The sequence below is a fragment of the Mitsuaria sp. 7 genome, assembly GCF_001653795.1.
GTDB lineage: Bacteria > Pseudomonadota > Gammaproteobacteria > Burkholderiales > Burkholderiaceae_C > Roseateles.
Genome location: NZ_CP011514.1, coordinates 1,699,231 through 1,755,841 on the forward strand (window position 1 = coordinate 1,699,231; position 56,611 = coordinate 1,755,841).

Annotated in this window: 49 protein-coding genes and 1 pseudogene (2 of these 50 running past the window's edge); 22 read left to right on the plus strand and 28 right to left on the minus strand. The window is 66.7% G+C overall.

Annotation, left to right across the window (positions count from 1 at the left end; all coding sequences use genetic code 11):
• The 3 genes in view from ABE85_RS07540 to ABE85_RS07550 are tightly spaced (at most 35 nt apart) and all read left to right on the plus strand, a layout consistent with a single transcriptional unit that may run on beyond the window.
• Positions 1-21 carry the 3' end of a cytochrome b/b6 domain-containing protein gene (locus ABE85_RS07540; protein ID WP_067272116.1) on the plus strand. Its footprint begins 930 nt before the window's first position, so only the last 21 of its 951 coding nucleotides appear in the window; its start codon lies beyond the left edge, outside the window; it ends in the stop codon at positions 19-21.
• Entirely contained in the window at positions 18-794 is a 777-nt protein-coding gene (locus ABE85_RS07545) for a molybdopterin-binding protein (protein WP_067272119.1), read from the plus strand. Before ABE85_RS07540 ends, ABE85_RS07545 begins: the two co-directional genes overlap by 4 nt.
• Positions 795-829: 35 nt before the next feature.
• Positions 830-1,408: a DUF308 domain-containing protein gene (locus ABE85_RS07550; protein WP_067282124.1), complete on the plus strand. Its 579-nt coding sequence runs from the start codon at positions 830-832 to the stop codon at positions 1,406-1,408.
• Between the two features lie 33 nt (positions 1,409-1,441).
• On the opposite strand, the gene ABE85_RS07555 is transcribed toward ABE85_RS07550, so the two are convergent.
• Positions 1,442-1,984, minus strand: coding sequence for a TetR/AcrR family transcriptional regulator (locus tag ABE85_RS07555; protein ID WP_197507242.1), 543 nt, complete (start codon positions 1,982-1,984; stop codon positions 1,442-1,444).
• 135 nt (positions 1,985-2,119) lie between these two features.
• Here ABE85_RS07555 and ABE85_RS07560 point away from each other — a divergent pair, with 135 nt between their 5' ends.
• The 3 genes from ABE85_RS07560 (at position 2,120) to ABE85_RS07570 (ending at position 5,102) form a co-directional block, all read left to right on the plus strand.
• Positions 2,120-3,094 (plus strand): alpha/beta hydrolase fold domain-containing protein, encoded by a 975-nt coding sequence (locus ABE85_RS07560; RefSeq protein WP_067272125.1) that lies wholly within the window; start codon positions 2,120-2,122, stop codon positions 3,092-3,094.
• A 105-nt stretch (positions 3,095-3,199) separates the two neighbouring features.
• Entirely contained in the window at positions 3,200-3,673 is a 474-nt protein-coding gene (locus tag ABE85_RS07565) for a DUF6130 family protein (RefSeq protein ID WP_157522033.1), read from the plus strand.
• Between the two features lie 61 nt (positions 3,674-3,734).
• Positions 3,735-5,102, plus strand: coding sequence for a TIGR02281 family clan AA aspartic protease (locus ABE85_RS07570; protein ID WP_067272132.1), 1,368 nt, complete (start codon positions 3,735-3,737; stop codon positions 5,100-5,102).
• 28 nt (positions 5,103-5,130) lie between these two features.
• Here ABE85_RS07570 and ABE85_RS07575 read toward each other — a convergent pair whose 3' ends face one another.
• Both ABE85_RS07575 and ABE85_RS07580 read right to left on the minus strand, forming a co-directional pair.
• On the minus strand, positions 5,131-7,257 hold the full coding sequence (locus ABE85_RS07575; RefSeq protein ID WP_067272136.1) for a TonB-dependent siderophore receptor: 2,127 nt from the start codon (positions 7,255-7,257) through the stop codon (positions 5,131-5,133).
• A gap of 208 nt (positions 7,258-7,465) precedes the next feature.
• Positions 7,466-7,819, minus strand: coding sequence for a DUF2946 domain-containing protein (locus ABE85_RS07580; protein ID WP_197507244.1), 354 nt, complete (start codon positions 7,817-7,819; stop codon positions 7,466-7,468).
• Between the two features lie 275 nt (positions 7,820-8,094).
• On the opposite strand from ABE85_RS07580, the gene ABE85_RS07585 reads away from it, so the two are divergent.
• Entirely contained in the window at positions 8,095-8,880 is a 786-nt protein-coding gene (locus ABE85_RS07585; RefSeq protein WP_231993254.1) for an alpha/beta fold hydrolase, read from the plus strand.
• Between the two features lie 40 nt (positions 8,881-8,920).
• On the opposite strand, the gene ABE85_RS07590 is transcribed toward ABE85_RS07585, so the two are convergent.
• The 4 genes from ABE85_RS07590 to ABE85_RS07610 all read right to left on the minus strand — a co-directional run bounded on the left by ABE85_RS07590 (position 8,921) and on the right by ABE85_RS07610 (position 12,565).
• Positions 8,921-9,655: a family 16 glycosylhydrolase gene (locus tag ABE85_RS07590; protein WP_231993361.1), complete on the minus strand. Its 735-nt coding sequence runs from the start codon at positions 9,653-9,655 to the stop codon at positions 8,921-8,923.
• A gap of 694 nt (positions 9,656-10,349) precedes the next feature.
• Complete coding sequence (locus tag ABE85_RS07600; RefSeq protein ID WP_067272149.1) at positions 10,350-11,351, minus strand: alpha/beta hydrolase; 1,002 nt, start codon at positions 11,349-11,351, stop codon at positions 10,350-10,352.
• A 21-nt stretch (positions 11,352-11,372) separates the two neighbouring features.
• Complete coding sequence (locus ABE85_RS07605) at positions 11,373-11,954, minus strand: nuclear transport factor 2 family protein (protein ID WP_082938417.1); 582 nt, start codon at positions 11,952-11,954, stop codon at positions 11,373-11,375.
• 245 nt (positions 11,955-12,199) lie between these two features.
• Complete coding sequence (locus ABE85_RS07610; protein WP_067272152.1) at positions 12,200-12,565, minus strand: helix-turn-helix domain-containing protein; 366 nt, start codon at positions 12,563-12,565, stop codon at positions 12,200-12,202.
• A gap of 100 nt (positions 12,566-12,665) precedes the next feature.
• Between ABE85_RS07610 and ABE85_RS07615 the strand changes: the two genes are divergently transcribed.
• Positions 12,666-13,655 (plus strand): NAD-dependent epimerase/dehydratase family protein, encoded by a 990-nt coding sequence (locus tag ABE85_RS07615; protein WP_231993362.1) that lies wholly within the window; start codon positions 12,666-12,668, stop codon positions 13,653-13,655.
• A 9-nt stretch (positions 13,656-13,664) separates the two neighbouring features.
• Here the strand turns inward: ABE85_RS07615 and ABE85_RS07620 are convergent, their stop codons facing one another.
• On the minus strand, positions 13,665-16,145 hold the full coding sequence (locus ABE85_RS07620) for an RICIN domain-containing protein (RefSeq protein ID WP_067272159.1): 2,481 nt from the start codon (positions 16,143-16,145) through the stop codon (positions 13,665-13,667).
• A 360-nt stretch (positions 16,146-16,505) separates the two neighbouring features.
• Here ABE85_RS07620 and ABE85_RS07625 point away from each other — a divergent pair, with 360 nt between their 5' ends.
• Genes ABE85_RS07625 through ABE85_RS07640 form a run of 4 tightly spaced genes read left to right on the plus strand, consistent with a single transcriptional unit; the run spans position 16,506 to position 23,916 of the window.
• Positions 16,506-17,819 carry a hypothetical protein gene (locus ABE85_RS07625; protein WP_157522039.1) on the plus strand — a complete coding sequence of 438 codons (1,314 nt, stop codon included), beginning with the start codon at positions 16,506-16,508 and terminating at the stop codon, positions 17,817-17,819.
• Positions 17,809-19,809, plus strand: a complete 2,001-nt coding sequence (locus tag ABE85_RS07630) for a CHAT domain-containing protein (protein WP_067272166.1) — start codon at positions 17,809-17,811, stop codon at positions 19,807-19,809. Before ABE85_RS07625 ends, ABE85_RS07630 begins: the two co-directional genes overlap by 11 nt.
• A complete protein-coding gene (locus ABE85_RS07635; protein WP_082938419.1) occupies positions 19,784-22,258 on the plus strand; it encodes a GAF domain-containing protein in 2,475 nt (824 codons plus the stop codon). Before ABE85_RS07630 ends, ABE85_RS07635 begins: the two co-directional genes overlap by 26 nt.
• Positions 22,255-23,916, plus strand: coding sequence for a CHAT domain-containing protein (locus ABE85_RS07640; RefSeq protein WP_067272170.1), 1,662 nt, complete (start codon positions 22,255-22,257; stop codon positions 23,914-23,916). Before ABE85_RS07635 ends, ABE85_RS07640 begins: the two co-directional genes overlap by 4 nt.
• A 124-nt stretch (positions 23,917-24,040) precedes the next feature.
• Here the strand turns inward: ABE85_RS07640 and ABE85_RS07645 are convergent, their stop codons facing one another.
• The 7 genes from ABE85_RS07645 to ABE85_RS07675 form a co-directional block, all read right to left on the minus strand.
• A complete protein-coding gene (locus ABE85_RS07645; protein ID WP_067272171.1) occupies positions 24,041-25,789 on the minus strand; it encodes a carboxylesterase/lipase family protein in 1,749 nt (582 codons plus the stop codon).
• A 62-nt stretch (positions 25,790-25,851) separates the two neighbouring features.
• Positions 25,852-28,419 carry an SDR family NAD(P)-dependent oxidoreductase gene (locus ABE85_RS28720; protein ID WP_067272174.1) on the minus strand — a complete coding sequence of 856 codons (2,568 nt, stop codon included), beginning with the start codon at positions 28,417-28,419 and terminating at the stop codon, positions 25,852-25,854.
• Between the two features lie 5 nt (positions 28,420-28,424).
• Positions 28,425-29,147 carry an ABC transporter ATP-binding protein gene (locus ABE85_RS07655; protein WP_067272176.1) on the minus strand — a complete coding sequence of 241 codons (723 nt, stop codon included), beginning with the start codon at positions 29,145-29,147 and terminating at the stop codon, positions 28,425-28,427.
• Positions 29,147-29,917, minus strand: a complete 771-nt coding sequence (locus ABE85_RS07660) for an ABC transporter ATP-binding protein (protein WP_067272179.1) — start codon at positions 29,915-29,917, stop codon at positions 29,147-29,149. Before ABE85_RS07660 ends, ABE85_RS07655 begins: the two co-directional genes overlap by 1 nt.
• Positions 29,914-31,260, minus strand: a complete 1,347-nt coding sequence (locus ABE85_RS07665) for a branched-chain amino acid ABC transporter permease (RefSeq protein ID WP_157523012.1) — start codon at positions 31,258-31,260, stop codon at positions 29,914-29,916. The genes ABE85_RS07660 and ABE85_RS07665 overlap by 4 nt, the downstream gene beginning before the upstream one ends.
• 37 nt (positions 31,261-31,297) lie before the next feature.
• Complete coding sequence (locus ABE85_RS07670; RefSeq protein WP_067272182.1) at positions 31,298-32,245, minus strand: branched-chain amino acid ABC transporter permease; 948 nt, start codon at positions 32,243-32,245, stop codon at positions 31,298-31,300.
• A 19-nt stretch (positions 32,246-32,264) separates the two neighbouring features.
• Positions 32,265-33,581, minus strand: coding sequence for a branched-chain amino acid ABC transporter substrate-binding protein (locus tag ABE85_RS07675; RefSeq protein ID WP_082938422.1), 1,317 nt, complete (start codon positions 33,579-33,581; stop codon positions 32,265-32,267).
• A 179-nt stretch (positions 33,582-33,760) separates the two neighbouring features.
• Between ABE85_RS07675 and ABE85_RS07680 the strand changes: the two genes are divergently transcribed.
• The 4 genes and pseudogenes from ABE85_RS07680 (at position 33,761) to ABE85_RS07695 (ending at position 38,303) form a co-directional block, all read left to right on the plus strand.
• Positions 33,761-34,801, plus strand: a complete 1,041-nt coding sequence (locus ABE85_RS07680) for a PAS domain-containing sensor histidine kinase (RefSeq protein ID WP_197507248.1) — start codon at positions 33,761-33,763, stop codon at positions 34,799-34,801.
• A 10-nt stretch (positions 34,802-34,811) separates the two neighbouring features.
• On the plus strand, positions 34,812-35,444 hold the full coding sequence (locus ABE85_RS07685) for a response regulator transcription factor (RefSeq protein ID WP_067272186.1): 633 nt from the start codon (positions 34,812-34,814) through the stop codon (positions 35,442-35,444).
• Positions 35,445-35,651: 207 nt separating this feature from the next.
• Positions 35,652-37,343, plus strand: coding sequence for a carboxylesterase/lipase family protein (locus ABE85_RS07690; RefSeq protein ID WP_067272188.1), 1,692 nt, complete (start codon positions 35,652-35,654; stop codon positions 37,341-37,343).
• 39 nt (positions 37,344-37,382) lie between these two features.
• Positions 37,383-38,303 (plus strand): annotated as a pseudogene (locus tag ABE85_RS07695) (alpha/beta fold hydrolase).
• On the opposite strand, the gene ABE85_RS07700 reads toward ABE85_RS07695, so the two are convergent.
• Positions 38,290-39,219 carry a LysR family transcriptional regulator gene (locus tag ABE85_RS07700; RefSeq protein WP_067272193.1) on the minus strand — a complete coding sequence of 310 codons (930 nt, stop codon included), beginning with the start codon at positions 39,217-39,219 and terminating at the stop codon, positions 38,290-38,292. The pseudogene ABE85_RS07695 and the gene ABE85_RS07700 sit on opposite strands and share 14 nt — an antisense overlap.
• Before the next feature lie 114 nt (positions 39,220-39,333).
• Between ABE85_RS07700 and ABE85_RS07705 the strand changes: the two genes are divergently transcribed.
• The 3 genes from ABE85_RS07705 (at position 39,334) to ABE85_RS07720 (ending at position 44,632) form a co-directional block, all read left to right on the plus strand.
• Entirely contained in the window at positions 39,334-40,125 is a 792-nt protein-coding gene (locus ABE85_RS07705) for an SDR family oxidoreductase (RefSeq protein WP_067282134.1), read from the plus strand.
• Positions 40,126-40,351: 226 nt separating this feature from the next.
• Positions 40,352-42,133 (plus strand): hypothetical protein, encoded by a 1,782-nt coding sequence (locus ABE85_RS07715; protein WP_157522042.1) that lies wholly within the window; start codon positions 40,352-40,354, stop codon positions 42,131-42,133.
• Positions 42,134-42,277: 144 nt separating this feature from the next.
• Complete coding sequence (locus ABE85_RS07720; protein WP_067272199.1) at positions 42,278-44,632, plus strand: di-heme oxidoredictase family protein; 2,355 nt, start codon at positions 42,278-42,280, stop codon at positions 44,630-44,632.
• On the opposite strand, the gene ABE85_RS07725 is transcribed toward ABE85_RS07720, so the two are convergent.
• On the minus strand, positions 44,619-45,053 hold the full coding sequence (locus ABE85_RS07725) for a helix-turn-helix domain-containing protein (protein ID WP_067272202.1): 435 nt from the start codon (positions 45,051-45,053) through the stop codon (positions 44,619-44,621). The two genes, ABE85_RS07720 and ABE85_RS07725, sit on opposite strands and share 14 nt — an antisense overlap.
• A gap of 89 nt (positions 45,054-45,142) precedes the next feature.
• Here ABE85_RS07725 and ABE85_RS07730 point away from each other — a divergent pair, with 89 nt between their 5' ends.
• On the plus strand, positions 45,143-46,048 hold the full coding sequence (locus ABE85_RS07730; RefSeq protein WP_067272206.1) for an MBL fold metallo-hydrolase: 906 nt from the start codon (positions 45,143-45,145) through the stop codon (positions 46,046-46,048).
• On the opposite strand, the gene ABE85_RS07735 is transcribed toward ABE85_RS07730, so the two are convergent.
• Entirely contained in the window at positions 46,032-47,246 is a 1,215-nt protein-coding gene (locus ABE85_RS07735; RefSeq protein ID WP_067272209.1) for a PAS domain-containing sensor histidine kinase, read from the minus strand. The two genes, ABE85_RS07730 and ABE85_RS07735, sit on opposite strands and share 17 nt — an antisense overlap.
• A 57-nt stretch (positions 47,247-47,303) precedes the next feature.
• On the minus strand, positions 47,304-48,932 hold the full coding sequence (gene norR, locus ABE85_RS07740; RefSeq protein ID WP_255362647.1) for a nitric oxide reductase transcriptional regulator NorR: 1,629 nt from the start codon (positions 48,930-48,932) through the stop codon (positions 47,304-47,306).
• Between the two features lie 171 nt (positions 48,933-49,103).
• Here norR and hmpA point away from each other — a divergent pair, with 171 nt between their 5' ends.
• Positions 49,104-50,291, plus strand: a complete 1,188-nt coding sequence (gene hmpA, locus ABE85_RS07745) for an NO-inducible flavohemoprotein (protein ID WP_067272214.1) — start codon at positions 49,104-49,106, stop codon at positions 50,289-50,291.
• A 172-nt stretch (positions 50,292-50,463) separates the two neighbouring features.
• Positions 50,464-51,297, plus strand: a complete 834-nt coding sequence (locus ABE85_RS07750; protein ID WP_067272217.1) for an enoyl-CoA hydratase-related protein — start codon at positions 50,464-50,466, stop codon at positions 51,295-51,297.
• 20 nt (positions 51,298-51,317) lie between these two features.
• Here the strand turns inward: ABE85_RS07750 and ABE85_RS07755 are convergent, their stop codons facing one another.
• From ABE85_RS07755 to ABE85_RS28725, 9 genes are all read right to left on the minus strand, one after another.
• Positions 51,318-51,824, minus strand: a complete 507-nt coding sequence (locus tag ABE85_RS07755) for a hypothetical protein (protein ID WP_067272221.1) — start codon at positions 51,822-51,824, stop codon at positions 51,318-51,320.
• A gap of 24 nt (positions 51,825-51,848) precedes the next feature.
• A complete protein-coding gene (locus tag ABE85_RS07760) occupies positions 51,849-52,130 on the minus strand; it encodes a hypothetical protein (protein WP_067272225.1) in 282 nt (93 codons plus the stop codon).
• A 50-nt stretch (positions 52,131-52,180) separates the two neighbouring features.
• Positions 52,181-52,852, minus strand: a complete 672-nt coding sequence (locus tag ABE85_RS07765; protein ID WP_157522045.1) for a hypothetical protein — start codon at positions 52,850-52,852, stop codon at positions 52,181-52,183.
• Positions 52,853-52,860: 8 nt separating this feature from the next.
• Positions 52,861-53,052: a hypothetical protein gene (locus ABE85_RS07770; RefSeq protein WP_067272231.1), complete on the minus strand. Its 192-nt coding sequence runs from the start codon at positions 53,050-53,052 to the stop codon at positions 52,861-52,863.
• Positions 53,045-53,434 (minus strand): SMI1/KNR4 family protein, encoded by a 390-nt coding sequence (locus ABE85_RS07775; RefSeq protein ID WP_082938991.1) that lies wholly within the window; start codon positions 53,432-53,434, stop codon positions 53,045-53,047. Before ABE85_RS07775 ends, ABE85_RS07770 begins: the two co-directional genes overlap by 8 nt.
• A 213-nt stretch (positions 53,435-53,647) precedes the next feature.
• On the minus strand, positions 53,648-54,322 hold the full coding sequence (locus ABE85_RS27420) for a hypothetical protein (protein ID WP_157522048.1): 675 nt from the start codon (positions 54,320-54,322) through the stop codon (positions 53,648-53,650).
• A 45-nt stretch (positions 54,323-54,367) separates the two neighbouring features.
• A complete protein-coding gene (locus ABE85_RS27425) occupies positions 54,368-54,721 on the minus strand; it encodes a hypothetical protein (protein ID WP_157522051.1) in 354 nt (117 codons plus the stop codon).
• 194 nt (positions 54,722-54,915) lie between these two features.
• Positions 54,916-55,191: an HU family DNA-binding protein gene (locus tag ABE85_RS07780; RefSeq protein WP_067272237.1), complete on the minus strand. Its 276-nt coding sequence runs from the start codon at positions 55,189-55,191 to the stop codon at positions 54,916-54,918.
• A 296-nt stretch (positions 55,192-55,487) separates the two neighbouring features.
• A protein-coding gene (locus ABE85_RS28725; protein WP_067272240.1) for a PA domain-containing protein crosses the window boundary here: on the minus strand, positions 55,488-56,611 show its 3' portion. The gene runs 376 nt beyond the window's last position; 1,124 of the gene's 1,500 nt are visible here — the last part of the coding sequence; the start codon falls outside the window, past its right edge; its stop codon occupies positions 55,488-55,490.

Here is a 56,611-nt window from a genome sequence, read left to right on the forward strand (position 1 = left end):
CCCGGAAAGGGCAAGCCATGACACGACTTCTATCGCGCCGCCGTCTGCTCGGCGGCGCAGTGACGGGCCTGGGCGCACTCGCGCTGTCCGGGTGCGACCGCCTGGTCACGAGCCCCGGCGTGGACGCCGTGGTGCGAAACACTGAACACCTCACCCAGGGCGCCCAGCGCCTCTTCCTGGAGCGGGGCAGGCTGGCGACCGAATTCACTGAAGCGGACCTCTCACCGGTGTTCCGCGCCAACGGGACGAGCATGCCCGACTCCGAGGAGTACGCGCAGCTCCTCAGCGGCAAGTTCGCGGACTGGCGACTGCGGGTCGACGGCCTGGTGCAACGTCCGCTGTCGCTGTCGCTGGAAGACCTCATGGGTCTGCCGTCACGCACGCAGATCACGCGGCACGACTGTGTCGAGGGATGGAGCGCGATCGCCAAGTGGCAGGGCGTGCAGCTCAGCCGGGTCCTGGATGCGGCACGCCTGTCGCCCGGCGCCCGGTATGTCGTCCTGCACTGCGCCGATGAACTCGAACAGACATTGGACGGCAGCGGGCGCTACTACGAGAGCATCGACCTGATCGACGCGTGGCACCCGCAGACGATCCTGGCCTACGCGATGAACGATCGACGACTGCCCGTGGCGCATGGCGCGCCGCTGCGGCTCCGGGTCGAACGGCACCTTGGCTACAAGCACGCGAAGTACCTGATGCGTCTCGAGGTGGTGTCCAGCTTCACCCACCTCTGGGGCGGCAAGGGCGGCTACTGGGAAGACCGCGGCTACGAGTGGTACGCCGGCATCTGATCAACAACGGGATCAACAACGGAACTCACCTCATCATGTCCAAGCACACCGACACCGCCGTCCTCCAGCAGGACCAATGGCTCAAGCGCTACTACTTTGCGCGGGCGCTCTTCTCCATGCTCTGGGTCGCCGCCGCGTTCCTGGTCGGCACCCGGTCGGCGGTCATCGCCGCTGCGCTGCTGGTCCTCTACCCGGCATGGGACGCGGCCGCGAACTGGGTCGACGCCAACGCCAGCGGAGGCTTGCAGGCCAACCGCACGCAGCGCATCAACGTGTGGGCGAGCGGCCTCACGACCATCGCCGTGTGCCTGGCGCTGACGGCAGGAATGAATGCCGTCCTCGGCATCTTCGGCCTCTGGGCCATCGCCTCCGGCCTGCTGCAACTCGGCACGGCGCTGCGTCGCTGGAAGTCGCAGGGGGCGCAGTGGGTCATGGTCCTGAGCGGCGCCCAGTCCGCGCTGGCCGGTGGCTTCTTCATCGCCCAGTCGCAGATGCCGACCACGCCGTCGATCGCCAACGTCGCCGGCTACGCAGGCGTCGGTGCCGTGTATTTCGCCATCTCCGGCGTGTGGCTCCTGGTGCGCCAGATGCGGCGCAGGCAGGCCGCGACCTGAGAGCCTGCCATCCGCCGCTTCATCCCCGCCGCTTCATCCCCGCCGGTTCGCTTCGATCGAGGCGGCGGCGATGCGCGCGACGGCGTGCAGCACGTCGGCCGTCGCACCGTCCCGGGCTTGGACCGACATGCCCAGCATGACGCTGGCGATGTACCAGGCCCAGTGGTCGCAATCGAAGCCGGCGGACATCTGGCCCTCCTGCACGCCGCGCTTCAGGCGGGCAGAGATCCTCGCCACGCTGTCGGTGCGCAGCTGCCGCGCGTAGGCCGACAGGGACGGCTCGGCCACCTCGGCGGCGGCGGTCGCGATCATGCAGCCCGGCGTGCCGGTGGTGCGCGCGAAGTTGACTGCCGCCTCGTCCAGGAAACGGATGACCGCCCGGATGGCGTCGGACTCCGCCTCCAGCGCGCGGGCGCCGAATCCGCCGACGGTCCTGCTGTAGTAGTCCAGCGCCTCGCGGAAGAGGGCCTCCTTGGACCCGAAGGCCGCATAGAGGCTCTGCACCGAGATGCCCATGGCGCCCGCCAGCAGCGGCACCGAGGCGCCCTCGTACCCGGCCGACCAAAAGGCCTGCATCGCGTGCTCCAGCACCGCTTCCCGATTGAACGCACGGGGTCGCCCCCGACCTCGTTTAATTTCCACATCAGTCATTGCGAAAATTCTAGCACGGGCATATATTAGAACGCTCATTGTGCTAATTGGAGGACTGTCTTGAACCCCTCGTACCTCGTCTCGCCCGGCCAATCGCTCAGCGAGTTCTTCCGCCCCGACGCCATCTCCGCCGACACCCGCGCGGTGAACGAGAAGCTGGCCGGTTTCCTGGCCACCCTGCAGGCGCCCGCGGATCTGGCGGGCCTGCGCGACGCCTATGTCCGTGGGGGCCTCGGCCTCCCGGCGTCGCCGAAGTCGCCGTCTGCGACGACCATGACCATCGCCGGGCCCGCAGGACCCGTCGAGCTTCGCATCCTGGTGCCGGAAGTCGTCCGGGGCGTGTATCTGCACCTCCATGGCGGCGGCTGGATGCTCGGCAGCAACGACACCTGGGATGAACCGCTGGAGATGTTCGGACGGGAGGCCGGCCTGGTGTCCGTCAGCGTCAACTATCGGCTCGCACCGGAGCATGTCTTCCCGGCCGCGGTCGACGATGGCGTGGCGGCGGCGTCCTGGCTGATCGAGCATGCGCAGCGCCTGTTCGGTTCGTCCTGGCTCGCCATCGGCGGTGAATCGGCGGGCGCGAACCTGGCGGCGTTGACGCTGCTGCGGCTGCGCGACGAGGGGCGCAGCCAGGCCTTCCGCGCGGCCAACCTGCTGTTCGGGTGCTTCGACCTGTCGCAGACCCCGAGCGTGCGAAAGGGACTGGATTCACCGCTGGTCAATCGCGACGCGATGGCCCATTTCGCCTCGGCCTTCGCGGGCACGCGCGAGCTGCAGGATCCGGCCCTCTCCCCGTTGTATGCCGATCTGTCCGATCTGCCGCCGGCGCTGTTCACCGTCGGCACGATGGATCTGCTGCTCGACGACAGCCTCTTCATGCACAGCCGGTGGCAGGCCGCCGGCAACGAGGCCCGACTGGCGATCTATCCCGGCGGCATCCATGGTTTCAACTCCCTCGGCGGGGCACTTGCGGATGCGGCCAATCTGGGCATGGCGCACTTCCTGGCGCGGGTGCGCGAAGAAGACCGCTGAAGCAGCAGCCCCCTTTCGAGCCCCTGTCGAGCCCCCTTTCGTCAACGCGCGAGGGGGCATTGCCAGCCATCGATCAACCGCCACCCCGTACTCAAGCAGTCAAGAATGAAAATGCAACACGCCATCCATGCCTCGAATGCCGTCCTCCTCGGGTGGCTGCTGGGCGCGCCACTCGCTCAGGCGGCCGACCACGGCAATCATTCGGCGAGCCGCCCCGAAGCCGTTGCGGCCAGTGCCGACAAGGACAAGGCACCGGTGCCGAAGCTCACGCTGCTTGCCCCGGATCCGGAGATCCTGAAAGGCGGCTATGTCTATCTGCCGTTCCGCGTCGATCACATGACGCTGCTGCCGATGTACACCGAGATCAACGGCGAGGAGCTGCTGCAGCTCAAGCCGAAGGTCGGGCATCTGCACGTCGGCGTCGACGACACGCCGTGGGTCTGGATCCATGCGCTGAACGATCCGATCTATTTCGGCCCATTGCCCCCGGGCGCCCACAAGGTCAAGGTCGAGATCGTGGACTCGGCGCATCAGGTGATCGATATCAAGACCATCCACTTCGTCATTCCGAAGCCCTGACATTCCCGACGCGCCGCATCCATTCAACGCTGCGCGTCGAATCCCTTGCCATCTGGTAGTCATGAACATTCATTCCATCACCACGTCATTCCTTCCCCGTCTGAGTTCGACCCTTGGCGGCGTGATCGCGGGAGCCGCGATCGCAACGCTGACGGGCGTGAGCCTGCCCGCGGCCGCCGCAATGGCCGCAACGACCGCAACGACCGCAGATCAGGGCGACCTGGTGGCACGAGCCGAATCGGCGCTCGACGCGTGGCGCATGGACGAGGTCGGCGCCATGCTTCCCCGTCTGCCGGATACCGTCGGCGGCCACTACGTGCGAGGCATTGCCGCGAACCGCGCCAACGACATCGCCACCTCCAAGCGGGAGCTCCTGCGTGCACTGCCGGCGCTTGAACGGGAGCCTTCGGAGCGAACGGTCAAGGCGCTGCTGGCGCTCGCGGATGACTATCGGAAGACCTCGGCCTATGCGGACCAGGCGAAGACGCTGCGCCTGGCCGTGGCGCGTTACGCCGACCAGATGAAGCCGGGGGAACTGGCGGGCGTCAAGACCGATCTGGCATTGGCCAGCGCGCTTGGCACCTCGCCGCCGCAGACCGTGAGCCTGTCCGGCGAGTCGCGCCTGCCGATCCGCCGGAATCCTTTGGGAACCTTGGACGTGGATGCGGTTGCCAACGGCGTCAGCGCGGCCTGGATGCTCGACTCGGGCGCCAACTACTCGATCGTCAGCGAGAGCTTCGCCAAGCGTCTCGGACTCGATGTCACGGGCGACATCGGCGGCGTCGGCAGCAGCACCGAGATCAAGGTCGACAGCAAGGTGGCCGTCGTGAAGGAGATCCGCCTGGGGAGCGCCACGCTTCACAACGTGGTGGTGCTGGTGGTCAGCGACGACCATCTGCTCATTCAACTGCCGACGGGGACACACCAGATCTCCGCCGCACTGGGGTATCCCGTCTTCCAGGCTTTGGGCCGGGTCAGTTTCCATGGCGACAAGGCCATCTCCATCGGGGCTACATCGCCTGCGGGCAAGGAGGGCGCCCGTCTCTACATGAATGAACTGACGCCCGTGGTCCTGCTGGGCAACGATGGCACGATGATGCCGTTCTCCCTCGATACAGGCGCCAACGCCACGGACTTCTCCCATACCTACTGGATGAAGGTGAAGGACCGCGCCGCCGACTGGCCGCGCAAGCAGAGCCATGCCGCCGGCCTGGGGGGAGAAATGGCCCGTGAGACGGCGGTACTGCCCGAGTGGCGGACCTTCGTCGGCTCCCACGCGGTCGTGCTCAGGAACGTGGACGTGGACACGCAGCCCAAGCCGGGCGATGACGCGCAGCCCATGTTCGGCAACCTCGGGCAGGACCTGTGGCGCGACGCCTCCGGCTTCACGCTCGATTTCAGGGCCATGCGTTTCCGGATCGACAAGTGATGTCTTTCTCGGCCGGCGTGCGGTGGCCTCAGAACAGGTAGAGCGCGCTCAAGGTCCAGCTACGCGTCTGTCCGGGCGTGATCCAGCGTGCCACATGCAGGTGGCTCGACGCGTAGTAACGCTTGTCGAAGAGATTGCGCACTGACAGCTGCCACTGCAGTTCATCCTTGCCGCTCATTCGCATCGCCCAGCTCTGCGCCAGATCCACGCGGGCATAGCCGGGAAGCACCGTGGTGTTGGCCTCGTCCGCGAAGCGCCGTCCTTGAACCGAAAGGCCGCCGGAGGTCTTCCACGCGTCGTTCCACGCGTACTGGGCCCACAGGTTGGCCGTCTGTCGAGCGACGTTGGGGACGCGCTTGCCCCCATAGACCGCGTTGTAGCCGTAGGCGGCATCGGTGTAGGCGGCGCTGGCGCTGACTCGCCACCGGTCGGTCCATTGGCCGGTCAACGAAGCCTCCACGCCTTGCGATCGCGCCTTGCCCGCCACGTTGAAATCGAAGTTGTCTGCCGTGCTCAAGTCCGAAGAGATCAGGTTCGATTGGTCCAGCCGATAGACGGCGACATCGGTGCTGAGCCGGCCGCCGTTCCAGAGCGACTTCCAGCCCAGTTCCATCTGCGACGACTGTCTGCTGGGCAAGGACTGGTTGGTGGAGGACGCCACCTGATTGGGCGCAATGCCGGTGGCGACGTTGGCGTAGACGGTGTGTCGATCGCCGAACCGGCGGAGGACCGCGAGCTTTGGAGACCCATGCGATTCGCTGATCGCCTGGACACCGGCGGCGCCGTAGAGGAAGCGTTGACGGTCCAGCCGCACGCCGGCGACGAGACTCCAGTCCCCGAGGTCGATCTGGTCTTGAAGCGACACCCCGGCCGCACGCAGGTTCTGCGTGGTGAGGCTTCGCGACGTCGTGACGCCAGCACCCGGCGCGGTCACCAGCCCGTAGACCGGGTCGTACACGTTGATGGGCGCGCCGGTCGATTGCGGCAGCGACAGCGTCGGCTGGTCCAAGATCTCGCGATAGAGATCCAGTCCCAGATACAGCTGGTGCTCCACACCGGCGATCGCATGGCGACTGTTGACGGATGCGCTGCCTGAGTCGATGCGCCGCGTGGTCCCGGGCTCCCAGCTCGTCACCCGTCCCCAGGTGCCGGCGGGTCGACTCGGCAACGGTGCGCCGGCGAGGACATGCCTGATCGACGTGGACTCCGCCTCGAGGTGGGTGACATCAAGGGCCAGGCGCGTGGTGGGTGTCCATGCGACGTCACCGTGCAGATCGATGATGCGGTTGCGCGTGGAGGAGTCTCCGAACGGCTCGCTCAGTTGCCGGTCCGGTGGGACCGCCACGGGTCGCCCATTCAGGGCGGGGAGTCCGTAGTCGGGCCGGTAGACCTGGTCCGTCGCTTCGATGCCGGCGCGAAGGTGGTAGCGCTCGCCGTCGTGCTTGGCGATGCCGAGCTTGATCCCGTCCAGGCGGTCGGGCACATGTCGCCATTCACTGGCATTCGAGCGCGTCACGGTGACGCGTGCCGCGAGTTGCCTGTCAGCAGAAAGCAGCCGGTTCATGTCGAACGACACCTCCTGTTGTCGATCGCTCCCACCGCTCAACAACAGCGAACCGAAATTGCTGAACTCCGGCTGGAGGGTGCGGATGTTCACCGTCCCACCCGGCTCGCTGCGAACCCCGACGGCGGCGCCTGGGCCACGAAGCACGTCGACGCTCTCCACGAACGCTGGCGTGTAGGGGTAGTTGGACAGCCGGACGCCATCGCGCAGGATGCGATTCGAGCCGGTGCCGCTGTCGGCGACGGCGCCTCGCAGGATGAAGAACTGGGTGTGTGAGCCGTTGAAGCCGGAGTCCGCCTGTGCGCCAGGCACGTTGCGCAGGGCCTCTTGCAGCGAAGTCACGACCTGATCGCGCAGCAGTTCGGCGCCGATACGGCTGACGGAAAACGGCGTCTCCAACGCGGTGGTGTTGTTGCCGAGTGCCAGGCCGCTGGCTGAGGTCGCGGAGCGTGGGCTGGAGATCCTCACTTCGGGCAATGCCGTGGGGACGGCGTCCGAGTGGTCGTGCGCTGAATCCTGCTGAGCGTGCAGAGGGAGCGAATGAACCAGCAAAGGCCAGAGCAGGGCGCTCCAGAGGAGATGAGATGTCATGGAATGAATCGCCGAATGGAAGACGAGATCGACACGAGCCGAAAGCCGGGCTCAGTCGAAGCTTCGAAGAGACAGGGGCACGCGCGAGGCAGTGGTCGTCCACTGCCTCGCATCGGAACCATCGAAGGACGTAGGCGTCGCCGAAGTGGTGCAGGGCGCCAGGCGCCGCGTCTTCACAGACCGCGGGCCGGGCCTTGCTTCGCGACGATCAGGCGGCGTGAGGGGGGCCGCGAGCGAGCGATGGCGCCCAGACGAAAAGCGTCCGCGGCGCGACGAAGAAGAGACGGGGCCGCTCGAAGGTCAACGCGTCAGGCGGCGCCCACTGCAAGGCGGCCGGAGGCAGTGCCGGCGTGCCGTGGTGGATGGCGCAATACGGGCAGTCCATCGAGGACGTCTTGAACCCCGGTGCGCCATCGGTGGGATCGGACGCGTCGGCCGCATCGATGACCACGAACCTGGAGCCGGTGGCGCTGCAGATCTCCGCATAGGTGACGCCCTTGCGGGCCACCATGGCATGCGACAGCGACGGCATGAGCGCCGCGAACATGATCGTGAAACTCACGAGCCATGCCCAGCGTCTGACCGATGTCCGCAAGACTTGCATCGAGGGCATTCTAGAAAGAAGGCATGCGTTCTGCGCGCCGCTGCTGCACCTTCCGCAAGATTTCAAACTTGTAATGCGAATGTGGCTTTGGCGTGGGGGATCGATTCCTACAGTGCATTCCCAGCAGACGACGAAACGCGCTGCAGAACCCGACCAACGACTCAAAGGAAATTGCAATGACCATTCGCCAGCAACCAGCTTCCCGTTCCGGTCGTCTGATCAGGAGGACGCTTGTGCGCGTCGCAGGTCTGATCGTCGCCGTTGCGCCGGTGCTCTCGCACGCCCAATCCGCCGGCGCCGACCAGACCGTCTCCGAATCGGCCAAGTCGGCCCCGGTCGCCGTCCACAACGTCGTGCTGGTGCACGGCTTCTATGCCGACGGCTCCAGCTGGGGCAAGGTGATCCCGCTGCTGCAGGCCCAGGGCCTGCACGTGACCTCGGTGCAGAACCCGCTGACCAGCCTGCAGGACGACGTCGATGCCGTGAAGCGGGCGCTGGCGCAGCAGGATGGCCCGGCCCTGCTGGTCGGTCATTCCTGGGGCGGCATGGTGATCAGCGAGGCCGGCATGGACGCCAAGGTCAGCGGCCTGGTCTTCGTCTCGGCACGCGCGCCGGATGCCGGCGAGGACTGGGCGGCGCTGGCGCGCAAGTTCCCGGCGAAGCCCGCGTCCGCCGGCCTGAAGTGGAACGGTGACTGGGGCGCACTGTCCCAGGAGTCCTTTGTGAAGTACTTCGTGGGCGACCTGCCGGAAACCGAGGCGCTGAGCTACTACGCCGTTCAGCAACCGATTGGTCGAGCCGCGACCAACTCGACCACGACGGTTGCCGCATGGCGCGTGAAGCCGAGCTGGTTCATCGTGCCGAAGCAAGACCAGACCCTCAACCCCGACGTGCAGCGCTTCGTGGCGCGGCGCATGGGCGCCGCGACGATCGAGGTCGATTGCGGCCACGTCCCGATGCTGTCGCAGCCGCAGGCGGTCGCAGACCTCATCGTCAAGGCGGCGCAGGGCAAGCGCTGATCGCCGCCGGACGGGCGCGCCGGAGTGCCGGCGCGCACGATCACCGCTTCTGATAGACGCGCACGTAGTCGACCTCGAAGCTGCGCGGAAGGACGGCGGGGTCGACCCAGCCGGCCATCTCGCCGCCGATGGCCAGGTTCAGCAGCAGGTACTGCGGCTTGTCGAAAGGCCAGCTCGCCGCGCCCGTCCCCTTGTTCAGATAGGTGTGATACGTCTTCCCGTCGACAGCGAAGACGATGCGATCCGGTGTCCACGTCGCCTGGTAGTTGTGGAAGGCCGTGCAGGCGTCCGCGACCTTGAATTCCGCGCCGTTGCCGCTGGTGCCGGCCGTGGACCGGGTGTGGATCGTCGCGGACACCGTGTCGGGATACATCCCCACCTGCTCCATGATGTCGATCTCGCCGCTGTCGGGCCAGTTGTCAGAGGTGGCCAGCATCCAGATCGCGGGCCAGGTGCCCTGGCCGCACGGCATCTTGGCGCGCACCTCGAAGAATCCGTAGGTCCAACTGGCCTTGCCGCGCGTGATCAGGCGCGCGGAGGTGTAGATCTGGCCGCCCCAGTCCGGTTCGTTGCTCAGCGAGGCCTTGCGCGCGGTGATGAACAGCTTGCCGTCCTGCTGGCGCGAGTAATCGGTCTTGGCCACCGCGTAGTACTGCTCCTCGTTGTTGTACCAGCCGGTGCGATTGGCCTCGGTGTCGTAGGTCCACTTGGCCGCATCCGGCAGACCGGACCCGTTGAACTCGTCGTTCCACACCATCGAATAGCCCGCGGGCACGTTGGCCGAGTGCTGGACAACAGGCGTCGTCGGCAGGGTCGGGTCTGGCGCAGGCGCAGGCGCAGGCGCAGGTGCAGGTGCAGGTGCAGGTGCAGGCGCAGGCGCAGGCGCAGGTGCAGGCGCAGGTGCAGGTGCAGGTGCAGGTGCAGGCGCAGGCGCAGGCGCAGGCGCAGGTGCAGGTGCAGGTGCAGGTGCAGGTGCAGGTGAGGGCGCAGGTGCAGGTGAGGGCGCAGCGCCGACTGGCATTTGGGGGCCGGTCGTGTCGCTGCCACCCCCGCCGCAAGAAGCGAGCAGCAGGCTGGCGAGGAGAGGGGCGAGTTGCTTGGGTTGCATCTTTGTTGGCATGGGATGACGCGGCCATCTTAGAGGTACCATCAACCAACTAGTAGATTGAATAGGTCAGCAGATGTACAAGCCTCTCGAGCGGGTTCGCGGAAAACTCCGGGTGTTTTCTCTGCCGCTCTGGCCGTTCGTGCCAGGTGTTTCCGAGACCTTGATCCGCATGCCGTGGACGAGCCCGTACATCGCGGGTTCGGAGCAGTCCTGGAGTCCGGGAAATGCCTGCACCTGGCTCTTCATCCTGGCTGCGGGGTTCTCGCTTCGGCGAGGCGACAGGCGGATCAGGAAGGCGCCCTAGTCGCGCATTCGGTCCGGTGGCCCTGAGTGCAGGGCTCGCACCGGCAGACGGCTGGGGTCAGGGTTGAAGCGCGGGAGGTACGCGCGCGCGGATGAAGCGCTGAACCTCCCGGTCCAGCTCCTGGTCTTCGGCCGTGCCGCCCTGGAAGCCACCGTGCGGCATCGCTTCAAAGACGTGCAGCTCGGCGTCCACGCCCGCCTGGCGCAGGGCCCGATGCATCCGCACGGTGTTGGAGAGGAACAGGTCGCGGGTCCCGCACTGCAGGAAAGTCGGCGGAAAGCCGCGGAGATCCCCGAACAGCGGCGACAGGTGGGGATCGGCCAGGTCCGCGCCGTTGGCGTAGAGCAGGTTGTTCGACATGAGCGAGCGCGGAAGCACGACGTCGACCATCTGATGGGTCTGGAAGCTGTCCCCGGATTCGGTCAGGTCCACCTCTGGAGACAGCAGCACAAGGCCGGCCGGCATCGGGAGGCCTTCCTCCCGGCACCGAAGCAGCAAGGCGGCAGCCAGGTTGCCGCCGGCTGACCTGCCGATGATGACGATCTGCTCAGGGAGATGCTGATCCAGCACGTGGCGGTAGGCGACGACGCAGTCGTCCAGCGCCGCGGGATAAGGGTGCTCGGGCGGCATGCGGTAGTCGACGCCATAGCACGCGACACCGTGCAGGTCGGCCTGGCGGCGCGCGCCGACCTGGCAGGCTTCACCACCGCCAAACACCAGCGCACCGCCGTGCAGGTCGATCAATGCCACGCGCTGGTCGAATGCCTGATGCGGCGTGGCGACATGGAGGGTCGCTCCCAGGACCTGGCGGGTCTCTATCGTTGAATGCAGGGTGCCTGCGAGCCTGCTCATGGCGGCCGCATATTGCGCACCCGCTGCGGCCTTCATCTTCATCCACGAGGCGACGTCGTCGGGGGCGGGCATCTCATGACGCGCATACAAAGGAATGCCGTCTTCGCCCACCAGGCGTTCGAGAGCCCCTCGGGCCTCTTCGCTGATGGACCTGGGGAACGGGATGGTTCTTGCGCCGAGCGCGATGCCTGGCTTCTGGTCGGTCATGCAACTTCCTCCTGGCGTCGTTCAGGAGCCGGAGGGCTCTGGCGAAGCTTGGCCTGGCCTTGCGGCCGATGGGCTGAGCGGCGGCCGTACGACGACCTCCTGCAACAGGGCTTGTGCCGGTTCGCTCCCATCCATCGGATGCAGGGTCCGACTCTTGATCCGCCAGCCGTGTGCCGTACGCACGACGAGCCAGCGGTTCACCAGCACCCGGAATACCTGATGGCCGCGGGAAAGTCCGTGATTGGCCAGTTCCGTTTCAGGGCTGTCCCCTTGGAATCGGATGAGCATCAGGTAGGACGTGACCCGGGCCGTGTCCCCGTCCAGCTCCACGTAGGGCAGGTTGCCGAAGTGGGCCAGACCGCCCGCGATGGCCTGCTTGTGCGCGGCGCTCTCCACGAGGGCGACCAACTGTTCGCGGCCGACGGCGCCGGGTGCCGCGCTGCCGCGGTCGAACACGGCATCCTCCGTGTACACCTCCGGAAAGAACGGGCCATGGCCGGTGTCGGCACTCAGCGGGTGAGAGGCGATCAGGTTGTAGATGGCGAGCCTGTCCTCCATCGCGGCCAGGCGTTGCTCGAGGGAAACGGTTGCTGCATTGTTCATGGGATTCACGAGAGATGGATTCGGTCCTGCGGGGGCTTGAACATCCTGTCGCCCGGCTGTCGGAAAACCACATCCTACTAGTTGATAGATTGTCGGTATGAAATTCATTCTCGCGCCCCACGCCACTCGTCATCAGGTATCGACGCCGCTCTAACGCACCTGCACGGCTCTTTCGGTGAACGTTGTCGACAGCGGACAAGCGGGCGGGCTCAACTCGAGCGGCGTGACTGCAGCGTCGCGGATGATCATGCATCGTCATACGCGCGACGCGACGCCAATACGGCGTCCTTCCTGGAGAGCGCGAAGGTCGCCAGTGCGTTCATGGGCTGCAGCGCTTCACGACCAAGACGCGTCAACTGGTATTCCACACGCACGACGGATCCTGGAAGGATCGTCCGGCTCACAAAACCGTCGCGCTCAAGGCCTCGCAATGTCGAGGTCAGCATCTTCTGCGTGATGACGCCGATCTCCCGCCGCAACGCGTTGAAGGTCCACGGCTGATCCGAGAGCAGCACCATGATCAGGATCGACCACTTGTTGCCGATCTGGCCGAGGATGTCGCCGACCAGCCGACAGGTATCGGAGGGGATGTTCCGCCCACCCAGTTTCATTGAAGTGCCTCCTTGCGGCGACCGACACGCGCGTCTCTAATCCAGTTCCCTTTGGAAACTGGTGCGACGAATTATGGCAAATGGCAAGACCTTGACCCTCGTGACCGGCGGCTCGGGCTATGTCGCCGGCTGGGTGATCGCCCGGCTGCTCGACGACGGTCATGACGTGCGTGCCACCCTGCGCGACCCGACAAAGGCACAGGCCGTGCGGGCCAACATCGCCGGCGTGGCGACTGATACGGACCGGCTCGAATTCGTGGCTGCCGACCTTCTCGACGACGCAGGTTGGGATGAGGCGATGCACGGCGTCCGGCATGTCGCGCACGTCGCCTCTCCCGTCATGGCGCTCCCCGGCGTGGACACGATCGCAGTCGCTGTGGAGGGCACGAAGCGCGTGCTCGAAGCGGCAGCGCGAGCTGGTGTCGAACGCGTCGTCGTCACCTCGTCGGCGGCCGCGGCGAGCGCCGGAGACGGATCCTCACGCGCCGCCGATGAACAGGACTGGACAGACCCTCGCGGAGAAGGTGTGGGCACCTATGCAGCATCCAAGACCTTGGCGGAACTCGCCGCGTGGGATTTCGTTCGCGAGCATCCGACCGGACCGAAGGTGGCCACCATCCTGCCCGGCTTCGTGTTGGGGCCGATGCTGGGAACGAATGCCAGTGCGACCCTGAGCCTGGTGAGCCAGATGCTCACTGGCAAGATGCCGGCGGTCGCCAGGCTCGGCTTCTCGATGATCGACGTGCGTGATCTCGCTGCGCTGCACGCGCTGGTGCTCACCGATGCCCAGGGAATGGGCGAGCGCTGGATCGCAGGCGCGGACTTCCTCTGGCTTTCGGATGTCGCCGCCTTGTTGAAGTCGGAGTTGGGCGGCGTCGCATCGAAGGTGCCGACACGCACCATGCCCGACTGGCTGGTCCATCTGTTCGCGCTCATCAATACGCCGATGAAACCGCTGCTTCCGGATCTGGGAAAGCGCCGGGCAGTGTCTTCGGCGAAGGCCGCGCGCCTCCTTGGCTGGCATCCGAGGGCGGCACGGGAGGCCATCCTGGCAACGGCGGAAAGTGTGATCCAGCACGGGCGACTCTGAGCTGGTGACTCAGGGCCTAGAGTCGGCAGCCGAGTACGGTTTCCAGAGCTGATCGGGAACGCCGGCGTCGGGCGACATGACCAGATGGTGGGACTGCTGACCAAGCAACTGACCGCTGAGGCGGTTGCGGATCTTGAACTGGCCGCCGCCGGCGTCGACCAGCGCCCAGTGAAGATGCTCGGCATCCCCATCCCTGGCCAACTCGGCGGTCGTCCCGACCTTCTGTCCACTCTTGGTTCTTGCGCCCGCACTCAGGACGTCGCCGGTGGTGACGCCGCGAATCTTGAACCACCCGGCACCGGCATCCACCAGTTCCCACACCGACTCGGCCGCTGGGGCGCCTGTGGCCCGCGACGTCGACATCGCTGCGACCATCGGCCCCCCGCTGTCCACGTTGACGAACTGGAACACCGGCTTGCCGAAGGCTTGCAGTTCGCTCAGTCCCCAGCCGGTACCGCTGCCGTTGGGCGCGCTCACCCGCAGCTTCGACGCGGTGAGTTTGGGAAAGGTGATGGACACGGCCGCGTTCGGCGTCACCGCGGATCGAGTCTGGCCGGGGATGTCGAGCCAGGTCTTGCCGTCCCAGTACTGCAGATCGAAGTTGGCGGGCAGACGCACGCCGGCCTGGTCGTCGTAGAAGGTGAGGCGCACCTCGCTGAGCGTCGCCGGTCGCTGGAAGTCCACTCCGACGTCGTCGACCGCGTGGGGGCTGCCGCTGGACGTCCAGCGGCTGTTCTGCGGCAAGCCGGTGCGGAACACGATGCCGTCGGTGGCCTTCCACGGGCTGTCCTTGGGACCGGTGAAGCTCGCGAAGGGCTGCGCGCCGTGGCTGAACTTCTGCGTGTTGGCGGCGAGGTTGACGACGCCGTCGCGGTTGTCCTGCAGCAGCGGCCTGGGGACTGCGACCGTCACGGCGGTGGGCAGCCCGCGCGCGGCGGCCAGCACGCCATCGACATACACCTTGAACCCGGCCCCCTGGCCATACCGCTTGCCGGTGCGGTCCCAGAGCACGGTGAGGTTGTGCCCGTGATAGGGCGTGTTCTCCAGCAGGAAGTAATCCCAGGATGCGGGCGCGAGCGGCTTGATCCGCACGGCATCGCCCGCCTGCCCGCGCACGCCGATGAGGCCGGAGATCACGTTGTCGACGAAGGTCGAATGGTTGTAGTCCTCGCTGTGGTTGGGGCTGTCGTAGAGCCATCGGTCGGCGTCGGCATCGTGGGCCTCGGCCACGTACGGCTCGCCATCGCGGTACTGCGTCGCGGCATAGGTGTGCAGCAGCTCGACATAGTCAGCCGCCGTGATCGTGGATTGCTTCGGGTAGTCGATCAGCAGATTGGCCACGGCGGTCAGGACTTGGGCCGTCTCGTAGGGCCATGACGGACCGTTCCAGCGGCAGCAGCCTTTGTCGACCTCGTGGTTGAACCACTTGCTGCGCCGCTCGGCCGTGGTCGGTCCGAACGGGGCCTTGAACCCCTGGGGGGCCAGCAGCTGCGCCATCGCCGGCGTCTGTGCCGGCGTGGGCACGTGGAACATCCATGGCACGAAACCCTGCAGCTCGCGTGTCGTCAGCAGCTTGTGCGCCGGGTTGTCGTCGCGATGCATGTGGAAGTAGAACTTCGCTCGGCTGTCCCACAGACGCGAGTTCATGGCCGTCTGCAACGCGGAGGCCCGACCGTTGTATTCCTCGGCCAAGGCCGTGTTGCCCGCCAGCCGGGCAATCGCCGCGATGGCGCGTGCGTCTCCGTACTGGTAGGCGTTGATCGTGGGTCGATAACCGGCGCCTCCGTGGTACGGATCGCTCGATTCATACGAGGCCGGCGTGTATTCGGTGGCGTCCCAGACCGGGACCTGCCAGTACAAGCCGAGCGTCGCGTTGAAGTGCGTGTCGTACCCCCGGTAGTGGCGGACCAGGTGGGGCAGGGCGTTGATCGCGAACTGCCGATCGCCCGTGGCGAGCGCCACCTGCCAGACCGAAGTGGCCGCCCAGAAGCTGTACTCGTGCGCCCAGTCCGACGTGTCCTTGTTGACGCTCTCGTTCATGGGCTTGGAGAACTGTCCTGGCCCGTTGAGCCAGTAGTGGACGATGTCCTTCACATACTGGTGGTTGCGCAGCCAGCGGCCTTCGTTGATGTGATGACCCGCGGCGGCAGAGATGCCGCCGTAAGGCGCGCCGTAGTCCACGGGCTCCAGGAACTCCGACGACAGCCAGCCGTAGACCGATCCGGTGTAGACCAGATGCCCCTTGTAGGACTGCCAGCGGAAGTAGTAGATCTGCTGAATCTGGGCGTCGGGCACGTCCAGGAACGGGATGTTGTGCTTGAACCAGGCCGGGTCGTCGAACCCGGCCAGCAACTCATCCTTGTCAAGGAACCGGGTGGCCCCGGGCGCAGCCCCCGGGTACTGCGCGGTGGGCTCGATGGCCTGCGCCAGGTTGGCCACCAGGACTGCTGCGGCGCAGGCGGCGCGGATCATCAGGATGCGGAAAGCCATGAGTCGCTTGTGTCTCCAGGACGCGGAAGTGTTTCCCGCTGCCAGAAGCACACTGGCAGCGGGTCGCATCCATTGTCACCAAGCAATTGGTTATAAACAAGTTGAAGTGATGGTTTCTGACCGGCAGCGGCAGGTCTGCCGCCGTCAGCCACCTGGCATTGGAGTGCGGCGGCAAGACCTGGCACCGGCTTGGACCGGCTTCCATCAATGATCACATAATGCACATTGTCAGTCTTATGGATGCATCGACCAGGAAGTGACATCGCCTCCCTAGAACCGCAGCTCCTTCTCATCAGTCGATGGGATGTGCAGCCTCCTGTGAATGTTCAGACTTCAAAGTCCTGCCATACAGGGGTGATCATGTCTGCCACGCCGTCCGATCTGAGCGGTGAGATTCCGGTCGCCGATCCGTTCTCCATCTTTCTCGCCGCCCATGCGCAGGCTGCAGGCAGCTGCTTGGCCAAGAAGCGCTTCAACGGCGGAGAACATGCCTGGTTGGGCGGCTGCGGTGCAGAAGTTGCGGTTAGCCGCCTGGCGCGCCAAAACATAGGGATCGATCCCGACCTGTTCAAGGCCATTCGCCGTAAGGACGATCGCGAATCGATGCAGTATGGAGAGCTGGTGGCGCTGTCCGGGGACTTCTATGAATCTCCCGAGGCTCTCTTTGAGGAAAGGCCTTCCCCCCTACCCTGGTTGTGGGAAAGCAATGACCTGTCGGACATTCGAAGTCTCTTTGCCAAAGAGCTCCGCTGGATCGACCAGCGGCTGGCACGCACCGATCCAGAGGCCGCACCGTACCCGGACGCCAACATCCGTCTGGCCTGGAATGCCAAGTCTTATGTCGAGTTGGCCCTTCGCAACGTCGACCATTTTGGGTGGCACAACCAGTTGGCCTACGTGCGCCATCATCGAGCGGCATTGGAACTGGCTCTTCAGGCCAAAGGGCCGGACGACGTGCGCCTGCGTCAGGCGCTCTACACCAATGCCTTTGCCGACCACTTCCTGACCGACGGTTTTGCAGCTGGCCACATCCGCGTGCCACGCCTCGAGATCTGCGAGTGGGCCGACGGCCTAGGACTGGACGCGCGCGTGGCAGGTGCTCTGTCTAAGGTGTTGCACGATCAGGATGGGCATGCAGATCTTCTGTCTCTGCACGGCGAAGCCGAACCACATTCTTCCGACCAGGGCGTTCCCCATCGCCATGGTCTGGGCCTGCCGGTCGTGAATGCCACAGACGTGCGGTGGGAAACCTTCTGCGACGGGCAACTCTTTCTCAACCGATCAGAGCGAGATCCTGCCGTACAACAAGCCGTTGAAGCAGTGGCTGATTCCGTGGAGGAGCTGCTGCTGGCATGGCGCCATCATCAGTTGCCGGACGGCCGCTACCGCGCTACCTCCCGCGTGCCCTGGCCGGCCCCGCAAGAACCAACTCTGATCGAAAAGTTTTCTGCTCGCATGGCTGATGAAGATTTGGAGCGTCTCTGGGGAAGCGTTGCCTGGTATGGCCGCATTTCCTGGCTCTCCGGTCTCAAGCGGGAACACCTGTCGCAGCTATTCAACGCGCTTCCAGACCTGATGGCTGCCTTTCGAAGAAATGTCGATAGGCAGTCCAGATCCCCCGACGCGGCGCTTCTGGATCCGCGTTACGTGGAGGGCATGCGTCATGTTGCCTGATCTGACGAGGCTGATGACGTCCTCGCGGTCAGAGTCTCTACTGACCTTGGAACGCAACTTCTTTGTCGTTGAGCTGGCCGAGAACGACGGGTTGACCCACGCAGACGCGCTGGCGCTGATGGACGCCCATCCTTCGGCCGCTTGGTTCTTGCTGCGTTGGTGGAAGCAAGGCGACTATCAGCAGACCGTTCTGCGCCGGCAGCACCTTCGCGCGTTCCTCGACGCTGACAGGCGACATAGGGACCGTCCACTGGCGATGCGCCTAGGCTTCGCTCCGCCTCCCCTGGCACCCGTGCACGATCTCCAGAGCTACGAGGCCGCCGGAGACGTTGGCGCAGTCGTCGTGGACGAAGACAGAGTTCCCGTCGGGGTGAGCGTCCCACGCCGTCCGAGCACGAGGGGCGGCTGGCTACCGCAGCCAGATCTCTACAAGGCGGATGCAGTAGGGAGAATGGCATCATCGGACGATGAATCCGCCGCGGCCCCTTACCGCCTGGATGCAGCCATTCCTGTGGAGGTCCGCGTCGGCGATACGACCACCCTAGTGGTCACGCTTGACCGCGTCGAGTGCGCCGAGTCCTTCCTCGGCGATATCGACTTGCGCCCGGATCAGCCTCTGGAGATCAGCGTCCAAGGCGATCCCCAGCTACAGCCAGTGAACGGCAATTCCGAAATGCTCGTCGTGCCGGCTACGGAGACTTTCCGAGCCGTGCGTTTTGAGTTCAAGGCCATAAACGTTGGCCCGGCCAGGATCAGGGTGTTTGCCTTCCGCGACGGCGTCTCCGTGGCCCGAATCCTTGTTGGAGTCAACGTGGTGCTGCCCCACGAAGCACCGCAGCAACTCCAGATTCGGGAAATCATCTCACTGCCCTCGTCATCAGCCGGCCCACAACCCGATCTGCGTCTGCTCGTGATGGAGTCCCCGAGGGGGCTGCGCTTCCAATTGCGCGGCGCCGACGGCATGGCCGAGGACTACCCGCCATCGACCCTCAACGACCTTCCCATGCGCATGCGCGATTTCGTTGGCGCCATCGAAGGACTTTCCATCGGCACGCCGGCGGCGGCGCAGGACGCCTTGCGCAAATTGGAGGTATGGGGCGCGGACCTCTTCAACCAACTGATTCCCGAGTCGTTGCAGTCGCTGCTCTGGAAGCATCAGGGTGCAGGAACACTCACGCTCCAGATCTGCTCGGACGACGGCTGGATTCCCTGGGAAGCCTGCCGCCTAGTCAAGAAAGATGCCAGCGGTCATATCGTAGAAGGGCCTTTCCTGGCCGAGGCCTTTGCCATGACACGCTGGCTTCACGGCGGTCCGGCCCCCTCCACCTTTCGTCTCTCCCGCTGTGCGCTTGTAGTGCCCGGAGACAGCCGCCTTGCCACCTCCCGGCGGGAGCGCGACTTTTACCTGGCGCTAGCGGTCAACGGCCGGACGGTGACCGAGGTCACCCCGCGATACCTGCCATTGACGCGTGCGCTGGAGGCCGGCACCTTTGACGCGTGGCACTTCTGCGGGCACGCCAACGCCGGGGCGCAGCAGCAGGGCGACCGCGCGACCCTCCGGCTGGAAGGCAACGAGACCATGACCGCAAGCCTGTTCGCCGGCACGGTGGAGAACGCGCTGATTCCGCGGCCTTTTATCTTCTTCAATGCGTGCCAGAGCGCGCTCGGCGGCAGCGGTCTCACCGGCGTCGGCGGTTGGGCTCACCGGTTCATCCGCCCCAACCGCGAACGCCATGGTGCGGCGGTGTTCATCGGCACCTATTGGTCGGTGTATGACGAGGCGGCACATGCCTTCGCCACAGCCTTGTACAAAGAACTCCAGCAAGGGCTGCCGATCGGCGCGGCAGTCCTGCAGGCCAGACGCCAGGCGCGCAACCAGCGCACCGGCGATCAACCTTGCGACCCTCTGAGCTGGTTGGCCTACACGGTCTACGCCGATCCTTTGGCCAAATTGGAGGTTCTTCATGAAGCTACCGATGCCGGATCCTGAATTCAAGCTCGGCGGATCGTTTGACATGAGCCCGCTTCAACTAGGTTACGCCTCTGCACGGCCTAGCCTGCGCGGCGACCTGCTGGCCGACCTGTCACCGCCGCAGGCCCCCCGCCTGCGCATGGACCTGCCACTGGCCGCCTTGGCCCAAGTGCCGCTGGGTATTGCTCGGGTGGATCGGCTGGGGCGCTTGACCTATGCAAATCCCACCATGTTGACCATCGCAGGAATCGAGGACTGGGATGGCATCACAGTGCTGGACCTCTTCGAAGGCAAAGACCTGGATGCCGTGCTTGACGGCCTGCGCCGCCGCATCGAACTGCGCGAGGGCGATCAATACGAAGTCCATCTCAGAAAGCGGAGTGATCACTCCCGTGTGCCCATCTCGATCACTGCCTTCCCAGAGACGACGGATGACGGCGAAGTGCAGGGCACGTTAGCGTTCGTGCGCGACCTCACCCTGGATAAAGCTACCCAGCAGATCGTCACTCACGTGGAGAGCATTTCCAGGACGAAGGAACTGATCGATGCTGTCTCGGACGTCCTGCGGCCTTTGGTTCCGTTCGACCTTCTCCAGGTACTGAGACTCAACAAGTCACGCACTCACCTGCGCACTATCTATCCGGACTGCATTACCGAGGAGCGGAGCTACCGCTGGTGGCACATTCCCCATGCGATGCGCCATCTGCTGGAGAGTCGTACTCCGCTGGTGATCAATGACCTACCGGCGTGGTATGCGGACCAGCGTCTCAAAGGGCTTCCGCCGGACGAGGCCATCCAGCAGTTCCTGCAGCAAGGCTACACAGGAACACTCAGCCTGCCGGTGTTCCAGGATAAGGGACAGGTGGCGAGCGTCGTGCTTTGCCGTAAAGGGCACGTTCCCTTCACTGAACAGGAGGTCCTCATCGCGGAGCGCCTGCCGCTGACCGAAGCGGTTAGCGTCGCGCAGCGCAACGAGACGGAAAGCGATCTGAATTTCCTGATCCAGTTGATCCACGACATCGCGGGCGCCTACGACTCCGTGCAGAACGTGGCCCAGACGGTGGTGAAGCGTATCGCCGAGCACTACGGCTGGGACTATGTCTCCATCCACCGGGTCGAGGAGTCCCAAGGAAAGATCCACATGATCGCCCAGACGGCCAGGACGCCAGCGCTCATGTCAGAGCTGTTCGAACTCGACATCGCGTGTGGCGTTATCGGCAGCGTCTATCGTGACCGCACAGCCGCGCTCATCAGCGATGTAGCGTCAGATCCGAAGTACAAGAGTCTCTTTGTCGCGCATCGCAAGACGGTCACCCGCTCAGAGCTATGCGTGCCGATCGGCAAGGATGCGCATTGGCTGCTCAATGTGGAAGACGAGAAGATGCAGGCCTTCTGTCCGGAGGACCAGAGCAGCCTGGAGAAGGTCGCCACCTCGCTGGAGGCCCTGCTCCGCCGCACGCAGGACTACAACTACCGAAAGGCAGTGGTCGACAATGCCAAGGACGCCATCCTGCTGGTGAATCCGGGCAACGTCATTGTGGATGCTAACGAGGCGGCAGCGGAACTGCTGCGCAAGCGCAAGGCCGAGTTGATAGGTAGCCCTATTGGTATCTACTTCCACGACCCGAAGCGGGCCGCCGTCGTGTTGGAAGGCGACACCTTCGTCAATCATGGCGCGCTCATGCAACGCCCCGGCACCGATGGCAACCCAGAGACCGTCCAGGTGCTGCTGTCCGTGGCTATGCTGCCGGAAGACAGCCCCGGGCGCGTGTTCATCGCCAGCGACCTTTCGAGTTTCGTGCGCGCTGACGAATTAGAGCTGGCACGCGACCTCTTCCGCGAGATCAGCGGGCAGGTCAAGACACCAATGTCGCTTGCCATCGCCTGGTTGCGTCGTTTCGCCCAGCAGTCTGTACCGTTGAGCGTAGATCTCCCGGAAAAGGTTATCCAACAGCTCCAAAAGGCCGAACTCACGCTGGACCGCATGCTGTTGATCGAACGAGGCGGGCGAACGGGACCGCACTTTCCCACGCTTCTCCCGCTGGACGATGTCATCACTCAGTCGCTGGACGACCTGCCCGAGCGGGAACGCCAGGCGGTTGACCAAGTCAGTGCGGCGCCGCAGGGCTGGGTGCGTGCGGACGCTTTTGAACTTCGATATTGCGTGCTGACCGTGGTGGCTTACCTGTTGAGACTGGCGGCTAACGCACGTCGTATTGAGTTGCGTACTTGGCAGGACGGCGATCAGGTCCATCTGGACATTGGCGGCACTGCGGATGCGTTGCAGACATCGGACTTTGAGGCTAATTGCCGCGGTGGTCAGGCTGTGGCCGAACTTGCTCTGGGGAGCCAGACCTTGGCGGAGATCGTCTCCCGCAATGGCGGCCAATTCCAGGAACGGCGCGATGGCGATCGCGCGACCTTCTCCTTCTCATTTCCACGGTCGCTTTCCGGGGGGTTGCCATGAGCCTGCTCATCGTTCATCGCAATGACTACATGACGGAAGAGCTCGACGCCTGGGCGCTTGGCATGGTGCCGGCAAACTTCCATCCGGCGCGCATCTGCCACGACCTTCACAGCGCCCGGGTCGCGCTGGCGTCGGGCGATCCGCCAGACTTGCTCGTGGTTGAGAGCGATCTGCCGGGTGGTGGCCCTCACGACGGTCTCAATACAGGCTTGACCTTGGCCATGGAGATGCGTGCACGCTGGACCGGTGGCAAGCCCGTGCCGGTACTGATCGTGGCAGCGGCCGCAGACAACGCACTGCGGAATTCAGCGCTGACGATGCCGGTCTGCTCGCTGATTCACTTGGGTGGAGACCTGCAGCGAGACTATCAGTACGCTCTGCGGTGCCTCCTCAACGAAGTGGACGGTAAAGCGGCGCCGCTAACCCAACGCCCACCGTGCTACTACATCGATGTCCAGGTGGGTGCCAACGGCAAGTGCGGATACCAGGTGCGATCAGAAAAGACGGCCGTCGATCTGAGCAGCAACGTCCGCTTCAGCGTGGATCCGGCGCGACTGCAAGCACTGCTGGCGCGTATGCCCCGAAGCCATGATGGCCGAACGCCCGAACTCAGGGAATGGATCGATGCCTATCGCAGCGTCGGCGAGGAATTGACGCGTGCGCTTTTCCGTGAGCATGCCGAGGTATTGGAAGAGTTCACCACTATGAAGGGCGTCACCATGGCCACCCCTGGCATCCGAGTCGGCCTGTGCTTCTCCGTGGACAAGACCTTCTATCGGCTCCCCTTTGAGGCGTTGCAATTCCCGGGGCGTGGCAGCAGTCAGTATTGGATGGAGTCTTCGCCACTGTGGCGGCGGCTGCCGGAGTTCAGCTCCAGCGGGAGGAAGCTGTTTGCGGAAATGAACGTACCGCATGAGCCGCTGAACTGCCTGCTCATCAACGCGAAGTGCGGCGGAGAAGTGGACATGTCAAACCCGATTGCGGGAAGCACGGAACGTCTGCATCGCAAGTTGGATCCCTTGGTCCATGCCGATCATGAGATCGAGGACATCATTAAATCGATAGAGAGGTTCATCCCGCATCGAGTCAGACGTGTCGTCGCCATATCCCTAGAGGGCGGAAAGGTGGTGACATCAACCACAGATGGCAACAACCCTCAGGGGGGCCGAGCCGCCGTTTCGGAAAAGGCTGGAAATTTCGAAGACGTCCTGGAAGACTTACTAACAAAGTCCGGTCCTTGGGACATCGTGCATTTCACGGGCCATTCCCATTACGAAGGCACGGAGGAAGACGGCACTGGCTATGTTTTCGTTCCGAGGAAGGCGCCAAGAACGGATGTCATGCCCACGCCGCAACCCGTGGGCATGAACAAAATCGCTGCTTGGCTGAAGGGCGTGCGCTTCGTCTTCCTCAGCGGTTGCTCCAGCTCGCACCGGGATTTCGTGGTCCAGCTTTGCGCTCGCAACGTGCCGGCGCTCTCTGGCTATCCCTGGCCAGTAACAGAGAATGTGGCCTGGGAGCACTCGGGCCATTTCTACCGCCGATTGTTGGACTCCTGCTCTATCGAGGAGGCATTGCAGAAAAGCTGGATGGACATGTATGCCGATCACCGCGAGAACTGGGCGTGGGCGTCGTCTCAGTTTGTCATTCAGGGCTGAGGGGAATAGCGGGAGGTCACCATCGGGCAAGGCATCTTCTACTGACCGCAAGAACAGGCGTATCTCTGCCGCCGAGTTCCCTCGTGTCGATCCGAGCCCACACGCGTCGCCCTGGCGAGACCTCCTATCGCTCGACCTTAGTGCTTCCCCCCACCTCCGACGCATCAAACACCATCCTTGCCGGCCAGTTCGGCCAAGCCGTCCCCAGGCTGGCGTTGTTCGGATCCCCCGTCGCTGCGAACGCCCCGATCGACTTCATCATCGCGTCCGACAGCGCGAGCCGCCCCGGCTCATTCGCCTTGCTGAACGCGAACGACAGCGCGCTCCGACCGAAGTTCCCGAACGCGAACGGCAGGTCCATCGCATGCGCCGCGCCGTAGACCGTGTTGAACGGCGCCGGCTCCTGGTCCCAGTCGAACCGGTAGTACCAGGTCTGCGCCGGCTGCTGGAAGGACAAGGCGCTCATCGACTCGATGATCCCTTTGCCGAACACCGCCACGGTCGCCAGCGACGAGATCGTGTTCCAGCCCGTGATCGGCTTGTCGACCGGCAGGAACAGCGGGCTGAGCAGATCACCTTCGCTCAAGGTCGGCGGCGCATCCGGATCGAAGCCGTACTGCATCGTGAACCGGTCGTACTCGTTCGGCTTGAACGGCCCGAAGAGCTTGCCTTCGTCCCGCGTGTTCCCAGCCAGCATAGGCACACGGTTGTACTGGCCCAGCAGGATCGCGCCGATCGGGTTCTGCGGCAGCACCGTGCCGTCGGTGAAGACCGCCGGCGACTTGCCGGACAGGCCCGCCGCCTGTTCCGCCTGGATCAGCTGCTGCGTCGTCCGGGACCGCAGGAACGCCGCCACCTGTTGCCGCGTCTGGCTCAGCAGATAGAGCTCCGCCGTGAAGTCGTTGAAGGCCTTGCCATCGGCGATCACCAGCGCACGCAGCAGGGCGCTCGCGTACAACTTCGGCGTCAGTCCATCGGCGGTCTGCACGCCGCCGCTCATGGCCACAGCCTTGTGGAACAGCCCCTTCGCCAGCGGCGACACGAGCAGCGCCCAGATGTTCACCGAGCCCGCCGATTCCCCCATCAACGTGACGCTGCCCGGATCGCCGCCGAAAGCCGCGGCGTTGGCGCGGATGTACTTCAGCGCCTGGATGTGGTCCAGCGTCGCGAAGTTGCCCGAGTCCGCCCTCGCCTCGCCGGTCTTGAGCTGCGCCATGTCCAGCCAGCCGAACATGCCGAGCCGGTAGTTGATCGTCACGACCACCGCCTTGGCCTTGGCCGCGAGCGCGCCGCCCAGGTAGATCGGGTCGGACGAGTAGCCGCTGATGTTGCTGCCGCCGTGGATGAAGACGATCACCGGCAGCGCGCCGGTCTCGCCGACCGGGCGCCAGATGTTGAGCGTCAGGCAGTCCTCGGAACCCACGAGCTTGCCGAAGCCGTCGCGCACCGCGAGGCCGAACGGCGCGTTGTCCGGTGCCGGGCTGAAGAAGCGCCCCGTCTGCGCGCACGAGGGGCCGAAGGCGCTCGCGTCGCGCGTGCCGCGCCACGCGTCCGGATCGACCGGCGGCATCCATCGCAACGCGCCCGTCGGGGCCTTCGCATACGGCAGCCCGAGCCACCGGAATGTCCCGGTCCGTGCTTCCGTCGAGCCGAGCACCGTCCCTTGTGCTGTCACGCGCCGCAAGCGCGCGTCCCGCCGATCCGCATCTGAATCCGCAATCGCGTCTGCGCCCTCGCTCGCCGTCTGCGAGGACGTGCTCGCGATGCGCGCCGCGTCCGCAGGACCACTGTCGGAACCGCCACCACCGCACGCGGCAAGCAGCACCGCGCTGAGCGCCACCACCATCTGAGCCTTCCATCGGGAACGAAGCATCGTTGTCTCCTGGTTGTCGTCGTTGGAACCAAGCGCGCGAGCAGCGGCCGACGGCCGCGACCCTACGCGGGGGGAACGCCGTCGATGCGCTGCGGCCCTGCACTCGACGCGGCGGCGAGCTGCTGGTCGACCTGGACGCTGCCGGCGGCGGGAATGCAATCACCCGCGCGCTCGCTGATGGCGTCCCAGTGCGACAGCACCCGCTCGCCCGCGTCGGGTCCGACGCCGATGTGGCGCCCTGCCGTCAGCGACACGTAGGCACGCGCGTAATGGCCGGCGCCGGCGCACAGGATGGCGCGCGTCGGCGCGTCCTCGCCGACCAGCGCCAGCAGCGCGGGGCTCACCGCCTCGGGCACGAGCGCGCGCTTGGCCTCGGGCGTCAGCAGGCTGTCGGTCATGCCGGTGGCCGCCGTCGGCGCCAGGCAGTTGACGCGGATGTCGTACTTGGCGCCTTCCAGCGCCAGCGTCTGCATCAGCCCGACCACCGCCATCTTGGCCGCGCCGTAATTCGCCTGGCCGAAGTTGCCGTACAAGCCCGAGGAGGAGCTCATCATCACGATGCGGCCGTAGTTCTGCCGACGCATCATTTCCCAGACGGCCTTGCTGCAGATCACCGATCCCATGAGGTGCACGTCCAGCACCAGGCGGAACTCGTCGAGGCTCATCTTCGCGAAGCTCTTGTCGCGCAGGAAGCCGGCGTTGTTGACGAGGATGTCCACCCTGCCCCAGCGCCGCCGCGTGTCCTCGACGACCGCCTGGATCTGCGCCTCGTCCGTCACCGAGGCCTGGTGCGCCACGGCCTCGCCGCCGGCGCGGACGATCTCCTCGGCGACCGCCGCGGCGCTCTCGCCCAGGTCCACCAGCACCACGCGCGCGCCCTGCCCCGCGAGGTACTTCGCGTGCGCCCGGCCCAGGCCCGCGCCCGCGCCGGTGACGATGGCCACGCGGCCCTGCAGCGCCGCCGATCCCGCCTGGCGACGCGGCGAGGGATCTGCCGATGGCGGCGGCTCGCGCAACTCGCGCCGCAGCACCTTGCCCACCGACGAGGTGGGCAGGCTCGCCATGAACACCACCCGCCGCGGTACTTTGTAGGCCGCCAGCTGCCCGCGGCAGAACGTGAGCACCTCGTCCTCGCTCAGCGCCGGATCACGCCGCACGACGAAGGCCCGCACCGCCTCGCCGGTCTTCTCGTCGGGCACGCCCGTCACCGCGCAGCCGGCCACGCCGGGCATCGCGGCGATCACGCCCTCGACCTCATTGGGGTACACGTTGAAGCCCGACACCAGCACCATGTCCTTCTGCCGGTCGCAGATGCGCAGCAGGCCTTGCTCGTCCAGGATGCCGATGTCGCCGGTGCGGAAGTAGCCGTCCTGTGTGAACGCCCCTTCGTTGGCCTGCGGCTGGCGCCAGTAGCCGCGCATCACCTGCGGACCCTTCACGCAGATCTCGCCCTGTTCGCCAAAGGGCAGCGGTCGCCCCGCGGCATCGGCGATGCGCAGGTCCGTGGACGGCACCGGCAGCCCCACCGTGCCGCTGAACCGCAGCTGCGCGAAGGAGTTGACCGTCAGCACCGGCGCGGTCTCGCTCAGGCCGTAGCCCTCCAGGATGTGCCGGCCGCTGCGCGCGTACCAGCGCTCGGACGTCGCGCGTTGCACCGCGGCGCCGCCGCCGATGGCCAGCTTCACCCGCCGCAGGTGTTCGTCGCTCACCTGCGGCAGCGCCAGCAGGGTGCTGAACAAGGTGTTGACGCCGGTGACCACCGTGACGGCCTCGTGCGTGAACCCCCGCGAGAGCGCGTCCGCATCGCGCGGATTGGCCACCAGCACGTTGCGCGCGCCCAGGCTCGCGAAGGTCAGCAGGTTCACCGTCAGCGCGAAGATGTGATACAGCGGCAATGCCGTCAGGATGGTCTCGGCGCCCGGCGTGATCGCGCCGCCCAGCATCGCGCGCATCTGCAGCAGGTTGGCGATGAGGTTGCCGTGCGTCAGCTCCGCGCCCTTGGAGATGCCCGTCGTGCCGCCCGTGTATTGCAGCAGCGCCAGGTCGTCGCGACCCAGGGTCGGGGGCCGCCAGTTGCCCGCCACCGCGCCCAGCGCCAGCGCATCGTCGAACGACACGGCCGCCAGCTTCGTGCGCCCGACCGTAGTCGGTGTACTGCCCACCACGACAATGCGCGTCACCGCCGCGGCGTCCAGCGCGTTCACCGCCACCGGCAGCGCCTGCGCGGACACGACCAGCACCCGCGCACCGGCGTCCTTCAGTTGATGCCGCAGCTCCCGCACCGTGTATTGCGGATTGACGCTGACCTGCACCGCGCCTGCCTTCAGGCAGCCCAGCAGCACGACCGGGAAGGCCGACACGTTGCCCAGCATCACCGCGACGCGATCGCCCGGCATGACGCCGGCGACCGCGCCCAGCCAGGCGGCCCAGGCGGCCGCGCGGGCATGGAGTTCCGCGAAGCTCAGGTGGTCGTCGCCGCTCGAGATCGCCACCTGCCGCGCGTAAGGCTCGGTCAGCGTGCCCAGCATCGCGGACACGTTCTCGTGCGCGGTGGGATCGATCTCGGCCTCTGCGCCGGGCGGATAGTGGGCGAGCCAGGGACGCGCCGCGATGAGGGTTCTTGAGTTCATGGGGTTCAGACTTCCAGCCATTCCTTGCGCACCGCCGTGTCGCCCAGCAGGCGCTGCGGCGTTCCTTCGAAGACGATGCTGCCGTGGCCCATCACGAGCACGCGGTCGGAGATGTCCAGCGCGATGGTCAGCTTTTGCTCGATCAGCAGTACCGCGATGCCGCGCGACTTCAAGGTCCGCAGGTACTGCCCGACCAGTTCGACGATCTTGGGCGCCAGGCCCTCGGTGGGCTCGTCGATGATGATCAGCGCGGGATCGCCCATCAGCGCGCGGCACAGCGTCAGCATCTGCTGCTCGCCGCCGGAGAGCACGCCGGCCTCGACGTGCTGGCGCTCCTTCAGGCGCGGGAACATCCCGTACATGTCGTCGAAGGTCCAGCGGCCGGGTCTGGTCGCGCTCTTCTGGCCGAGCATCAGGTTCTGATGCACCGTGAGTCGCGGAAAGATGTCGCGGCTCTCCGGCACGTAGGCGATGCCGAGATGCGCGATCTCGTGCGGCGCGAGGCCGACCAGGGACCGGCCTTGCCAGCACAGTCCGCCGCGCGCGTCCACCATGCCCATGATGGCCTTGGCCGTCGTGGAACGGCCCGAGCCGTTGCGACCCAGCAGGGCGACGATCTCGCCCGGCGCCACGCTGAAGCGCACGCCGTGCAGCACGTGGCTCTTGCCGTAGTACGCGTGCAGGTCGTCGATGTCGAGCGCCGTGTCGACGGCGATGTCCGTGGTCATCAGTGTCCTCCTCCCTGCGCGTCCGCCACCGCGGAGCCGAGGTAGGCCTCCTGCACCCGCGGATCGGCGCGCACGTTCTCCGGCGTGTCGAAGGCGATGACCTCGCCGTACACGACCACCGCGATGCGGTCGGCCAGGCCGAACACCACGCCCATGTCGTGCTCCACCGTCAGCAGCGTGCGGCCCTGCATCACGTCCTTGACCAGCGCGATGAAGTGCCGGGTCTCGGCGCGGCTCATGCCGGCGGTCGGCTCGTCCAGCAGGATCACGCTGGCGCCGCCGGCGATCGTGACGCCGACCTCCAGCGCGCGCTGCTCGGCGTAGGTCAGGTCCATCGCCGGCACGTCACGCCGGTCGACGAGGCGCAGGCGTTCGAGCAACTGCTCGACGCGCTCGTTCGCGTCGCCCAGTCCCGAGAGGAAACGCAGGAAGGTGTAGCGGTAGCCCAGGCTCCACAACACGGCGCAGCGCAGGTTCTCGAAGACCGACAGCGTCGGGAAGATGTTGGTGATCTGGAAGCTGCGCGACAGCCCGCGCCGGTTGATCTCGAAGGGCTCGCGGCCGTCGATGCGCTCGCCGTGCAGCAGCACCTCGCCGCTGCTGGGCGCGAAGCGGCCGCTGATCAGGTTGAACAGCGTGGACTTGCCCGCGCCGTTGGGGCCGATGACGGCGACCCGCTCGCCCGGCTTCACCTGCAGGTTGCAGCCGCGGATGATTTCCGTGCGGCCGAAACTCTTGCGCAGGTCCTTCAGTTCGAGTGCGTAGTTCATCCGATGAGCTCCTGGATCTCCGCCCACCGCCGCGCGAAGCGGCGCTGCGCCAGCGTGAAGAGGACGAGTCCGGTCAGCAGCACCACGGTCGCGCCGGTCCAGTACCCTGGATGTTTCGCGTCGAGCGGAATGCCGACGAAGCTCAGCGTCGATCCGAGCGCCGTGTTGAGCTGCAGGTGGTAGACCATCTCGATCAGCGTCGCGGCGCCGAGCAGCATCAGCAGCAAGGTCGCGGCGAGCACGAGGTAGTCCGGGATCAGCGTCCTGAGCCGGCCCGCGGCGGCGACGCGCACGTTGGCCATCACCAGGCTGGCCAGCCCCCCCGGCGCCCACATCACCATCAGCACGAAGGCGATGCCGAGGTACAGCAGCCACGCCCGCGTGAACTCCGACAGCAGCGCGAAGGCCAGCACCATCAGGATGCCGCCGAGGATGGGGCCGAAGAAGACGCCGGTACCGCCGATGAAGGTGAACAGCAGGTAGGCGCCGGAGCGCGACGCGCCGACGACCTCCGCCGTGACGATCTCCGTGTTCAGCGCGGTGAGGCCGCCCGCGACGCCCGCGAAGAAGGCCGAGATCACGAAGACCCGGTAGCGCACCTTGCGCGTGTCGTAGCCGATGAACGCGACGCGCTCCGGGTTGTCGCGCACCGCGTTGCTCATGCGCCCCAGCGGCGTGCGCGTGAACGCGTACATGGCCGCCGTGCACACGAAGGTGTAGATCGCGATCAGGCCGTACATCTGGATCTGCGGCCCGTAGGTGAGACCGAGGTTCGCGCCCAGGTCCTTGAAGTAGCCCGACGCCGCGGCGGCCGCCACGCGGTCGCCCGAGATGCCGCCCTCCCCGCCGAAGAATTCGGGGAACATCAACGCGGACGCCCACACCAGTTCGCCGATGCCGAGCGTGATCATCGCGAAGGGCGTGCCGGCCTTCTTCGTGCTGACGAAGCCGAACACCATCGCGAGCGCCATCGCGGCCAGCCCGCCCACCACAGGGATCAGGCTCACCGGCAAGGGGAGGCGCCCGTCGGCCACGAGGTTGAGCGCATGCATGCCCAGGAAGGCGCCGAAGCCGGCGTACACGGCATGGCCGAAGCTGAGCATGCCGCCCTGCCCCAGCAGCATGTTGTAGGACAGGCACACGATGATCGCGATGCCCATCTGGCTGAGGATGGTCTGGCCCAGGCCGCTGCGGAACACCAGCGGCGCGACCACCAGCAGCAGCGCAAAGCCGCCCCAGATGACGGCGGCACCGAGGTGGCTTGGCCGGGCACGACGGTCGGACCGCGGGTCGATGCGCGCCAACGCTGAAGACGCCGCGGAGTTGGCCGCGGAGTCGGGCATGGCGGCGGACGGAAGGTGGGTCGATGGCGTGCTCATCTCATCCCTCCCGCTTGCCGAGCAGGCCCTTGGGCCGGAAGACGAGGATCAGCACCAGGAACAGGTAGGGCAGGATGGGCGCGACCTGGCTGACCTTGAGCTTGAGCACCGCGTAGCCCGGCGTCTGCGGCGTGACGAGCATGCCCAGCGACTGCAGCGCGCCCGGCAGCGAGGCGTCGATGCCCACGGCGAAGGTCTGCACGATGCCGATGAGCAGCGACGCGATGAAGGCGCCCACCAGCGAGCCCATGCCGCCCACCACCACGACCACGAAGATCAGCGAGCCGACGGTGGCCGCCATGCCGGGCTCGGTGACGAAGGCGTTGCCGCCGATGACGCCGGCCAGGCCGGCCAGTCCCGCGCCTCCGCCGAACACCAGCATGAACACGCGCGGCACGTTGTGGCCCAGCGCCTGCGCCGCCTCCGGATGCGTCAGCGCCGCCTGGATCACCAGCCCGATGCGCGTGCGCGTCAGCAGCAGCCAGATGGCCAGCAGCATCAGCAGCGCCACGCCCATCATGAAGCCGCGGTACACCGGGAAGGTCGTGCCGTAGAGCGTGAACAGCGATCCCGACAGCGCCTCCGGCACGCGGTAGTCCACCGAGCTGGTGCCCCACACCAGCTGCACCACCTCCAGCACGATGAAGGACAGGCCGAAGGTGATGAGCAGCTCCGGCACGTGGCCCAGGCGGTGCGCGCGCCGCAGCGCGTGTTTCTCGAACAGCGCGCCGAATGCCGCCACCAGGAGCGGCGCCACGAACAGCGCCGCCCAGAAGCCCACCAGCGACGACACCGCGTAGGCGGCGTACGCACCCAGCATGTAGAAGCTGGCGTGCGCGAAGTTGAGCACGCCCATCATGCTGAAGATCAGCGTCAGGCCGGCGCTGAGCATGAACAGCAGCAGCCCGTAGCTGAGCCCGTTCAGCAGCGAGATCGCGAAGAATTCCATGCGTGTCCCCGCGGCCCGGTCAGCGTGCCGATCCGGTCGAGCCGGGCGTTGCGGCCGCTGCCGCCGTTCCAGCCGCTGCCGTCGATCCCGTCGATGCCACCGACGCGGAGGCCGGGCGCTTCATCTCGCAGCTCGTCGGCGTCGTGGAGACGTAGGGCTCCATCCGCTTGACCGGTGCGAAGGTATAGCCCGTGTCCTCCACGCTGTACTCGCCCGGCTTGGCCTTCTGCCAGCGGGTGATGAACATCGTCTGCTGCAGTTGGTGATCGGCGGCGCGCATCGTGGCCTCGCCCGCGAAGCTGTTGATGCGCAGGCCCTCCATCGCCGGCGCGACCTTGACCGGGTCGGTCGACTTCGCCTTGGCCATGGCCTGTGCCAGCAGCTGGATGCCGCTCCAGGTGGCGAAGGTGAAGTAGTCGTCGTTGAAGCGCTTCTTGAACTCGGCCGTCAGCGGCGCGATGGGGGCCGCGAGGTTCGGATGGCCGTAGCCGACCACGTAGACCTCGGCCGCGCCGCCGGCGGCCAGCGCCTTGGGCGTGCCCGCGGCCATCGCGTAGTAGGTGTACAGGGGGATGTTCAGGCCGGCGTCGCTCATCGCGCGCACCAGCAGGGTCAAGTCCTGACCCCAGTTGCCGGTGACGACGGCATCGGCGCCCGCGCGCTTGATCTTGGCCACGTAGGGCGCGAAGTCCTTGACCTGGCCGATGGGGTGCAGGTCCTCGCCCGCGATCTCGATGTCGGGGCGGCGGCGCTTGACCGCGTCCTTGAAGAAGCTCGCGACCTGGTGGCCGTGCGAGTAGTTCTGGTTGAGCAGGTAGACCTTCCTGATCTTGGGCTGCTCGCGCAGGAAGGAGGTCAGCGCCTCCATCTTCATCGAGGTGTCGGCGTCCAGGCGGAAGTGCCAGTAGTCGCACTTGTCATTGGTCAGCGCCGGGTCCACCGCGGCGTAGTCCAGGTAGACCAGCTCCTTGCCCGCGTTGCGCGCGTTGTGCTTGGCCACGCCTTCCATGATGGCCTGCGCCGCGCCAGAGCCGTTGCCCTGCACCACGTAGCGGAAGCCCTGGTCGATCGCGGCGCGCAGCACGCTGAGGCTCTCCTGTGGCGAGGCCTTGTTGTCGAAGGCCGTGACCTCGAACTTCACGCCCGCCGGGTTGTCGGCGGACAGGCGCTCCGCGACGAACTGCCAGCTCTTGAGCTGGTTCTGTCCCACGTTGGCGAAAGGCCCCGACAGTGGATCGATGAAGGCGATCCGGACCGTCTCGCCCTTCTGGGCCAGCGCCGCGCCCGCGAGGGCGCTCAGGGCAAAGGCTGCCGCCAGCCGCACTGCGACTTTCATGCTTGTCTCCTGGTTGACGGAGCACGGGCGGCGTCGTCGCCGAGCTCGTGTCCGTCTTCGTTGTCGTGTGCCAGGAGAGTAGGAAGCGGCGGCCGTCGCGGCCATCGGACGATTCCGAGGGAGGCTTAGGGCAATCCCCGGTCTGGAGCAGGGAGGCGCATGCTCTCAGAATGCGGACCATGGACACGCCACAGGAAGACCCGTCGAACATTCCGTTCCAGGCCATCATCGAGCAGTCGCTGGCCGGCATCTACATCATGCAGGACGAGCAGTTCGTCTACGCCAACGCGACCTGGGCCGCGATCGTCGGCTACACGCCTGAGGAACTGCAGGGGATGACGCTCAGGGAGCTGGTCGCGCCCGACATGTACGAGACCGTGCTGCATCGCTACTACCAGCGCCTGCACGGCGAGGTGCAGAGCATGCGTTTCCACACGCGCGGCGTGCATCGCGACGGACACATCGTCGACATCGAGATCCACGGCAGCCGCATGACCTTCCGCGGACGGCCGGCTGTTGGCGGCGTCGGCATCGACATCAGCGAGCGCCTGCGCCGCGACGAGGAACTGCGCCGCTCGCGCGAGCAGTTGCAGCAGCTGACCGCGTACACCAGCGAGAAGCTGGAGGAGCAGCGCCTGACCATCGCGCGCGACGTGCACGACGTGCTGGGCGGCATGCTCACCGCGCTGAAGATGGACGTGACGCGCATCGGGCGCCGCGCCGAGACCGCCGAGCAGCAGGCCTTGACGCAGGATGCGCTCGGGCTGACGCAGAACATCATCGAGACGGTCAAGGCGATCTCCGAATCGCTGCGCCCCAGCGCGCTCGACCACGCGGGCCTGGCGGTGGCGATGGCGCACGACCTGCAGCAGTTCTCGACGCGCTCCGGCGTGCGGCACACGCTGGCGGGTGACGACGCGCCGCTGCGCCTGACGGCCAGGCGCGCCACCGCCGTCTATCGCATCTTCAACGAGGGCCTCACCAACGTCGCGCGGCACGCGCAGGCGCGGCAGGTGGACGTGACGCTGGGCGAGCAGGACGGCTGCTTCGTGATGACGCTCCGCGACGACGGCCAGGGATTTCCGCCGTCCACGCTGGCCAGCGGTTCGCTGGGCCTGCTCAGCATGACCGAGCGCGCGCGCGCCGTCGGCGGCGAGCTCGCCATCGACACCGGCGCGGGACGTGGCACGACGCTGGTGCTGAAGGTGCCGCTGCTGTGAGGACCGCGCCATGATCCAGGTGCTCGTCGTGGACGACCACACCATCTTCCGCTCCGGCCTGACGCGGCTGCTGCAGGACGAGCCCGACATGCGCGTCGTGGCCGAGGCGCAGAACGGCGGCGAGGCCCTGGAGCTGGTGCGGGCGCAGGCCTTCGACGCCGTGCTGCTGGACATCAACATGGAAGGGCGCAGCGGACTGGAGGTGCTGGCCTCGATGCGGGCCCTGCCCCGCTGCCCGCCGGTGCTGATGCTGTCGATGTATCCCGAGGCGCAGTACGCGCTGGTGGCGGTGCAGGCCGGCGCCAGCGGCTACTTGGCCAAGGACTCCGAGCCCGCCGAGTTGGTGCGCGCCATCCGCGCCGTCGCCGGCGGCAGGCAGTACCTGAGCGCGCGCGTCAGCGCCCAGGTGCAGGACCAGCTGCGCGGCGTCGATGCGCGCCCGGCCCACGAGCGGCTCTCGGTGCGCGAGCACCAGATCATGCTGATGACGCTGCGCGGCATGTCGGTCACCGAGATCGCCGACGAGATGATGGTCAGCGTGAAGACCGTCAGCACGCACCGCACCAACCTGCTGGCCAAGCTCGGGCTGGGCAGCACGGCGGAGCTGGTGCTGTACGCGGTGCGGCAAGGGCTCGTGCACTAGCCACGCCGAATGCCGATGGGGCCCCCGTTCGGGAACCCGCGTTGCCCCGCGTCTGCGTGGAAGTCCCGACGCGCACTCGGAATCGTCCTAGGGGCATCGGGACTGCCGTTTCCTAGCATCGATCTGCGCCAGCGTGGACATCACCACCGCATGGCCGCCGCGTGATCCCACGCGGACTACAAGCAGACAACAGCAGGAGACAACCGCATGAACCGGATGCAGCATGGCGCATCGAGGCTGGCCCTCGTCCTCTCGACCCTGTCGATCGCCGCCTGCGGCGGCGGATCCGACGACCCACCGCCCACACAACGCGCCACGACCTTCGGCACGGTCGCGGGCGTCGACAACAGCGCGAGCAGCAGCACCTACGCGTGGCTCGGCGTGCCGTACGCGCAGCCGCCGGTGGGCGCGCTGCGCTGGATGCCGCCGGTGGATCCGGCCGCGTGGACCGGCGTGCGATCGACGCAGGCCTTCGGCCACGGCTGCGCGCAGGGCGGCCGCTACTTCAGCCCCGCGCCTGGGGACGCCCCCTACGGCCTGGCCGTGCGGGAAGGTTTCGGCAAGCCGGTCGGCGACGAGGACTGCCTGACGCTCAACGTCTGGCGCCCCGCGACCGCCGATGCCAACCTCCCGGTGCTCTTCTTCATCCACGGCGGCAGCAACATCTCCGGCTATTCGGCGGACCCGGTCTACAACGGCCAGACGCTGGCGAAGAAGGCCAACGCCGTCGTCGTCACGATCAACTACCGCGTGGGCATCCTCGGCTGGCTGGACCTGCCGCAGCTCAAGACCGGCGACAAGCTCGTCGACTCCGGCAACTTCGCGCTGCTGGACCAGATGCAGGCGCTGAAGTTCGTCAAGAACAACATCGCGAACTTCGGCGGCGACCCGGCCAATGTGACGGTGATGGGCCAGTCGGCCGGCGCCGTCAACGTCTGGAACCTGCTGGTGTCGCCGCTGACCGCGGGCCTCTTCCACAAGGCCGTGCCGATGAGCGGCGGCATCGTCAACGCGTCGCGCGCCACCGCGCAGAAGTACTCCCAGGCCTTGCTCGAGGTCATCGCCGTCGCCGACGGCAAGGCCGCCGATGCGGTCTCGGCCCGGACCTGGCTGGCCACGCAGACCAGCGCGCAGATCGCGACCTATCTGCGGGGCCTGTCTGCCGACCAGCTGCTGAAGGTGATGCTGGCCAATCCGCAACTCGGCAACGCGCCCGCGCCCATCGAGGACGGCCACGTGGTGCCGGTGAACGCCGTGGCCGCGCTCGATGCCGGGCAGTACCAGAAGGTGCCGGTGCTGGCCGGCAACACGCGCGACGAGGGCACGCTGTTCGCGAACCTCTTCGGCACCGTCACCGGCAGCGGCATCCCCGGCTTCAAGCTGAGCGACTACGACCGCTTCGGCCTGCAGTTCAACCTCGACCCGAACGCCACGACGAGGCCGGCCGAGGCGGACCTCATCAACGCCGCCTACCTGCCCGTCACCGCCCTGCCCTTCGGCTGGAACGCGCTGTCGGCCTTCGCGACGAATTCCATCTTCGTCGGACCGGTGACGCCGCAGCTGGCCTCGCTCGCGGCGAAGCAGCCCACGCAGGTCTGGTACTACCGCTTCGACTGGGACGAGGAGCCGGCCCCGTTCAACACCGTCTACGGCGCCACGCACGCGATGGACATCCCTTTCCTGTTCGGGAACTTCGGGGCCAACGTGTTCTCGTTCGCGTACTCGAGCGCGAACAAGGGCGGTCGCGAGGCGTTGTCGGACACGATGATCGCGAGCCTCTCGGCCTTCGCCAGGACCGGCAATCCGAACACCCCGGCGCTGGGCGTGACGTGGAAGAACTACCCCGCCAAGCTGGTGCTGGACGCGTCGCCGACGCAGCAGCAGATCAGCGCGCCTTGAGGTAGCTTCCTGGGCGGGACACGACCCGGAGACCCGCCCATGATCGAGACCTTCCAACGCCGCCTGCCCAACGGGATCACCTTGAGCTGCCGCGCCGCCGGCGAACCCGGCCGGCCGCTCATCGTGTTCCTGCACGGATTCCCGGAGGCGGCCTTCATCTAGGACGAGCTGCTGACCTTCTTTTCCGATCCGGCGCACGGCGGCTACCGCTGTGTGGCGCCGAACCTGCGCGGCTTCGAACGCTCCAGCGCGCCGACCGAGGTCGCCGCCTACAAGGCGCAGGTGCTGATCCAGGACATCCAGCAGCTCGTCGCCACCGAGAGCGAATCCGGCACGATGGCCGCGCTGGTGGCCCACGACTGGGGTGGCGCCTTCGCCTGGGGCTATGCGAACGCCTTTCCGGCGCAGGTCGGCCAGCTGGTCATCCTCAACTCGCCGCATCCGGGGACCTTGTCGCGCGAGCTGCGCAACAACCCGGCGCAGCAGGAGGCCAGCGCCTACATGAACTTCCTCGCCCGGCCCGATGCCGAGGCCCTGCTCGCGGCCGACGACTTCCAGCGTCTGTGGCCCTTCTTCACCAACATGAAAGCGGGCGCGGACGGCTTCGGCTGGCTCACCGAGGACTTGAAGCGGCAGTACCGGGAGGTCTGGAACGCGGGGCTCACCGGCGCCTGCAATCTCTATCGCGTGACCCCGATGAAGCCGCCGCTGCCGGGTCAGGGCATCGACGGCATTCCGGTGCTGCCGCGCGAGCGGCTCATGGTGAACGTGCCCACGCTGGTGTTCTGGGCGCTCGACGACACGGCGCTGCTGCCGGGCCTGCTCGACGGGCTCGAGGACTACGTGCCCCGGATGCGCGTGGTCAAGGTGCCCGGCGCCACGCATTGGATCGTGCACGAGCAGCCGCAGCTGGTCGCGCGCGAGATCGAGGACTTCCTGCGTCGGTTCACCCCTGACTGAACCTCGCCGCGTGGCCCCTCGCGCGGAACTCCTCGATCACATGGTCCACGAACACGCGGACCTTGGCCGGCAGCAGCTTGCGGCTCGAGTAGTAGATCGACAGCGGCAGTGCCTCCGCGTACCAGGCGGGCAGCACGCGCACCAGCTCGCCGCGTTCCATCAGCGGGAGCGCATGCGGCAGCGGCAGCATCGCGATGCCTGAACCGTTGGCCGCCGCGTGGGCCATGGCCTCGGGGTCGTCGAGGACCATCACCGGACGCACGCTCGCCACCACCTCTTCGCCGGCCTTGTTCTTCAAGGTCCAGGGCACCAGCCGTCCGGAAGCCAGTGAGCGGCGCAACAGCCCGCGGTGGCGCGCCAGGTCCGCCGGTTGCTTCGGCATCGGGTTGGCCGCGAGATAAGCCGGCGCCGCCACGAGCACGATGCGCAAGCGCGCCAGCTCGCGGGCGATCAGGGCATCCGTCAGCTCGATGCCGCCGCCGATGGCGACGTCGAAGCCTTCCGCGACGAGGTCGACCTGACGGTTGTCGAAATGCAGGTCCGGCACGACGTCCGGATAGCGCCGCACGAAGCCGTCCATCATCGGCACGAAGTACTCGCGGCCCACCGTGTGCGCCAGCGCGACCTTCAAGGTGCCGGCCGGTTTGCCCGCGCCCTGCCGCAGATCCGTCAAGGCGTCGCCGATCTCGCTCCAGGGCCGCCGTACCTGCGCGTGCAGCCGCTCGCCGTCGGTGGTCAGCGCCAGACTCCGCGTGCTGCGCTGGAACAGGCGCACGCCGAGCCTCGCCTCGAACTGCGCCACGCTCTTGCTGACCGCGGCGGGCGTGAGCCCCAGCCGGCGCGCGGCGGCTGAAAAGCTGCCCTCGTCGGCTGAGGCGATGAAGGCATCGAGATGACTGCGGAGTTCGGTCGACATGAGCTCAGCTTATACCAACGGTTGAAACTGAATACGCCGCTTTCCAACTACCGCAATCAGGTGCGGACAACCATAGTTCAGCTCATCAACCACCCTCCTTCGAAAGGAAACATGATGAGCACCGCTTCCAACACCGCCACCGGCACGACGACCAGCACGACGACCAACGCCGCCCTGAAGGGCAAGGTCGCCTTCATCCACGGCGGTTCGCGCGGCATCGGCGCGGCCACGGCGCGCCGTCTGGCCCGCGACGGCGCGGCCGTGGCTATCGGCTACGCGTCGTCGGCGATCGCTGCTGAAGCACTGGCCGAAGAGATCATCGCCACCGGCGGGAAAGCCATCGCCATCAAGGCGGATGCCACCGACGCCGCCGCGCTGACCCGCGCCATCGACGGCGTCGCCGAGCGCTTCGGCCGCCTGGACATCCTGGTCAACAGCGCCGGCGTGCTCGCCGTCGCGCCGCTGGACCAGTTCACGCTGGAAGACTTCGACCGCACCGTCGCCGTCAACGTGCGCTCGGTCTTCGTCGCCTCGCAGGCCGCGGCCAAGCACATGGGCGACGGCGGCCGCATCATCAACATCGGCAGCACCAACGGCCAGCGCATGCCCTTCGCCGGCGGCGCCGTGTACGCGATGAGCAAGTCCGCGCTGATCGGTCTGGTGAAGGGCATGGCGCGCGACCTCGGTCCGCGCGGCATCACCGTCAACAACGTGGCACCCGGCCCGGTCGACACCGACATGAATCCGGAGAACACCGAGTTCGGCGCCAGCCTGCATGACCTGATGGCGCTGCGCCGTCACGGCAAGGCGGACGAGATCGCCGCCATGGTGGCCTACCTCGCCGGTCCGGAAGCGGCCTTCGTCACTGGGGCGGACCTGCTGATCGACGGCGGCTTCGCGGCCTGAACGCAGCGACGCCAATGATCGGGCGAGCCTGCTGAGGCCAGCGCCCGCCCGATCGACACGGCCGACGCACGGAACCGCAGCGCAAAGATGCCGTTAAGCCCGACGTGCGTATCCGCAAGACGAGTGACGCGTGATTTCGCATCCGCAAGCATGTGTTCGGATATGGCGCTCCGATGAGGGACGCACTGCCGACGATGCCCCCTGATGTAACGGCATTCAAGGCGTCATGAGCAGCACCATTCCCACCGCCCGCCCGATCAACGTCCCTCCCCTGTCGGCGGAGACGCTGTCCGGGCCGCAGACGCCGGCGACGCCGACGACGTCGACCGCCGCGGAGCCCCAGCCCACTCCGCCTTCGAGCGAGCACATCATCCCCGGGGGCCTGGGCTCGCGCCGCGCGTCCCTGGGTGCCACGAAGCACGATGGCCACTCCGACGCCGAGCCTCCCCGCTCCCGGCCGTCCACCCCGCCACGCCAGTCCGCGCCCAAAGTCCTCAGCCGGACGTCGTCCACGAACAGCACCGGCGGCCCCGGCCGGTTGCCCGATGCACACGGCGGCGGCGAGCAGATCCCCATGACGCCGGTGACCGCCAACCTCAACGGCAGCAGCAGCTCGCTCGCCAGCGATGCGCAGCGTCCGAGCGGCGGTGCGCCCTCCCTCACCGAGCAGCGACGTTCCGCGGCCACCGAGACCGGGCACTCGTCCGCGCTGCCGCGCGAGGCGCACGACGAGATCTCGCAGCTGACGCGCGGCATGCCGGGCTCGTTCGATCCCCTCCCGCGCGAAGTGCCGGACCCCGGCCCCCGCGCACCGGGCGGACTCGCGTCGCTGCATGCGGCCACCGTGCCGAGCCCCCGCGACGTCAATCCGCGCATCGACATCGACTCGCTCGCGCAGAAGCTGCCCGACGACATCACCGGCTGCGTGGCCTACATGCTCAGCGCGATGCGCAAAAGCCCCGACGACATTCCCGCGCTGGAGCAACTGGCCACCAGGCAGGCCGCCGTGCTGGAGTCGCGCGGCATCCACACCCGCGACGACCTCGTCGCCGTGTTCAAGCAGGTGCAGTGGCGCGACCAGGGCACGGCCATGATGCATGGCATGGCCTCGGCCAGCGGCTTCAACCTCGGGAGCCTGCCGGTGAACCTCAAGGTCGCCGACCTGACCCTGGCCAGCCTGATGAAGGCCTTGCCCCAACTGCCCATCGCCCTGCCGGCGCTCATCACCGGCGCGTTGATGGGCTTCGCGCTGTCGACGCTGGACGTCGCCTCGGGCGCGGCGGCCGGCAAGACCTTCCAGGACGCCTACTTCACCCGCCCCCCGGGCGAGCAGCTGTCCGCGCAACTGCCGGAGCACCTGGCCAACGCGAATCCGGCGACCAAGACCAGCCTCGCCGCAGACAACTCGAAGGCGGCGGGGCTCAGCTACGGCGCGGCGCGCAACGGCGGGGTCCGTGTGCCGCTCATGGTCGGACTCGAACTCGCCGGGAAACCGGAGACGCGGGCCAAGGTCGACGCGCTGGTCGATCCGCTCCTGGGCCTGCCGCTGGGCGGCGGCGGCATGCGGGTCGCCAAGAACGACTTCGACGTCAGCGCCGGGCGCGCGGGCTTCCAGCACTTCCTGGCGCGCGAGGACCTCGGCGCCTGCCTCGACCATCTGCAGAAGCCGGGCACGGAGCAGATCCTCAGCGCCGCCGCGCGCCTGGGCACGCATGCCGCCAATCTCAAGGAGACCTTCCCTGAAGCGCTGAGCGACGTCTTCGCGAGCAAGGTCGGCTGGACCTCGCACGCGATCCTCAGCGCCGGTTTCGGCGGCTTGACGGCCATGGTGGCCAGCCTGCCCGCGACCCTGCAGAAGGACCACGGCCTCAGCGAGACGGCGGCCAACATCACGACCCAGTCGCTGAAGTTCGTGGTGCTGCAGGCGCTCTATCACGTGTGGGGCGGCGCGCTCGGCGCCGTCGGCGGTCCCAAGGCGCCGGATCCGGCGGCGGTCTCCCACGCCTGACCCCCGCCCGCCCGCGCATCAATTCGACACACATTTAAACTTGCCGACTGGCAAAACAAACGGAGACACTCCCGCCGCCTGACCCTCACAGGAGGGACATACCACCACCAATCGCACCCACAGGCACGGGAGGGACTGACCACGATGGGCAAGGCACTCGTCCGCGCCCTCCTGGGCAGCGCGCTGCTGGCCGCCTGCGTCGGCGACAGCAACATCGGCATCGGCAATGGCATCGGCAATGGCATCGGCAATGGCCTTCACCATGACGGCCAGCATGGCGCCACGCATGAAGGCGGGATCCAGATCGCCTCGGACACCGGGCCGGGCGACACGACCACCACGACGCCCTTCCTCTCGCCCGCCGACGGCGCGGGCCTGACGCCGCTGTTCGCGCCGCAAGCGCCGATCGAGACGCTGCAGTTCGCGCTGCCCGACGGCACGCTGATCACGCGCTTCGGCGCCCGCGCCGTGGGCCACCACGCCCGCGAGCGCGGCGAGGAATGGAACGAGGTCGGCCAGGGCCCCAACGAGACCGTCGACGCGGCGGGCCTGCCGGTCGACCGGGGCCAGGGGGCGTACCTGAGCTTCGTGCCGAACTCCTTCAGGAACCGCACCTGGGGCATGGAGATCGTCGACGACAGCCGCGTGGCCGGCGTCACCCGGCCCACGCTGAAGATCAACACCTACAACCCGACGGTGGACTTCCTGCCGGGCGGCACCGCGTTCTTCCGCGCCTTCGACCGCGTCGGCGTGACCGGCTACGGCTGGATGGACAACGGCGAGCTGCTCGACAGGACGGTCGCGGTCTGCCGGCCGGTGGCCTATCCGGCCAACGGCCGGCCCGGCACCGACCACTGCACGGTCGTGATCAAGGACTATCCGGGTCATGCGGGCCTGGGCGCCGGCGGCATCCCCGACGGCACCCGCGTGAACGCACGGCCGCTGAAGGTCGGTGACCCGATCGAGGTGGCGCCCTCGATGTCCACGACGACCTCATCCCTGCAGGCCCTGGGAGACAACGGCAGCATCCGCCACTATTACGCCAACGAGTGGGTCTACGTCGTCGGTCAAGGCCTGACCCCGTGGTACGGCGTCGCGCCGCGCCTGAACAGCGCGCCGCTGCCGGAGTCCACGCTGTCGGGCGGCCTGGGGTCGGTCTCGTACAACTATTCGGACGAAGGCGCCCGGATGTTCCAGCAGCCGGCCAACCACATCGGCATGCAGAACATGCAGCGCTTCGTCGACGGTCGCCGCACGGCCCACAGCAGCTTCGCGACGGGGGCGCACGTCGAGCCCGGCAACGAGCCGATGGCCGCCATCGCCGGCCTGGCGGGGCCGCACTTCAACGCCACGACCTGCGTCCAGTGCCACACCGGCAACGGTCGCGGCCCGGCGCCGTCCGCGGTGCACCAGCGCCTGGACCGGATGGATTTCCCCGTGGCCGTGCGGGGCGCCGACGGCGTCCTCCGCCCGGACCCGATCTACGGCTCGGCGATCCAGATGAACGCGAGGTCGTCCTCCGGCGCACCGGAGGCCGGCGGCTACGGCGTCAAGGTCATGGGCTTCGAGACCCGCGACGTCACGATGGCGGACGGCACCCAGGTCGAACTGCGCAGGCCCCGGTTCGGTTTCGACGGTCCGATCCCCCAGCTCTGGTCGGCGCGCGTCGCGCAGCCGCTGATCGGGGTCGGCCTGCTGGAAGCGGTGCCTGAAGCGGACATCCTGGCCCGTGTGCGCACGTCGCCGGACCAGGACGGCGTCGTGGGCAGGGCCAACTTCAGCTTCGATCCGGAAACCGGCGCGACGCGCCTGGGCCGTTTCGGCTGGAAGGCTTCCAAGGCCAGCCTCCGTCACCAGGCGGCCAACGCGCTGCTGAACGACCTGTCGGTGACCTCCCCGGTGTACCCGAGCCGCAGCTGCACGACGGACCCCGTGGGCTGCCGCCGGGCGCCGTCACAGCCCGGCATCGAGGAGGCCGACCTGACCGCGCTGACGCAGTACCTGCAGTTGCTGGCGGTGCCGGCGCAACGCAGCCTGCCGAGCGGATTCCCGAAGGGCGTGGCGCCGCTGGATGAGCATCGCGTGGACGCGGTGCAGGTCGCGGCGGGGCGCAAGGTGTTCGACGCGTTGCGATGCGCGGCCTGCCACACGGCGGAGATGAAGACGGGCAGCACCCATCCCTTCGCGGAGCTGCGCGACCAGACGATCCGGCCCTTCACCGACCTGCTGCTGCACGACATGGGCCCGGCCCTGGCGGACACCTTGCCGGAAGGCCGGGCGCGGGGCGCGATGTGGCGCACGCCGGCCTTGTGGGGCATCGGCTACACGGACAAGGTGGCCGGCTCGACCCGGGTGGGATACCTGCATGACGGCCGCGCCCGCACGCTGACCGAAGCGATCCTGTGGCACGGCGGTGAAGGCGAGAAATCGCGACAACGCTTCGAGCAGTTGTCGAAGGCGGACCGCGACGCGCTGATGGCCTGGCTCAGGTCGCTGTGATGCGTTGATCGGCGGGGTCCGCGACATCATCGGCGGCCACCCGCTCCCGATGCCGCAGGATGCGCGGCAGGCTGCCTTCGATCCAGTCGGCCAGCGCCTCCACCATTTGCGCCACCTCGATGCCCATCGGCGACAGGCGGTACTCCACCCGCGGCGGGACTTCCGGATGTGACGTGCGCAGCACGAAGCCGTCGCCCTCCAGGGCCTGCAGCGTCTGCGCCAGCATCTTCTCGCTGACACCGCCGATGGTGCGCCGCAGTTCGCTGAAACGGTGCGTGCCCTTGAGCAGGACCATCAGGACCAGCACGCCCCATCGGCCGGTGACGTGCTGCATGACGTCGCGTGAGGGGCAGTCGGCCGCGAGCAGCTCGCCGCGTTTGCCGGGCTCTCCGGGAACGACGCCCAGCAGGGTGGTGATCATGGGCTTACCTTTTGGTATGTACTTACGCAAAGCGGGTTGACTCGGCATTCTGCGGCCCTCCTCCACCTGTCCACAAGGACGCCGCCTCCATGAAGCATCCGATCTCCACCGTCGCCCTGTCGCTGGCCGCCACCCTGGCGATGTCGTTCGCGCGCCCCGCGCTCGCCGACGAGGCCCCGCTGCAGCTCCAGACCTACCGCGCGGACGCCGGGAGCTTCCATGTGGCCTCGGTGCTGGTGAGCGGCAAGACCGATGCGGTGCTGATCGACGCGCAGTTCACCCGTGCCGACGCCCACCGTCTGGTGGCCGACGTGCTGGCCAGCGGCAAGCGGCTCAGGCTGGTGTACGTGAGTCAGGGCGACCCGGACTACTACTTCGGCCTGGAGGTGATCCACCAGGCCTTCCCCGAGGCCCGCATCGTCGCCTCGCGGGCCACGGCGGCGCACATCCGCGCCAGCCTGCCGGAGAAGTTGAAGGTCTGGGGGCCCAAGCTGGGAGCCAACGGACCGTCGAAGCCGATCGTGCCCCAGGTGCTGAAGGGCGACCGCATCGAACTGGAAGGCCAGTCGCTGCAGGTCGTGGGGCTGGACGGCCCGGGGGGCTTCTACAGCTTCGTGTGGATCCCGTCGATCAAGGCCATCGTCGGCGGCGTGCGCGTGTTCGGCGACATGCACCTGTGGACCAGCGACAGCGCGACGCCGGCCGAGCGGCAATGCTGGGCGCAGGACCTGCGTCGCATCGAGGCGCTCGCGCCGACCACGGTGGTGCCAGGTCATGCCAAGCCCGGCGCCGCGGAGGACCTCAGCGCCGTGCGCTTCAGCCTCGGTTACCTGGAAGCCTACGGCGAGGCGCTGTCGACGGCGGCCGACTCGACCGCGCTCATCAATGCCATGAAGCGGCGCTACCCGCAGGCTGCCGGCGACGACGTGCTGGCGCTCGGGGCCAAGGTCAACAAGGGCGAGATGCGCTGGGACGCCGTCACGGTCTGCCGTTGAGCGGCGGATCGCGCAGCGGCAGCCGGACCGTCACCACGCTGCCCTGCCCGGTCCCCGCGCTGCTGGCGCCCACGGTGCCGCCGTGGAGCTCCGCGATGCTGCGCACCAGGGCCAGCCCGACGCCCAATCCGCTGGATACGCCGGGCACGCCCTGCGCGCCGAGTGCCCCATGCCCGCGCGCATGTTCCTCGCCTTGCGAGAACGGCTCGAACGCGTGGCTCAGCGTGTCCTCGGTCATGCCGATGCCGTTGTCCGTCACGGTCAGCACGGCGTCCTCCTCCTCGCGGTGCAGGCTGAGGGCGATGCGCCCGCCCGCCGGCGTGAACTTGATCGAGTTGTTGAGCAGGTTGGACACCAGCTGGATGAGCCGGGTGCGGTCGCCGCTCAGGCGCATCGGCTCGCCGGACAGCGATGCGTGCAGCAGATGCCCGCGCGCGTCGGCCGCCGGCCGCATGCCTTCGACGGCTTCCTCGACGACGACGCCCAGCTCCAGCGGCTGCATGTCCAGCCGCACCTTGCCGGTCGTGACGCGGCTGACGTCGAGCAGGTCCTCGACCAGCCGGTGGATCTGGCGCACCTGCTTGTCGGCCACCGACAGGCACCACTCGCCGCGCGGGGTGAGCGTCTCGCGGGCCATGATGGCCAGCACGTTCATGATGGGTGCGAGCGGGTTGCGGATCTCGTGCGAGAGCATCGCGATGAACTCCGTCATGCGCCGGCTTTCATCGACGAGCTCGGCCATGCGCAGGCGCTCGGCCTCCTGCTCCCTGCGCGCCGTCAGGTCGCGCGTGACCTTGGCGTAGCCGAGCAGCTCGCCGTCCGGATTCAGGATCGCGGTGATCACCACGTTGGCCCAGAAGGTCGAACCGTCCTTGCGCACGCGCCAGCCTTCGTCCTCGAGGTGGCCCTGCTCGCGCGCGAGCTTGAGTTCCTCCGCGGGCCAGGCCCGGGCGATGTCGGGCGGCGTGTAGAAGACCGAGAAGTGACGGCCGATGACCTCATCGGCCTCGTAGCCCTTGATGCGCTGCGCGCCGGCATTCCACGTGGCGACGCGCCCCGCGGGCGTGAGCAGGAAGATGGCGTAGTCGAGCACGCCCTCGACCAGCCGGCGGTAGACGGCGTCGCCGGCCCGTTGCAGGCGGACGACGTCGTCCGCCTCGCCGGGTGCCTGGTCGTCGTGTGACCTGTCAGCCGTCATGTCGTCCCTTGTCCGTCCCACTGTGCCGTGAGTCCTGAACGCCCTGAGCGGGCGACTCTATCGCGGCGGCGCGTTCACGCCGAGCCGTTTCAGCAATCGCAGGAAGTTGCTCCGGTCCATGCCGGCGTCGCGCGCAGCCGCCGCCGTGACGCCGTCGTGGCGTCGCAGCGCGTCTTCGATCCATTGGCGCTGGAAGCGCTCGGTCGCCTCGCGCAGCCCAGGACCGGCCGTGGCACCGGCAGCGATTACCGGCTCTGCGCGGCTGGTGGCTTCGAGGGGCATACCGGCCTCCTCCTCGTCCTCCGCGCCGGGCGCAGGAATGACCGATGCAGAGGCGCCACCCCGGCCGGATGCCGAGTTCATGCCCGGGTTCATGCCCAGGCCCAGATGCTCCGGCTCGATCGCGATCCAACGCCCGCCGCGTCCCTCGCGCCCGACGCCGCCGGCCGATGACAAGGCGCGCAGCGAGGCCCGGCTGATGAGGTGTTCCAGTTCGCGCACATTGCCCGGCCAGTCATGGGCGAGCAGCGCCTGCGAGGCCGCGGGCGACAGACGCAGGTTGCGCGCGGCCAGGCGATGCTGGTTCTCCTCGAGAAAGCCGCCGGCCAGCGCCAGCACGTCGCGGCCGCGCTCGCGCAGCGGCGGCACGTGCACTGGATAGACCGAGAGCCGGTGATAGAGGTCGGCGCGGAAGCGGCCCCGCGCGACTTCCTCGCGCAGGTCGCGGTTGGTCGCGGCGATCACGCGCACGTCGACCTTCTGCACCCGATCGCTGCCGGGCCGCTGCACCTCGCCGCTCTGCAGCACGCGCAGCAGCTTGGCCTGCACCGGCAGCGGCAGCTCGCCGACCTCGTCCAGCAGCAGCGTGCCGCCGTCGGCCAGCTCGAACTTGCCGCTGCGATCCGCGATGGCGCCGGTGAACGCGCCGCGCTTGTGGCCGAAGAGCTCGCTGTCCGCGAGCGTCTCCGGCAGCGCCGCGCAATTGATCTGCACCAGCGGTCGATCGCGCCGCGATGAGCGCGCGTGCAGCCGCTCCGCGACGAGCTCCTTGCCCACGCCCGTCTCGCCGAGGATCAGCACCGTGAGGTCGGAGCCTGCGACGGTGTCGATCTCCTCGCGCAGCCGGACCATCGCGGCGCTGCGGCCCAGCAGCTCACGCGATCCGCCGCGTGACGCGGCACGCGCGAGCGTCTGTTCCTGCTCGGCGCGGCGCGCCATCTCGGCGATGGTTTCCTCGGCGGCGATGCCGGTCTCGAGCAACCGGACGATGCCTTGCAGACGGCCGTCGTCCACGCCGTCGAAGGCGTGCGGGTCCATCGCATCCAGGGTGACGAGGCCCCAGATGCGTCCGTCGACGCGCAAGGGCGCGCCCATGCAGTCGTGCACGGCCTCGAGTTCCTGCTGGTGTTCGAGCAGCCCGTCGTACGGATCGGGGAGACCGGCGTCGGACGGGAAGCGCAGGCCATGGCCGCTTTCTAGCAGGCGCGCCAGGCGCGGATGAGCGGCGGCGGGAAAGCGTCGACCGAGGGCTTCCTCCGCCAACCCGTCGACGGCCACCGGCTGCAGCACCGGAGCGCCTTCGTCGGGCAGCAGTTGCAGCAAGGCCGCGGCGTCGCATCGAACGAGACCGCGCACGGCGGCCAGCAACTGGCGGTAGCGGGAATCTGGAGTCACTTCGACCTGCACGTTGTCAATCGGACATGGGCCAATCTTCGGTCATTTCGACACCCATATCTCCTCAGTGGGATTAGTTTCCTTGAATATCAACGTCTTAGGAATGATTTCGAAAGTTGGCAGTACTGGCACGGATCGTGATTAGAAGAAGGCACCCTCAACGAATCCGGAGTACAGAAGCTCATGTTCAAGCCCCAGACCATCGCCCTGATCCAGGCCACGGTGCCGCTGCTGAAGTCGCGCGGTGAGGACATCACGCGGCACTTCTACCGCGCGATGCTGACCGGGCATCCCGAGCTGAAGGCCTTCTTCAACGAGGCGCACCAGGCCGAAGGGACGCAGGCGCGCGCGCTGGCTGGCGCGGTGCTGGCCTACGCCAGCCACATCGACCGCATCCATGAGATCGCCCCCGCCCTGCCCCGCATCATCCAGAAGCACGTGGCGCTGGGCGTGCAGCCCGAGCATTACCCGATCGTCGGCGCCTGCCTGCTGGCGGCGATCCGCGAGGTGCTGGGCGCGGACGTCGCGACCGACGAGATCATCGCCGCCTGGGCCGAGGCCTACGGCGCGCTGGCGCAGCTGCTGATCGACGCCGAGGAGCAGGTCTACGCCGCCACCGCCGCGCTGCCGGGCGGCTGGCGCGGACAGCGCGAGATGGTCGTCGCGCGCAAGGAGCGCGAGAGCGAGCTGATCACCTCGTTCTACCTGGAACCGGCCGACGGCCAGCCGCTGCCGCCCTTCCATCCGGGGCAATACCTGACCCTGGTGCTGGACATCGACGGGAAGACGGTGCGCCGGAACTACTCGCTGTCCGACGCGCCGGGCAAGCCCTGGTACCGCGTCAGCATCAAGCGTGAGGACGGCGGGCTGGTGTCCAACTGGATGCACGACATGGCCGAGGTCGGCAGCCGCCTCAACGCGCAGGCGCCGGCGGGCGAGTTCACGCTCGACGCCGCGGCCACGCGACCGCTGGTGCTGGTGACGGGCGGCGTGGGCATCACGCCGGCGATGGCGATGCTCGAATCGGCGGCGGCCAGCGGGCGGCCGATCCGCTTCATCCACGCGGCGCGACACGGCGGCGTGCATGCGTTCCGGGAGCGCGTGGACGTGCTCGCGGCGGCGCATGACAACGTCGAGGCGCTCTACGTCTACGACGCGCCGCGCGACGGCGACGAGCCGCATGAGGTCGGCTACGTCACCGATGCCCTGCTCGCGCGCCATCTGCCCGAGGACCGCGATGTCGACCTGTACCTGCTCGGCCCGAAGCCGTTCATGCAGGCGGTGTACCGGGCGGGCCGCTCGCTGGGCGTGCCGGCGGGGCAGCTCCGCTATGAGTTCTTCGGTCCGGCGGAGGAACTGGTCGGGGCCTGAGGGCGTCGGCGGGCGCCGATGGAGAGTGCTCTCCAATCGGCACCGGCCGTCACGTTCTTGACGCGGCCGCTGAGGGTCTCCCGCTAGCATGTCCCGACCCCCCGACCCCCCGACCCCCCGACCCCCTTCAAGGCGGTGACAGGGACGACAGGAAAGACTACAGGAGACTCGAATGGACTGCCTCACCCTGACCGAAGAAGCCGGCGTCGGCCACCTAGTGCTGAACCGGCCCGATGCGATGAACACGATGTCGCCGCAGCTGTGGCGCGAGCTGGAAGCGGTGCTTGAGCAGTTGCACCGCAGTCCGACGTTGCGGGCGCTGGTGATCTCGTCGACGGGCAAGCACTTCAGCGCGGGGATGTCGCTGGAGGTGTTCCAGAACGGCGGCATCCAGCTCGACGACCGCAGCGCCGAAGGCCGCGCGGCGATCGTCGACCTGCTGGCCGACATGCAGCGCGCGTTCAATCAGCTCGACGACCTCCGCGTGCCGACGATCGCGGCGATCCAGGGCGGCTGCATCGGCGGCGCGGTGGACCTGGTGGCGGCGTGCGACATCCGCTATGCGGAGACCGGCGCGTTCTTCTGCATCCAGGAGATCAACATCGGCATGGTCGCGGACCTGGGCACACTGCAGCGGCTGCCGAAGCTGGTGCCGCTCGGGGTGGTCAAGGAACTGGCCTACACGGGACGCCGCATGCCCGCAGCGCGCGCACAAGCGGTGGGTCTGGTGAACGACGTCTTCGCGACGCAGGCCGAATGCATCGAAGCCGCGCTGCAGTGCGCGCGCGAGATCGCGCAGAAGCCGCCGGTGGCGATCTGGGGCAGCAAGCAGGCGATTCACTACGCGCGCGATCACGGCGTCAAGGACAGCCTCCAGCAGATGGGCTGGCTGCAGGCAGCGATCTGGCAGAACAAGAACCTGATGGAGGCGTTCGCGGCGGCGCAGGCCAAGCGGCCGACGGCGTTCCCGGATCTGGCGGCGTTGAAGTTCTTCCGCGAGGGTTGAGGCCTCCGGCGTCGCGATGTCTATCTCGTGAGGTCGTACTCTCGTGGCGACTTGGCGGTCTGGGCGAGCCTTGCTCCCTCGTCCAACATCGCGACAGCCTCTGGCCCGACATAATATGGGCCAATCTTCTCAAAACGTTTCCTGATTGTTTTTGCAAAGAGGTTGTAGCGCTCAAGGCCGAGGGGATTGGCGATGAGCGTGCCCACTTGACCAGGAAGCAGTTGATTTTCGCCACAAAGCCCGCCTGTATTCAGGGCAACGCAATTGAAGTCGTCGGCGATATTCACCTTGTACTTTGATCCTCCGCGTCGCTGGGGAGCCTCCCTCATGTGCATCCGGTCCCCTCGCTCGACGACGATATAGGTTCTGAGTGACTTCAAATTCTCCGGGACGGAGATCACCACCAACGTGCGCTCGTCAAGCAATCCCGCGTCCACGAGCTCGATCGGGCGAACCGCCATGGCATCGCGCAACACGCCGATCAGGTCTTCATGTGTCGCGAAGAATGGTGTTACCTTGCTAGCCATGGTTTTTCACCGTGTCGTGGGCGCTCATTCCGGATAAGCGTCATTTTCCGCGTAGTATAAAACCACCTCCGCGGCCTCAAGACCTGTCTTTCCCTGCATCAACAAGTCCTCGTAGATTTCAGTGATCAAGAAGGCTTCCAGAAAATATTCGAGTCCGGTTCCCTTGAGGGCTGGATTCAAAGTCGCAGAGGTGCCAGGCCGGCGCAGAGTAATGGCCTCCGACATCAGCGACCAAGGCCGCCTCGCGTAGACGACGGCGTCTTCGTGCAGGTCTGCGGGATGCAGAAGAATGTCTCTGAGGTTCATAGTCGCGTCACGCTCGGCTGGATATCAAATGATCAGTCGGGATGATTTCCTCAGCGTCTGAACTCCGAGAAGGGCAGCGTTGTTGCCTTTAGCACCGTTGCCTGCTGTTCGGCGGTCTCCCGAATCGCATCGGGATTTGCAAGCACGGCCAGCATGTCGGATCGCCACTTGTCGACTGAACCCAACCTTTCGATGACCCGATCCGGCCACTGGGTGATCACCTCTAGATATTCTTCAAGCGCCTGCTTGCCGCGATTAATCTGTCCGCACCACGCATGAAGTGATATCGCGCTCTCGAAATAGTTGATGGAAAACGGCGCATCCGAAGCGGGAAATGTCTCAAAGCTTCGATATGCAGCCATTACCTCGTCGAGAGAAATATCCCCTTCAATCGGAAGCAGGCTGGAAGCGGCCAAGCGCTTCGCGCCCTCCGAGAAATGCTTGTCGTGATGGAGAACCTTTATATATTCGCTGGCCCGTGTTCGGACCGTGAGAAGCGGCTGAGCCACGTTGAGGGCCACGTACCCAAGCGGTCTGCTAAAGGTATGAATGTGTAGCGTCGGGCAATAGCACGAACCATCCTGCGTCTTTTCCAGCAGCACACCTTGCAGCAATGGCCCGATGCGTCGCATCAACCACATCGAATCGTAAATGACCATTTGAGGAAAGACGCTTCGCCAGTCCTCTGTCAGCCGCTTCTTGATCGAGGTTGAAAGTGCCATTCGACGCCCTATGAGCTTTGCTCAAGCTGACGAATCACCCGATTCCAATACCGCACCAGCTCGAAGTGCTGCTGCCGTGTCACCCAGGTCTTGTTGCTGGGATCGATCGGATCGCCGCCAAGGATGACGGGTTGGATCTCGACGATCTCCATCCCAGCGGGCCGCTCCGGGAGCGATCCCGTCGACTGATCGTCAATCATCGGCCAGCACCTCGAACAGGCCCTCGAAGGTCGGGGCCACGTCCAACGCGACGTCCAGCGCCATGCCGATGAAGGGGACCTGAACGATCGGCCAGCCGGGCTCCCGGGTGTCGAAGGCAAAGCCCTCCCCGCCTCCGCTCGAGCCGAACAGCAGCAGTCCAGGCGCGTAGTCGGCGACCTCGTACTCGCGGTTGAATTGCGCTAGTTCGCCGATGCGGAACAGCACCAGGAAGTTGTCCCCGACGAAGCCCTCGCCGCCGTCATGCAAGGCGATGAAGCGCAGGTACGCCGCCGGCAGCTGGCCGCCGAACTCGGCGTTGACCCGGGCGATATCTTCCGGTGATGCGCCCGCGTTGATCTCCCAGTCCTGGAGATGCGTCATGAAGTCCATAGACTAATCCGATTGAGCCGCCACGAAGGCGTCGACGGCCGGAATTCTCAACGAGGCAACACCTGGCCCCACGCCGGGAGTTCCCGCATCCCCGCGCCCACAAACGACAACGCCCGCCCTGCTTTCGCAGAAGCGCGAGCCGTCTGAGTGACAAGAAGCCGGGAGGCTTGACTCGTAACGAAGCCAAGTCCTTCGCGCTGCCGGTCAACGAATATTTAACTGCCAGACGGAAAGATGGCAGACGTCCAACGCTTCAGCTTGCTGATTTGCAATCGCGTGAACGTCCTCTGGGTTCCCAAGCACCTGAAGCATTTGATGCCCCCATGCATCGGGGCCGCCGTGGCTCGCCATGACCAGATCGGGCCATGTGCGCATTCGTTCAACGCATTGGTCAAGAAAGTCTCGGCCTTCATCAATGCGCCCTGCCCAACTCAGCAGCGAAATGGATGACTCAAAATGGAGTATTGGATACTTGTTCTGGGCGAAGCCGACGCTCTCATGCTCGATATAGGCTTTGAGAACTTGATCCAATCCCAGATCGCCCTCAAGGGGCAGAAGGCTCTCGCGCCTCAGTCTCAGGGCTGCAGAATGAAAATTCTTCTCATGATGTAAGAGTTTCAAACTGTCATGGGCTTGAGTGCGTTCAGTCAAAAGCGGCTGACCCAACCCGATGGTGATGAAGCCTGTGGGACGCGTCAATGCATGGAGGTGGACCGTTGGGCAATAGGATTCATTTCCTTGCGTGGGCTTAAGAAGGATGCCTTGAATCAAAGGACCTATGCGCCTCGCAAGCCACATGGGCTCGTAAAGTCCCATTTCCGGAAAGAGACCCAGCCAATCCTGCGTCAGACTCAGTTTCAGTGATTTATTGATTTTCATCGCGAATCAATTGCTCACCATCAACGATCCTCTGGGAGTTCTACCCTATCGATTCCCAACGCGCTGCTCATGATGCCAGAGGAAATAATCTTGCAAATTACCAGAGATTGCTTTCCCGTCAAACATCAATTGCATTGGTTTTGCAGCGCCGACCAGAAGGGTTGTTCCGTCAAGAATTCCAAAGATTTCCGATATGCAATCCACAGAAGTTTGTTGCAAAAGCTCAATCAGAGCCGCGCGGTCATCCTTCGATAAACGACTATAAAGTCCGTGTGCACGAAGCCATGATGGCGAGGTGGCGGTTGCGAGATCGGTCGCCTCAATGGCCTCGACCCAATCCTCCGTGCCGCGTTCAATAGCTTGGGCGTACACCAAGCTTGTGAATTCTTCGGTGTTCATACGATTCGTCGGTTGCCACGAGGTGAGAGGTCGAGTCAATCCTCAGCGTGTGTGAGGATGGAACCTGGATTCTCAGCGAGGCAACACCTGACCCTCCGTCGGGAGTTCCCCTCGTCCGCCCCGCTCACAAACGACAACGCCCGCCCTGCTTTCGCAGGAGCGGGCGCCGCCTGAGTGACAAGAAGCCGGGAGGCTTACTTGTTCACCGCATCCTTCAGCGCCTTGCCGGCGGTGAACTTCGCGACCTTGGAGGCCGGGATGTCCAGCGCTTCGCCGGTGGCGGGGTTCTTGCCGGTGCGCGCGGCACGGTCGCTCACCTTGAAGGTGCCGAAGCCGACCAGGGCGATCTGGTCGCCCGAAGCCAGCGCTTCGGTGATGGTTTCCAGGGTCGCGTCCAGGGCGGTCGCAGCCACGGCACGGGTCACGCCAGCCTTGGTGGCGATGCCTTCAATCAGTTCACTCTTGTTCATCAATGCTTCCAGTAAAAAACCAGGGTCCGGCTAGCCGGGGCCGGCGATTATCAGCCAGTCCTGACCACCCACCTGTTTGAACACGCAACCGGCCACCCCTTCTCCCCCCTCAAACGTCCGCATGGCGGATTTCATCGCCCGTTTGAGCGACACGGCCATGGCATTCGAGCGGGGCCAAACCCACTTCAGGCAGCCTCTTGCAAGAAAAAAGCCTGGCGCTCGCGCACCAGGCTTTCGAGGTCCATCCTACCCGACCCGCCCCACAGGGGCGGATCAGGCGCTGGAACCGGGGCAGATTACCAGCCCAGATCCTTCAGCAGCGGCTTGGTCAGGTCCTTCGGCGGCACCAGGATCAGGCCCAGGTCCGGGCTGATGTTCGGTTCCATCAGCAGGTTCGGCGAAGCCGAGACATCCCAGTGCGACACGGACGAGCCCGAAGCGATCGGGTTCGGCGTGTACAGCAGCGGACGGCCCAGAGCGTCGGCGCCGGCACGCTTGCTCGGATCGCTGGACAGCGACGAGGTCGCCAGGCCCGGCTTGCCGCGGGCGCCGTAAGGCACCGACGCGGTGATCGCCGTGCGCAGCTTGACGCCGTCAGCCTGCGAGACGCTGACCGTCGGGATCACCACCGTCGGGTCCGCTCCGCCCAGGCCGGGCGCCGCACCGGCCGCGTTGTTGGCGATGATCACGCCGATCGCGCCCGCGTTCTGCGCGTTCTTGGCCTTGACCGCGAAGCCGCAGGTGCCGCGATCGATGATCGCCACCTTGCCCGCCACCGCCGCGGCGTTGGCCGGGCTGAACGGCAGGCAGCCTGCGCCGTTGACCGGATCCGCCGGCACCGTCGCCAGCGCGCCCAGGTTCAGACCGCTGCTCACGGCCGGACCGAAGGAGGCCGTGCCGTACGGATACTGGCCGGACTGGCCAGGCGCCGAGGACGCGATCTTCAGCACCGGCGTGGCGGCCAGCATGTTGGCACCGGCCAGCACGTTGGGGCCGATCCATGCCAGACCCAGCGGATTGATCGCCGACGCGCCACGTTCGGCGCTCGTCATCGTGAGCCAGGTCTTGCCCGCCGTGTTGTCATACATGTACTGCTCCCAGACGCTGGGCAGTCCACCGTTGGCGACGTAGGCCGTGCCGTCCGCGTTCAGGCGGTAGCCGACCGCGGGGGCGACCGAACCGGTGTAGACCGTCAGCACCGAGAAGCCCAGGCCGTGGCCCAGCTCATGCAACAGCGTTTCGACGAAGTTCACGCCGGTGCCGAAGTTGCCGTCGAGGCCCAGGTAGAACGGCGAGCCGTCCAGGCAACCCGTCTTGCCGAGGTTGATGTTGAACTGGGTCTTGATGTCGACGTTGTCGTAGCCGGATTCGCCCGGGGGCTGATCCGCGCTCAGGTTCTCGCCGGCCAGCTTGTTGGCCA

What these genes read in the sequence shown, in the direction of transcription:
- ABE85_RS07690 (WP_067272188.1), top strand. Translation starts at nt 35,652, where the DNA reads ATGAACCGGATGCAGCATGGCGCATCGAGGCTGGCCCTCGTCCTCTCG.
- ABE85_RS07630 (WP_067272166.1), top strand. Translation starts at nt 17,809, where the DNA reads ATGTTGCCTGATCTGACGAGGCTGATGACGTCCTCGCGGTCAGAGTCT.
- ABE85_RS07775 (WP_082938991.1), bottom strand. Translation starts at nt 53,434, where the DNA reads ATGACGCATCTCCAGGACTGGGAGATCAACGCGGGCGCATCACCGGAA.
- ABE85_RS07680 (WP_197507248.1), top strand. Translation starts at nt 33,761, where the DNA reads ATGGACACGCCACAGGAAGACCCGTCGAACATTCCGTTCCAGGCCATC.
- ABE85_RS07715 (WP_157522042.1), top strand. Translation starts at nt 40,352, where the DNA reads ATGAGCAGCACCATTCCCACCGCCCGCCCGATCAACGTCCCTCCCCTG.
- ABE85_RS07605 (WP_082938417.1), bottom strand. Translation starts at nt 11,954, where the DNA reads ATGAACAATGCAGCAACCGTTTCCCTCGAGCAACGCCTGGCCGCGATG.
- ABE85_RS07570 (WP_067272132.1), top strand. Translation starts at nt 3,735, where the DNA reads ATGAACATTCATTCCATCACCACGTCATTCCTTCCCCGTCTGAGTTCG.
- ABE85_RS07760 (WP_067272225.1), bottom strand. Translation starts at nt 52,130, where the DNA reads ATGAACCTCAGAGACATTCTTCTGCATCCCGCAGACCTGCACGAAGAC.
- ABE85_RS07655 (WP_067272176.1), bottom strand. Translation starts at nt 29,147, where the DNA reads ATGACCACGGACATCGCCGTCGACACGGCGCTCGACATCGACGACCTG.
- ABE85_RS07730 (WP_067272206.1), top strand. Translation starts at nt 45,143, where the DNA reads ATGAAGCATCCGATCTCCACCGTCGCCCTGTCGCTGGCCGCCACCCTG.
- ABE85_RS07550 (WP_067282124.1), top strand. Translation starts at nt 830, where the DNA reads ATGTCCAAGCACACCGACACCGCCGTCCTCCAGCAGGACCAATGGCTC.
- ABE85_RS07620 (WP_067272159.1), bottom strand. Translation starts at nt 16,145, where the DNA reads ATGGCTTTCCGCATCCTGATGATCCGCGCCGCCTGCGCCGCAGCAGTC.
- ABE85_RS07610 (WP_067272152.1), bottom strand. Translation starts at nt 12,565, where the DNA reads ATGAAACTGGGTGGGCGGAACATCCCCTCCGATACCTGTCGGCTGGTC.
- ABE85_RS07600 (WP_067272149.1), bottom strand. Translation starts at nt 11,351, where the DNA reads ATGACCGACCAGAAGCCAGGCATCGCGCTCGGCGCAAGAACCATCCCG.
- ABE85_RS07555 (WP_197507242.1), bottom strand. Translation starts at nt 1,984, where the DNA reads ATGCAGGCCTTTTGGTCGGCCGGGTACGAGGGCGCCTCGGTGCCGCTG.
- ABE85_RS07665 (WP_157523012.1), bottom strand. Translation starts at nt 31,260, where the DNA reads ATGCCCGACTCCGCGGCCAACTCCGCGGCGTCTTCAGCGTTGGCGCGC.
- ABE85_RS07660 (WP_067272179.1), bottom strand. Translation starts at nt 29,917, where the DNA reads ATGAACTACGCACTCGAACTGAAGGACCTGCGCAAGAGTTTCGGCCGC.
- ABE85_RS07640 (WP_067272170.1), top strand. Translation starts at nt 22,255, where the DNA reads ATGAGCCTGCTCATCGTTCATCGCAATGACTACATGACGGAAGAGCTC.
- ABE85_RS07750 (WP_067272217.1), top strand. Translation starts at nt 50,464, where the DNA reads ATGGACTGCCTCACCCTGACCGAAGAAGCCGGCGTCGGCCACCTAGTG.
- ABE85_RS07770 (WP_067272231.1), bottom strand. Translation starts at nt 53,052, where the DNA reads ATGATTGACGATCAGTCGACGGGATCGCTCCCGGAGCGGCCCGCTGGG.
- ABE85_RS07635 (WP_082938419.1), top strand. Translation starts at nt 19,784, where the DNA reads ATGAAGCTACCGATGCCGGATCCTGAATTCAAGCTCGGCGGATCGTTT.
- ABE85_RS07700 (WP_067272193.1), bottom strand. Translation starts at nt 39,219, where the DNA reads ATGTCGACCGAACTCCGCAGTCATCTCGATGCCTTCATCGCCTCAGCC.
- ABE85_RS07625 (WP_157522039.1), top strand. Translation starts at nt 16,506, where the DNA reads ATGTCTGCCACGCCGTCCGATCTGAGCGGTGAGATTCCGGTCGCCGAT.
- ABE85_RS07735 (WP_067272209.1), bottom strand. Translation starts at nt 47,246, where the DNA reads ATGACGGCTGACAGGTCACACGACGACCAGGCACCCGGCGAGGCGGAC.
- ABE85_RS27420 (WP_157522048.1), bottom strand. Translation starts at nt 54,322, where the DNA reads ATGAAAATCAATAAATCACTGAAACTGAGTCTGACGCAGGATTGGCTG.
- hmpA (WP_067272214.1), top strand. Translation starts at nt 49,104, where the DNA reads ATGTTCAAGCCCCAGACCATCGCCCTGATCCAGGCCACGGTGCCGCTG.
- ABE85_RS07755 (WP_067272221.1), bottom strand. Translation starts at nt 51,824, where the DNA reads ATGGCTAGCAAGGTAACACCATTCTTCGCGACACATGAAGACCTGATC.
- ABE85_RS27425 (WP_157522051.1), bottom strand. Translation starts at nt 54,721, where the DNA reads ATGAACACCGAAGAATTCACAAGCTTGGTGTACGCCCAAGCTATTGAA.
- ABE85_RS07780 (WP_067272237.1), bottom strand. Translation starts at nt 55,191, where the DNA reads ATGAACAAGAGTGAACTGATTGAAGGCATCGCCACCAAGGCTGGCGTG.
- ABE85_RS07670 (WP_067272182.1), bottom strand. Translation starts at nt 32,245, where the DNA reads ATGGAATTCTTCGCGATCTCGCTGCTGAACGGGCTCAGCTACGGGCTG.
- ABE85_RS07675 (WP_082938422.1), bottom strand. Translation starts at nt 33,581, where the DNA reads ATGAAAGTCGCAGTGCGGCTGGCGGCAGCCTTTGCCCTGAGCGCCCTC.
- ABE85_RS07565 (WP_157522033.1), top strand. Translation starts at nt 3,200, where the DNA reads ATGAAAATGCAACACGCCATCCATGCCTCGAATGCCGTCCTCCTCGGG.
- ABE85_RS07765 (WP_157522045.1), bottom strand. Translation starts at nt 52,852, where the DNA reads ATGGCACTTTCAACCTCGATCAAGAAGCGGCTGACAGAGGACTGGCGA.
- ABE85_RS07685 (WP_067272186.1), top strand. Translation starts at nt 34,812, where the DNA reads ATGATCCAGGTGCTCGTCGTGGACGACCACACCATCTTCCGCTCCGGC.
- ABE85_RS07575 (WP_067272136.1), bottom strand. Translation starts at nt 7,257, where the DNA reads ATGACATCTCATCTCCTCTGGAGCGCCCTGCTCTGGCCTTTGCTGGTT.
- ABE85_RS07705 (WP_067282134.1), top strand. Translation starts at nt 39,334, where the DNA reads ATGAGCACCGCTTCCAACACCGCCACCGGCACGACGACCAGCACGACG.
- ABE85_RS07545 (WP_067272119.1), top strand. Translation starts at nt 18, where the DNA reads ATGACACGACTTCTATCGCGCCGCCGTCTGCTCGGCGGCGCAGTGACG.
- ABE85_RS07725 (WP_067272202.1), bottom strand. Translation starts at nt 45,053, where the DNA reads ATGATCACCACCCTGCTGGGCGTCGTTCCCGGAGAGCCCGGCAAACGC.
- ABE85_RS07720 (WP_067272199.1), top strand. Translation starts at nt 42,278, where the DNA reads ATGGGCAAGGCACTCGTCCGCGCCCTCCTGGGCAGCGCGCTGCTGGCC.
- ABE85_RS07645 (WP_067272171.1), bottom strand. Translation starts at nt 25,789, where the DNA reads ATGCTTCGTTCCCGATGGAAGGCTCAGATGGTGGTGGCGCTCAGCGCG.
- ABE85_RS28720 (WP_067272174.1), bottom strand. Translation starts at nt 28,419, where the DNA reads ATGAACTCAAGAACCCTCATCGCGGCGCGTCCCTGGCTCGCCCACTAT.